Genomic DNA, 55,736 nt, shown 5'->3' with positions numbered 1-55,736 from the left:
ACCCCCGGAAATAGGTGCGCGGGCGGCGACCGTCAGGCGGTCCGGGCGGCCGTCCCGGCCCGTGCCGCCGCCAGCGACCCGAGCACGGTGATGCCGACGACTCCGGCCACCGCCAGCAGCCCGACCCCGACCGTCCCGGCCCAGCCGCCCGCGTGGAAGGCCACCGCACCCGCCGTACTGCCCACGCTGGAGCCGACGTAGTACGCCGACTGGTACAGCGCCGCGGCCTGCGCCCGCCCGTGCGACGCCGTCTTGCTGACCGCCGAGGAGGCCACCGCGTGCCCGGCGAAGAAACCCGCCGTGATCAGCACCAGGCCCAGCAGTACCAGCGGCAGCGAGTCCGCCAGCGACAGCAGCAGCCCCGCCGCGGTGGTGCCGCCGCCCAGGTAGAGCGCGCCCCGCCGCCCGAGCCGGCCGACCAGCCGACCCGCCGCCGACGCGGACACCGTGCCCACCAGGTACACCAGGAAGATCGAGCCGACGACACCCTGCGGCAGCGAGAACGGCGCCTCCGTCAGGCGGTAGCCGATCACCGTGTAGACCCCGCCGAACACCGTCATGAACAGCGCGCCGATCGCGTACAGCCGGCGCAGCAGCGGGTTGGCGAGGTGGTGGCGGACCGTGCGGGCCAGCACCCGCGGGCGCAGCGAGCCGCGCGTGAAGTGCGTGGGAGCCGGCAGCAGCAGCCGGAAGGCCACCGCGCAGCCCACCGCGACCAGGCCCAGGGCGCCGAGCGCGACCCGCCAGCCCCACTCCTGCGCCACCCAGCCGGTGATGACCCGGCCGCTCATCCCGCCGACGCTGTTGCCCGCCACGAACAGCCCGATCGCGGTGATCAGCGCCGTGGGCCGGACCTCCTCCGCGAGATACGCCGTCGCCGACGCGGGCACTCCCGCGAGCGCCGCGCCCTGCACCGCCCGCAGGACGACCAGCGCGGTCAGCGAGGAGGCGAAGGGCACCAGCAGCGCGACGGTCACCGCCACCGCCAGGGACGCCGTCATGACCGTACGGCGTCCGTACCGCTCGGACAGGGCGCTCATCGGGATGACGAACAGGGCCAGCCCGCCGGTGGAGGCCGCCACGGTCCAGCTCGCCTCGCTCGCCGTCACCCCGAAGTCACCGGAGATCAGCGGCAGCAGGGCCTGCGTGGAGTAGAGGAGCGCGAAGGTCGAGACGCCCGCGAGGAAGAGGGCGAGGCTCATCCGGCGGTAGCCGGGGCCGCCCGGGGCCATGCGTGAGTCGGGAACGGTCGGAACGGCGCCCACGATGGTGGACGCCCCGGTACTGGCGGGAGACATGCTTCGAACGTACGGACCCCTCAGCTCATCCGTCCAATGCATGGATTCGCCATAATCGTTCCCATGGTGCATCAGCAGAGGTCACAGGCTCACCTGTCACAGTCCGGTGACACAGAAGACATGGCGATGACGCTCGCTCCCCGCCTGGCGTACTTCGCGGGCGTCGCCCGCACCGAGCACGTCACCCGCGCCGCCCAGGAGATGAACGTCCCGCAGTCGACGCTCTCCCGCGCCATGGTCCGTCTGGAGCAGGACCTGGGCGTCGAGCTGTTCGCCCGCCGCGGCCGGACCGTCGCCCTCACCCCCGCCGGCCGCACCTTCCTCACCTCCGTCGAGCGCGCCCTCGCGGAGATCGAACGGGCCGCCGAGGAGGTCCGCGCCGACGCCGACCCGACCACCGGCAAGGTCGCCTTCGGCTTCCTGCACACCATGGGTACGGAGACCGTCCCCGGCCTGATCCGCGCCTTCCGCGCCGAGCACCCCCGCGTCCGCTTCAGCCTCGTCCAGAACTACGGCGAGGCCATGCTCGAACGCATGCGGGCCGGCGAACTCGACCTCTGCCTGACCTCGCCCGTCCCCGACGCCCCCGACCTGGTCGCCCGCCGGCTCGACGAACAGAAACTCCGCCTGGTCGTCCCCGCCGACCACCGCCTGGCCGCCCGCAAGCGCGTCCGTCTCGCGGAGGCCGCCGACGAATCCTTCGTCACCCTGGAACCGGGCTACGGCCTGCGCCGCATCACCGACGCGCTGTGCGCGGAGGCGGGCTTCCGCCCGAAGGTGGCCTTCGAGGGCGAGGAGGCGGAGACCCTGCGCGGCCTGGTCGCCGCCGGCCTGGGCGTCGCCCTGCTGCCACCCCCCGCCGTCCCCCGCCCCGGCGTCGCCGAACTGACGGTCACGGCGCCCAGGGCCGCACGGGAGATCGGCGTCGCCTGGATGGCGGGCACGGTCGACACACCCCCCGTGGCGGCCTTCAAGAAATTCCTGCTGTCGAGGAAGGGCACCCTCTTGACCTGAGGACGACCGTCCCCACCGAAGGGGCGCGGGGAACTGCGCGAACACCTCCCCGCAACCGCACCCGGCGACGTGCGGACACCCCGACGGCGCTACCGCCGCAACGACTTCCCGAACCCGGAGGCGAGCGGCATCCGCAACCCCAGCGGAGGCGGAGCCGCCAGCGCGTCCTCGACCGGCCGCGACAACGGCCGCCCGAACATCACGCCGATCACGAAGTCCTCCACCAGCGCCTGCACTTCGTCCCGGTGCTGCCGCAACCGATGCCGGTCGGAGTGCACCTCGAACCGGCACACCTCCCGGTTCACCTTCTTCACCCGCGCCGCCAGCCGGAACGACAGCTCGGGATCGGTCCGCTCGTCATTGGTGCCGTGCACGATCAGCACCCGCCGTCCCGCCAGCTGTTTCACCGGTTCGGGTGGCGCCGCGACATCCTCCTCCGGCAGCCACGGGGCGAGCGCCACCACGGAGTTGACGGCCTCGTGGCCGCCCGCGCGGAGCGCCGCCCGCCCGCCCATGTCCAGCCCGGCCAGGCACACCGGTACATCCCCGTACCGCCGTACGACCTCGTCCGCGGCCCAGGCCGCGTCGTTCGCGAGCCGTGCCTCGCCGCCGTTCCAGCCGCGGTGGCGGTAGTGCACGACGTGGACGGCGAGACCGTCCGCGCCGCCCGCCCGCGTCAGCCGCCGCCCCAACGCCCGTACCGACGCGGCCGCGAGAAGGGGCGAGGGTCTTCGGTCGGAGGTCTCCGCGCCGCCGGGGAGCAGCAGTACCACACCGCTCACCGCCCTCGGCTCCGGACCGAACGCCCGCCCCAGCCGGGCCCTGCGAACCGTCGTCGCTTGCTGTGCCATGACAGAACAGTGTCAGAAGACACGGGGTACGCCATCCGTCCGTGCGGTCACCGTTCCGTATCGACGGCGATGTCCGAAACGCGCTCTACGCGCGTAGGAGTTAGAGTGCGGAAATGACGAGCCAGACTGACCGGACGGGGACCACCCCGAGCGCGGACCAGATCCGCCGAGCGCCCAAGGTTCTGCTCCACGACCACCTCGACGGCGGCCTGCGCCCGGGCACGATCGTCGAACTCGCCCGGGCCACGGGCTACGACCGCCTCCCCGAGCCCGACCCCGGCAAGCTGGGCCTCTGGTTCCGCGAGGCCGCCGACTCCGGCTCCCTCGAGCGGTATCTGGAGACCTTCTCGCACACCGTCGGCGTGATGCAGACCCGAGACGCCCTGTTCCGGGTCGCCGCCGAGTGCGTCGAGGACCTGGCCGAGGACGGAGTCGTCTACGCCGAGGTCCGCTACGCCCCCGAACAGCACCTCGACGGCGGACTCACCCTCGAAGAGGTCGTCGAGGCCGTCAACGCGGGCTTCCGGGAGGGCGAGCGCCGGGCCCGGGAGGCGGGGCACCGCATCCGGGTCGGCGCGCTGCTCACCGCCATGCGGCACGCCGCCCGCTCCCTGGAGATCGCCGAACTCGCCAACCGCTACCGCGACCTGGGCGTCGCCGGCTTCGACATCGCGGGCGCCGAGGCCGGGTACCCGCCCACCCGTCACCTGGACGCGTTCGAGTTCCTGAAGCGGGAGAACAATCACTTCACCATCCACGCCGGCGAGGCCTTCGGCCTGCCGTCGATCTGGCAGGCCCTCCAGTGGTGTGGCGCCGACCGGCTCGGGCACGGGGTGCGGATCGTCGACGACATCGAGGCCGCCGCCGACGGCACCGTCCGCCTCGGCCGGCTCGCCTCGTACGTCCGCGACAAGCGGATCCCGCTGGAGCTGTGCCCCAGCTCCAACCTCCAGACCGGCGCCGCCCGCTCCTACGCCGAGCACCCCATCGGCCTGCTGCGCCGCCTCCACTTCCGGGTCACCGTCAACACCGACAACCGGTTGATGTCGGGCACGAGCATGAGCCGGGAATTCGAGCACCTTGTCGAGGCATTCGGTTACACGCTCGACGACATGCAGTGGTTCTCCGTCAACGCGATGAAATCGGCGTTCATTCCCTTCGATGAACGACTCGCCATGATCAATGACGTCATCAAACCCGGATATGCCGAGCTGAAATCCGAATGGCTGTTTCAGCAGACCGCTTCCACCAGGGAGGTCACCGCTCCGGAGGGGTGATCAAGGGGTGATCGGTGACCGGAGTCGTGAGGGGTGTTCGCCATCCGTCCGCATGCCGATGTCCGCGGCGGACGGTCCAGCGTGTTTACGTTCTGAACGCTTCTCCCGCCCCCTCGCCATCCTCATTTCGACTTCCTTTCCGGGATGCAACAATTCACCATGAAGCAGTCTGCCGCCAAGGCCCTCGGCGGAGCCGCGCAGCCCGTCGCCGAGTCGGCGCTCGTCCACGGCCGGCCGGTGAACGGCGTCCCGCTGGGCTGACCGCCCGCCCCCGCACGCGCCGCTGGGGCGCGCCCCGGACCAGGGGTGCGCCCCAGCGGTGTGTCAGCCCGGGGGATCACCAGGCGGCGTTCGCCGCCTTCGCCGCCCTGCCCTCCGAGGGCAGCAGGATCCACAGCGCGAGATAGAGCAGGAACTGGGGCCCCGGCAGCAGGCAGGAGACCAGGAAGATCACCCGCATCGTCGTCGCGGAGGTGCCGAAGCGCCGCGCCAGCGCTGCGCACACTCCGCCGATCATCCGGCCGCTGGTGGGGCGGGCAAGGCGGGACATGGCGACTCCTTCTCAGCTCGCGAGAGCGTCGGGCGAGGCGGCCCGGCCGGCTGCCTCATCTGCCCTCCACACTACGGAGACGAAGGGGGCAAAGCGTCGCTCCACGGGGCGATCCCGACCCTGGGAATCGTCGGGGTACGACCCTGAGACGGTTCCTCCTGGCGGGAGGCGTCCGGGTACCGCTCCGCGGTCCGGCGGCGCAGCCGGGCCCGGGCGGCCGGGACGACCGCGAGATGCGCCAGGGCCACCCCGACGGTGTTCAGCAGCAGCGAGTCCACGTCCAGGACCCGCCCCGGCACATCGCTCTGCAACAGCTCGATGGCCAGCGAGATCAGCACCCCGGCGGCGGCCGTGCGGACGAAGGAGGCCAGCGGCGAGACGGTCAGCCGCCCGTCCGCCATCGGCAGCAGCACCCCGAGCGGCGCCAGCAGCGCCAGCCCTTCCCCGAGTTCCCGGGCCGCCTGCGGCCAGCCCAGCGCCAGATCGGCCCGGATGCCGTCCAGCGGACGGAGATTGGCGGGCATCACCCAGGGGACGTCCAGTGGACGCAGCGTCAGCCAGGCGACGAGCGCGAGGTGCGCGACGAGGAGGACACCTCCTGTCACCCGGATGCGGATCGCGGCGCTGCCGCCCATGGAGCCTTGACGCTGCACGACCCCCTAGACGCCCCCGTCGGCGTGATCGGTTCCGCGTCACCTCGGCGCGCGGGGGTGAGGCGTGCGCCACACCCGCGCCGCCCAGGGCCCGGGCGGCTCAGCTGCCCGACACTCCCGACGACGGCGGCTCCACCGCGCCCGGGCGGGCACGGACCTGCTCGGTGCACTCGTAGCGGCGCGGCGGCTCGGCCCCGGAGCCGCCCAGGATCACCGAGCCGTCGCCCTCGGCCGCCGCCGAGTCGGAGAACGTACAGACGATCTGGGCGAGCGCGGAGCCGGGGAGACCGGACGGCGGCGTGCTCAGCCGCAGGGTGTCCTCGGGGTCCCCGGGCCGCGGGCCCGCGACGGTCGTACCGCCGGGCACCTCCGTCTTGTACCCCGCCTCGGTCTCGGCCGGTGACGGCGCCTCGGCCAGCACGTCCAGCAGCCCCTGGGCCACCAGGACCCGCCGCTCGGTGTCCGTCGCGCCCTCCGCGACCCGTACCGTCCGGTCGACCGTCACCAGCGACGAACCGCACAGCAGGAACACCTGGACCGGCATCCCGCGCGAGGCCTGCGTGGTCACGTCCGGCGCGGTGAGCGAGCAGTTCGCGCGGGACGGCGCGGGCCCGAAGTCGGTCGGCACCTCCGTGGCCCGGATCCCGCACCCGGTGACCAGCGCGCCGAGCACTCCGGCGAGCAGGGGAACCGGCAGCAGACGGCGTACGTTCATCAGGCACCCTTCCCCTTCGCGGCGCCGCCCGCCTGCTCCGCGGCCTCCTCGGCGTCCCGCCGCGCCACCTCCGAGGCGTCCTTCGGCAGCCGCAGGGTGAACACCGCGCCCCCCTCCGGGGAGTTGGCGGCCGTGATCTCGCCCCCGTGGATGTGCGCGTTCTCCAGGGCGATCGACAGGCCGAGCCCGCTGCCCTCGGAGCGCGGCCGGGAGGCGCTGGCCTTGTAGAACCGGTCGAAGACATGCGGCAGCACGTCCTCCGGGATGCCGGGCCCGTGGTCGCGCACCGCGATCACCACCGCGTCGTCGTCCTCCCGCACCGACACCCGCACCGGCGATCCGCCGTGCTTGAGCGCGTTGCCGATGAGGTTGGCGAGGATCACGTCCAGGCGGCGCGGGTCGAGCCGGGCGTGGATGCCGCGCTCGGCGTCCAGATCGACCGCGTCCAGCCAGGCGCGGGCGTCGATGCACGCGGTGATCTGGTCGGCGACGTCGACGTCGTCGAGGACCAGGCGGGCGGTGCCCGCGTCGAAGCGGGTGACCTCCATCAGGTTCTCGACCAGGTCGTTCAGCCGCCGTGTCTCGCTCACCACCAGCCGTACCGCGGGCTCGATCATCGGGTCGATGCCGCCGCCCTCGAACTCCAGCTCCTCCTCCAGGACCTCCGTCACGGCGGTGATCGCGGTCAGCGGCGTCCGCAGCTCATGGCTCATGTCGGCGACGAACCGCCGGGACGCCTCGTCGCGCGCCGCCATGTCGGCGACCCGCTTCTCCAGCGCCGCCGCCGCGTTGTTGAAGGTCCGCGACAGATCGGCCAGCTCGTCGGTGCCGGATACCCGGAGCCGGGTGTCCAGCTTGCCCTCGCCGAGCCGCCGGGCGGCGACCCCGAGCCGGTGCACCGGCTTCAGCACGGTCGTGGCGGCGGCCTGCGCGAGCAGCGCGGAGCCGATCAGCGCCAGACCGGTGGCGATCCCCAGCGACCAGGCCAGCGAGTTGAGGTCCTTGGCCTCCGGCTCCAGCGACTTGAGCATGTAGCCGGTCGGCCCGCCGCCGATCACCCGGGTGCCGGCCACCAGATACGGGGTGCCGTCGTCGACGGTCCGCTGCCAGTACAGGTGGTACGGCGACCTGTTGCCCGCGGTGAGCGGCTGCTTCTTGTTCACCGCCTCCCGCAGCGAGGCCGGCACGTCCGCGATCGAGAAGCCGTTCAGCCCGCCCGAACTGCCGTACACCGTGCGGCCGTCGCGGTCCTCGGCGACGAGCAGCACGGTGAACTGCTGGCCGCCCGCCGCCATCTGGCCCGCGGTGTGCTGCAGCTCGTCCCGCCCCGGATGCTCGGGCAGCGCCCCCGCGCGGTTCTGCATCTCCTGCTCGAAGTCGCGCAGCACCGCGTCCTGGGTGCGGGTGAGCACCGCCTCGCGGTTCAGCCAGTAGGCGATCGCGGACGCCGACACCGCGGCCGTCAGCGCGACCAGCCCGAACACCACCACCAGCCGCAGCCGCAGACTGGTCCAGCGCAGCCCCGACAGAAAACCCTTGCGCACCGCGGTCCAGCCGCGGATCCCCCCTTGCCGGTCCGTCACTGAGGCGGATCCAGCCGGTAGCCCACACCGCGGACGGTGCGGATCAGCGTCGGGGACGACGGCACGTCCTCGACCTTGGCGCGCAGCCGCTGGACACAGGCGTCCACCAGACGCGAGTCACCGAGGTAGTCGTGCTCCCACACCAGGCGCAGCAGCTGCTGCCGGGACAGCGCCTGACCGGGCCGTCGGCTCAGCTCCAGGAGCAGCCGCAGCTCGGTCGGCGTGAGCTGCAGATCCTCCCCGTTCTTCGTCACCGTCATCGCCGCGCGGTCGATGACCAGGCTGCCGAAGGTCGCCGCGTCGTTCGACTCCCGCTCCCCGCGCCGCAGCACGGCCCGGATCCGGGCGTCGAGCACCCGGCCTTGCACCGGCTTGACGACGTAGTCGTCGGCGCCGGACTCCAGGCCCACCACCACGTCGATGTCGTCGCTGCGCGCGGTCAGCAGGATGATCGGCAGCTGGTCCGTGCGCCTGATGCGCCGGCACACCTCGAACCCGTCGATGCCGGGCAGCATCACATCCAGCACGATCAGATCCGGCCGCTGCTCGCGCAGCAGCTTCAGACCGTCCTCACCGCTGGCAGCGGTCGCCACGCGGTGTCCCTGGCGCGTCAGTGAGAGCTCCAGGGCCGTACGGATGGCGTCGTCGTCCTCGATCAGCAACAGGGAAGGCACGGGCTCATTCTGGCCCATGGCCGTGCCGGATTCGACACTCGGGCGGCCCCGGACCCCTGTGACAGCTCTGTGACAGTCGGCGGACACGGCCATGAAGTGCCCCGGGCAAGCTTTTCGACACAAGCACGGAAGCAAGACCGAACACCGGAAGTCCACGACGGGGGGCGCGAGATGAACACGCTGCACAGCACCAGCACCAGCGCAGTGATCACGCGTCTGCACGACGTGCACACGCACCGGGGTTCCGAGAAGTCCGGTGCCGTGAGCGGGCGGGGGTGCGCTCGCGGCACCGGGCGTCAGCACACCGCCTACATGACGGTGGTTGACGGTTTCACGGGGGAAACGCACGGGGGAACCGCGTACAGGGAGGAATCGGGGGAGCGCCGCTCGCTGTCGGAGGCCGAGTTCACGGCCTACGTACAGGAACGCCGCGCCTCCCTGTACGCCACCGCCTACCACCTCACCGGTGACCGCTTCGAGGCCGAGGACCTGCTGCAGAGCGCGCTGTTCTCGACGTACCGGGCGTGGGACCGGATCAGTGACAAGGCGGCGGTCGGCGGATATCTGCGCCGCACCATGACCAACCTGCACATCAGCGCCTGGCGGCGCCGCAAGCTCAACGAGTACCCGACCGAGGAACTGCCGGAGACGCCCGGCGACACGGACGCGATGCGCGGCACCGAGCTGCGCGCCGTCCTGTGGCAGGCGCTGGCCCGGCTGCCCGAACTCCAGCGCACCATGCTGGTCCTGCGCTACTACGAGGGCCGCACGGACCCGGAGATCGCGGACATCCTCGACATCAGTGTCGGCACGGTGAAGTCCAGCATCTGGCGCTCGCTGCGCCGGCTGCGCGAGGACGAGGTCCTCAGCTTCGGCCGTGACGAGGAAGACGCCTTCGGGGAGCTTGTCGCCTGAAGGTCCGGGGGGACACGGGGGAGCACCAACGGGAGGGGACCTGGGGGGATCCACGGGGGATCACGGGGTCACGGGGGAAAAGGGAGAGCGGGGCTGGAGGGCCGGGGGGTCCGTCCAGTCCCGTTCTGCTGTTTCCGTTCCGTTGTTCCCGGTGTCCTGTTCCCGTTCCGCTGTTCGCGGACGACTGCCTTGCCGGTCAGACCGCCGTGGGCGCCGCCGGGTGCCGTCCGGCCGCCGCCGCCGCCAGCCGGCCCAGGGCCTCGTCCTTGTCACAGGCGTGTGCGCCCAGCGCGGTCTGGCGGGCCACGATGGACCGCTCGTCGCGCATCAGCCGCCAGCCGCGGCGCAGCAGGAACGGCACCGACTTGCGGCCCTCCTTGAGGTCCCGCAGGAAGCGCCGCCGGAACGTCGTCACCGCGCCCCGGCTCAGGCACAGCGCGTCGGCCAGCACACCCAGCTCTCGGCAGCGGGCGACGATCTCGGCGGCGAAGATGCCCTCCGCGATGAACAGCGGGGTCCGCCCGATGTCGACGGCGTCCGCGCCGGTGCGGGCGCTGAGCGCGATGTCGTAGACGGGAACGTTCGTACGGCCCGTGCGGCACAGTTCCTCGATGGCGGCGACGGCGGCGTCCGCGTCCCACGACTCGGGGTGGTCCCAGTCGATGTCGGAGCTCCCCGCCACCAGCGGCAGGGTGGGGTCCGTGCCCTCCTTGTAGAAGTCGTCGAGCCGCAGCACCGGAAGGCCGGAGCGGGCCGCGAGGAGGGACTTGCCGGAGCCGGAGGGGCCGCAGAGCAGCACGACTCGGGTGGGTATGGGCGGATGGGAGCTCACGGGACACCAGTGTGAGGCATGCCGCGCTGCGGCAACGACCCCTGCGGGTCGGCTGTGATGCACGCGTCACACCTCAGCGACGTCACGCGTCGACACGATCACTCTCCGCCTCGGACGGTGGCGGCAGCCATGTCCCACACGCGTCCCTCCACCAGCGCCGCCGGCAGCGAGCCGATCGCCGGTCGCCCAGGCCCAGTCGGTCGGGAGCATCCCGGTGGTGGGGCAGGTGGCGGGGCTGCTGGGCGGCCAGCCGCACGGGCAGCGGGAAGAGGGCCGCGCCTGCTCCGGACGGGGAGCGGACGCGGCCCTCTCGTGCGCGGGCCCCGCGGCGGGTGCCTCGGCCGAGGCATCGGCCGGTACCTCGGTCAGTACGAGGAGCCGGAGGCGCCCAGGGAGCCCGTCGGGTGCCAGACCGTCTTGGTCTCCAGGAAGGCGGTCATGCGGTCGATGCCCGGCATCGCGAAGTAATCCACAGGCTGTGGACGCAGTACGCGCTTGAGGTTGTCGGCCGCGGCGATCTCCAGTTCCTTCGCCAGGTCCTCGTCGGCGCCCGCGAGGTCGATCGCGTTGACGTCCTGGTGCGCGGCCAGCGGTGCCGCGATCTCCGCCGTACGGCCGGACAGGATGTTCACCACACCGCCGGGCAGGTCCGAGGTGGCCAGCACCTCGCCCAGGGACAGGGCGGGGAGCGGGGACTTCTCCGAGGCGATCACGACCGCCGTGTTGCCCGTCGCGATCACCGGGGCGACCACCGAGACCAGGCCCAGGAGTGACGACTCCTGCGGGGCCACGACCGCCACCACGCCCGTGGGCTCGGGGGTGGAGAGGTTGAAGAACGGGCCCGCGACCGGGTTCGCGCCGCCGAGCACCTGGGCGATCTTGTCGGTCCAGCCCGCGTACCAGACCCAGCGGTCGATCGTCGCCTCGACCTGCTCGGTGGCCTTGGACTTCGACATGCCCTCGGCGTCCGCGACCTCGTGCGCGAACTGGCTCCTGCGGCCCTCCAGCATCTCCGCCACGCGGTAGAGGATCTGGCCCCGGTTGTACGCCGTCGCGCCGGACCAGCCGCCGAACGCCTTGCGGGCGGCGACGACCGCGTCACGGGCGTCCTTGCGGGACGACTGCGGGGCGTTGGCCAGCCACTTGCCCTTCGAATCCGACACCTCGTACACCCGGCCGCTCTCGGAACGCGGGAACTTCCCGCCGACGTACAGCTTGTAGGTCTTCAGTACGGAAAGTCGCTCAACTGCACTCATTTATCGCTCGCCCTCCGGGCTCGACGGGGCGAGGTACGCCTCCAGGCCATGCCGGCCGCCCTCGCGGCCGAAGCCCGACTCCTTGTAGCCGCCGAACGGCGAGGTCGGATCGAACTTGTTGAACGTGTTGGACCAGACGACACCCGCCCGGAGCTTGCCCGCCACCGCCAGGATGCGGGAACCCTTCTCCGTCCAGATGCCCGCCGACAGGCCGTACTGCGTGTTGTTGGCCTTGGCGACGGCCTCGTCCGGCGTACGGAACGTCAGCACCGACAGGACCGGGCCGAAGATCTCGTCGCGGGCGATGGTGTGGGCCTGGGTGACGTTCGTGAACAGCGTCGGCGCGAACCAGTAGCCGCTCTCCGGCAGCTCGCAGGCCGGGGACCAGCGCTCGGCGCCCTCCGCCTCGCCCTGCTCGGCCAGCGCGGTGATCCGGGCCAGCTGCTCGGCGGAGTTGATCGCGCCGATGTCGGTGTTCTTGTCGAGCGGGTCGCCCAGGCGGAGCGTGGCGAGCCTGCGCTTGAGGGAGTCCAGGAGTTCCTCCTGGATCGACTCCTGCACCAGCAGGCGGCTGCCCGCGCAGCACACCTGGCCCTGGTTGAAGAAGATGCCGTTCACGATGCCCTCGACGGCCTGGTCGATGGGGGCGTCGTCGAAGACGATGTTGGCGCCCTTGCCGCCCAGCTCCAGGGTGAGCTTCTTGCGCGTGCCGGCGACCGTGCGGGCGATCTCCTTGCCTACCGCGGTGGAGCCGGTGAAGGCGACCTTGTCCACGTCCGGGTGGGCGACCAGCGCGGCGCCGGCGTCACCGTAGCCCGGGAGGATGTTGACGACGCCCTTGGGCAGACCCGCCTGGCGGCAGATGTCCGCGAAGAACAGGGCGGAGAGCGGGGTGGTCTCGGCCGGCTTGAGAACGACCGTGTTGCCGGCCGCCAGCGCTGGGGCGATCTTCCACGCCAGCATCAGCAGGGGGAAGTTCCACGGGATGACCTGGCCCGCGACACCGAGGGGCCGGGGGTTCGCCCCGAAGCCCGCGTGGTCCAGCTTGTCGGCCCAGCCCGCGTAGTAGAAGAAGTGCGCGGCGACCAGGGGGAGGTCCGCGTCGCGCGTCTCCTTGATCGGCTTGCCGTTGTCCAGGGTCTCGAGGACCGCGAGTTCACGGCTGCGCTCCTGGATGACGCGGGCGATGCGGAACAGGTACTTCGCGCGTTCCGAGCCGGGCAGCGCCGACCACTTCGCGAAGGCCTTGCGGGCGGCCTTCACCGCGCGGTCCACGTCCGCCTCGCCGGCCCGGGCGATCTCGGAGAGGACTTCCTCGGTGGACGGCGAGATCGTCTTGAAGACCTTGCCGTCGGTCGCCTCGGTGAACTCGCCGTCGATGAAGAGGCCGTACGAGGGGGCGATGTCGACGACCGAGCGGGACTCGGGAGCCGGTGCGTAATCGAATGCCGATGCCATGGTGATCAGTCCACCGTCACGTAGTCGGGGCCGGAGTAGCGGCCGGTGGCCAGCTTCTGACGCTGCATCAGCAGGTCGTTCAGAAGCGAGGACGCGCCGAACCGGAACCAGTGGTTGTCCAGCCAGTCCTCGCCGACGGTCTCGTTGACCAGGACCAGGAACTTGACGGCGTCCTTGGTGGTGCGGATGCCGCCGGCCGGCTTCACGCCGACCTGGACGCCGGTCTGGGCGCGGAAGTCCCGGACCGCCTCCAGCATCAGGAGGGTGTTGGCGGGGGTGGCGTTGACCGCGACCTTGCCCGTCGACGTCTTGATGAAGTCCGCGCCCGCCAGCATGCCGAGCCAGCTGGCACGGCGGATGTTGTCGTACGTCGACAGCTCACCGGTCTCGAAGATGACCTTCAGGCGGGCGTCGGTCCCGCAGGCCTCCTTCACGGCGGTGATCTCGTCGTACACCTTCATGTAGTGCCCCGCCAGGAACGCCCCGCGATCGATGACCATGTCGATCTCGTCGGCGCCCGCGGCGACGGCCTCCCGGACGTCGGCCAGCTTGATCTCGATCGGCGCGCGGCCCGCCGGGAAGGCGGTCGCGACCGAGGCGACCTTCACCGAGGAACCGGCGACGGCCTCCTTCGCGGCGGCCACCATGTCCGGATAGACGCAGACGGCCGCGGTCGCGGGGGTGGTGCGGTCGGTCGGATCGGGGTGGACCGCCTTGGCGCCGAGCGCCCGGACCTTGCCCGGGGTGTCCGCGCCTTCCAGCGTCGTCAGGTCGACCATGGAGATGGCCAGGTCGATGGCGTACGCCTTGGCGGTCGTCTTGATGGAACGGGTACCGAGGGACGCGGCGCGCGCCTCCAGGCCGACCGCGTCGACGCCGGGCAGCCCGTGAAGGAAGCGGCGCAGCGCGCTGTCGGACGCGGTGACGTCCGAGAGGGGGTGCGCTGCTGCGGTGGGTGCATTGGTGGGCATGGTCACCAGACGAGCATATCTACGCGCGTAGCGGCTGTACACCCCCCGGCGCTTGTGGGCGCTCGTTCGGTGGCCCCGGGGTCGCGTATGAGCGGTGTGGGGAGTGTCGGGCACAATCGGGGCCATGACGACCACCGAGTCCAAGGATCGGATCTACCGGTCGCCCGCGGGCATCGCCGGAGGGGTGCTGCTGCTCGGCCTCGCCGCGTGGCTCGGCATCGACGCGATCGTCGCCGGTGACGGGCGCACGCCGTGGCTGGCGCTCGCGGCACTGCTGCTGGTGGTGCCGCTCGTCACCGCCTTCACGCTGCGGCCCGCCGTGTCCGCGAACGACGACCGGCTGCGGATCCGCAACCCGTTCCGGGTCGTCGTGCTGCCCTGGGGCGAGGTGGCCTCGCTGCGGTCCGGGTACACGAACGAGGTCGTCGCCAAGTCCGGGGCCAAGTACCAGCTGTGGGCCGTTCCGGTGTCCCTGCGGGCGCGGAAGAAGGCGGCGCGGCGGGAGTCGCGGCGGGCGACGGAGCTGTCCGGGGGCCGGGGCGGCCGGGAACGCGGCCTCGGGGGACTCACCGGGTTCGGTGGCGGAGCCGTGCCGGAGGGGCCGGTACGGGCTCAGACCGACCAGGTCATGGACGAGCTGCGGGAGCTGCTGGAGGCGCGGGAGACGGCCGAGGCGGCGCAGGGGCAGGTCACCGTGCGGTGGGCGTACGAGATCGTGGCGCCGGCGGTGGCGGGGGCTGTGCTGCTGGCGGTGCTGATCGGGCTCGGGTGAGTTCGGCGCCTGCGGCGCGGGGACTCTTCGGGGCCCGCGGCGCGGGCTGTGTGGTGGCAGGGGGCGGTGAGCTGCCTCGGGTTGCCTCGGGTGGTGAGGGGCTGTGCGTGGTGAGGCCCAGGGGGGTGCCACCACCGTGGCACCCCCCGGGTGTCAGATGCCTGCCGCTGTGGAAAGGTCGCGCTTGATCGCGGCCAGCAGCTCCGTCGCCCGGGCGCGGGCGGCGGGGAGGTCGGAGTGGGCGGGCACCGGGATCACGACCTCCAGGTAGCACTTGAGCTTGGGCTCCGTGCCGCTGGGGCGGACGATGACGCGGGCGCCCTTCAGGGTGTAGCGCAGGCCGTCGGTGGGCGGGAGCTTGGCCGTGCCCCGGGTGAGGTCCTCGGCGTCGGTGACGGCCAGGCCCGCGAGCTGCGTCGGGGGCTGCTCGCGCAGGCGGCGCATGGCGTCCGCGATGAGGGAGAGGTCCTGCACGCGGACCGAGAGCTGGTCCGTGGCGTGCAGGCCGTGCTCCACGGCGAGGTCGTCGAGGAGGTCGAGGAGGGTGCGGTTCTGCTCCTTGAGGACCGAGGCGAGTTCCGTGATCAGGAGGGCCGCGGTGATGCCGTCCTTGTCGCGGACGCCCTCCGGGTCGACGCAGTAGCCGAGGGCCTCCTCGTAGCCGTAGCGCAGGCCGTCCACGCGGGCGATCCACTTGAAGCCGGTCAGGGTCTCCTCGTAGGGGAGGCCCGCCTTCTCGGCGATGCGGCCGAGGAGGGAGGACGAGACGATCGACTCGGCGAAGGTGCCCCGGGCTCCGCGGTTCACCAGGTGGGCGGCGAGCAGGGCGCCCACCTCGTCGCCGCGGAGCATGCGCCAGTCGGTGCCGTCCTTCACCGCCACGGCGCAGCGGTCCGCGTCCGGGTCGTTGGCGATCACCAGGTCCGGGTCGGTTTCGCGGGCCTTCGCGAAGGCGAGGTCCATCGCGCCGGGCTCTTCCGGGTTGGGGAAGGCGACGGTCGGGAAGTCCGGGTCCGGGTCGGCCTGCTCGGCGACGAGGTCCGGGGCGGGGAAGCCGGCGCGGGCGAAGGCGGCGAGGAGGGTCTCCCTGCCGACCCCGTGCATGGCCGTGTAGACCGTGCGGGCCGTGCGGGGGGAGCCGGGGGAGAGGACGGCGTCCGTGCGGGCCAGGTAGGCGTCGAGGACACCGTCGTCGAGGGTGTCCCAGCCCTCGGTGGGGCGGGAGACCGTGGTGAGGGACGGGATCGCGGCGATCTCGGCGGCGATGTCCGTGTCCGCGGGCGGGACGATCTGGGAGCCGTCGCCCAGGTAGACCTTGTAGCCGTTGTCGCGGGGCGGGTTGTGGCTGGCGGTGACCTCCACGCCGGCGACCGCGCCGAGGTGCCTTATGGCGAAGGCGAGGACGGGGGTGGGGAGGGGGCGGGGGAGGATCGCCGCGCGCAGGCCGGCGCCCGTCATGACGGCCGCGGTGTCGCGGGCGAAGTCGTGGGACTTGTGGCGGGCGTCGTAGCCGATGACGACGAGGCCGTTCGTGTGGCCGTTCTTGTTGAGGTACGCCGCGAGGCCGGCGGCGGCTCGGATGACGACCGAGCGGTTCATGCGCATGGGGCCGGCGCCGAGTTCGCCGCGCAGGCCGGCGGTGCCGAACTGGAGGGTGCCGCTGAAGCGGGCGGACAGTTCCTGGACGTCGTGGGCGGCGATGAGCTTGGCGAGTTCGTCGCGCGTCTCCGGGTCGGGGTCCTCGGTGAGCCAGGCCTGGGCGCGGGCGAGGAGGTCGTCGGTCGTCACGTCGGGTCAGCCTCTCGGTCGTGTTGCTTCGTCGTCGTGGGGGCTGCCGCGGGTGCCTGCGGCGGCCTGCGCGGGGTCGTGGGGGCTGCGGCGGTGCCTGCGGCGGCCTGCGCGGGTGCGGTGGGGGTGCTCGCGCCTGCGGTGGGTTGGGGTCGGGGCCGCGCCGGGGGGTGCCCGTCCTCGGACCGGCGCGGTGCTGTTCCTGCGGTTGTGCGCGGTGCCGGACGCGCCGGCCGCTGCGGGCGGACACCCCCCGGCACGTCCCCTTGCCGCCGTGGGCGACTGCGGGGACTGGCGGTCTTTACAGGCGGCCCAGCACCTGCGCCAGCAGGGAGCCCATGCGGGCGGCCGAGTCGCGGCCCGCCTGGAGGACCTCCTCGTGGTTCAGGGGTTCGCCGGTCATGCCCGCGGCGAGGTTGGTGACCAGGGAGATGCCCAGGATCTCCGCGCCGGCCTCGCGGGCGGCGATCGCCTCCAGGACCGTCGACATGCCGACCAGGTCCGCGCCGATGACGCGGGCCATGCGGATCTCGGCCGGGGTCTCGTAGTGCGGGCCGGGGAACTGTGCGTAGACGCCCTCTTCGAGGGTGGGGTCGATCTCCTTGCACAGGGCGCGCAGGCGCGGGGAGTACAGGTCGGTGAGGTCGACGAAGTTGGCGCCGACGATGGGGGAGGTGGCGGTCAGGTTGATGTGGTCGCTGATCAGGACCGGCTGGCCGGGGCGCATGCCCTCGCGCAGGCCGCCGCAGCCGTTGGTGAGCACGATGGTCTTGGCGCCGGCGGCGACGGCGGTGCGGACGCCGTGCGCGACGGCGGCGACGCCACGGCCCTCGTAGTAGTGGGTGCGGCCCAGGAAGACCAGGGCGCGCTTGTCGCCGATCTTGTACGAGCGGATCTTGCCGCCGTGCCCTTCGACCGCCGGCGGCGGGAAGCCGGGCAGCTCGGTGACCTGGAACTCGGCGTCGGGAGCACCGAGCGCGTCCACGGCCGGCGCCCAGCCGGAGCCCATCACGAGGGCGACGTCGTGGGACTCGGCGCCGGTGAGTTCGCGCAGGCGCGCGGCGGCGGCGTCGGCGGCGGCGTAGGGGTCGCCCTGGATGTCGTCCGGAAGAAGAGATGCGTTCACGCGGTCGAGGGTAGCCGAGCATTGCCTACGCGCGTAGATGACAGAGCTCACGGGATTGGGATCGTTGTCTTGTCGTTTTCGACAAGGGCTCGTGCGGGGTGGTGTCCGGTGGGTGCTGTGACCTGGCTCAGCAGGGGCGTTTGCGGAGTTCCATGACGTAGTCGTGGGGGGCTCCGGCGGATTCGGCCGCGTCGGCGATTTCGCCCAGATAGCGGGCGGAGGGCAGGCCGCCCTCATAGCCGTTGAGGACGTATGCCCAGGCCTGCTCCTCGCCGTCCAGGGTGTGGACGCGGACCTGCAGGCGGCGGTAGACGTCGAGGTCCACGCCGACCCAGCGGTCCAGGGACTCCTCGTCCATCGGGGCGATGTCGTAGAGGGCCACGAAGACCTGGGAGAGCGGGTCCTCGACGAGCGTGGCGAGGGCACCCTCCCAGCCGAGCTGCTCGCCGCCGAAGGTCAGTCGCCAGCCGTTCAGCCAGCCCGTGGCACGGAGCGGCGAGTGGGGAGCGCGGCGGTTCATCAGCCGCGCGTCGAGATTGCCGGCGTAGGCGGCGTAGAGCGACATGGGGAGAGGGTACGGCAGTGGCTCGGGTGTCACTTGGTGCGCAGGGGCCTCCGCGACAACCCGGCCGGGCCCCCGGGGCGGTCGCACCTTGAAGCGTGCGGGACAATGGAGTACGTGACTCGGATCGTGATCATCGGTGGCGGACCCGGCGGATACGAAGCGGCGCTGGTCGCCGCTCAGCTCGGTGCGGAGGTGACCGTCGTCGACTGCGACGGTCTGGGCGGTGCGTCGGTCCTGACCGACTGCGTGCCGTCGAAGACGCTCATCGCGACGGCCGAGGTGATGACCACCTTCGACTCGTCGTACGAGGAGCTGGGGATCATCGTCGCGGACGACACCCCGCACATCGACACGCCCGCGCGGGTGGTGGGGGTCGATCTCGGCAAGGTCAACCGGCGGGTGAAGCGGCTCGCGCTCGCCCAGTCGCACGACATCACGGCGTCCGTGACGCGCGCCGGCGCCCGGGTGGTGCGCGGGCGCGGGCGGCTGGAGGGGCAGCAGGGCCAGGACGGGTCGCGGAAGGTCGTGGTGCGCGCCGCCGACGGGAGCGAGGAGACGCTCGTCGCCGACGCGGTGCTGATCGCCACGGGCGGGCATCCGCGGGAGCTGGCCGATGCCCAGCCCGACGGTGAGCGGATCCTGAACTGGACCCAGGTGTACGACCTGAACGAGCTCCCCGAGGAGCTGATCGTGGTCGGGTCCGGTGTCACCGGCGCCGAGTTCGCCGGTGCCTATCAGGCGCTCGGTTCGAAGGTCACGCTGGTGTCGTCCCGGGACCGGGTGCTGCCCGGGGAGGATCCCGACGCGGCGGCCGTCCTGGAGGATGTCTTCCGGCGGCGCGGCATGAACGTCATGGCGCGGTCGCGCGCCCAGTCCGCCAAGCGGGTGGGCGACCGGGTCGAGGTGACGCTCGCCGACGGGCGGGTCATCACCGGCACGCACTGCCTGATGGCCGTGGGCGCCATTCCGAACACCGAGGGGATGGGCCTGGAGGAGGCCGGGGTCAAGCTGCGCGACTCCGGGCACATCTGGACCGACAAGGTGTCCAGGACGACCGCGCCCGGTGTCTACGCCGCCGGTGACGTGACCGGGGTGTTCGCGCTCGCCTCGGTGGCCGCCATGCAGGGGCGTATCGCCATGTACCACTTCCTGGGCGACGCCGTGGCGCCGTTGAACCTGAAGACCGTGTCGTCGAACGTCTTCACGGATCCGGAGATCGCCACCGTCGGCTACACGCAGGCGGACGTGGACGCCGGGAAGATCGACGCGCGCGTGGTGAAGCTGCCGCTGCTGCGCAACCCGCGAGCGAAGATGCAGGGCATCCGGGACGGCTTCGTCAAGATCTTCTGCCGGCCGGGGACCGGGATCGTGGTCGGCGGTGTCGTCGTGGCGCCGCGCGCTTCGGAACTGATCCATCCCATCTCGATCGCCGTCGACAACAATCTGACGGTCGAACAGATCGCGAACGCGTTCACCGTGTACCCGTCCCTGTCGGGCTCGATCGCGGAGGTGGCGCGACAGCTCCACACCCGTAAGGCGGGCGACGGCGGCTGACGGCCGCAAGCGACTTCTCGCTGGTCACGGCGTGTTGTCGACCGTGTGTGCGGCATAGGCGGCGGGAGTGGGCCTCTATACCACTTCCGCCCCTGCCGTGCGAACAACTTCTGTTATTCGGCGCAAACTGCTGAAAGCAGACGGTCGTTGGGGTTACTGTCAGTTTCGTGTTCGCTGCAGAACGTCGCCAATTGATCCTCGAAATGGTGCGAGCGAATGGAGCCGTGTCGCTCCGTGAGCTCGCCCGCGTCGTCCAGACCTCCGAAGTGACCGTACGACGGGACGTGCGCGCGCTGGAGGCAGAAGGACTCCTCGACCGCCGGCACGGCGGTGCGGTACTGCCGGGCGGGTTCACGCGGGAGTCCGGCTTTCCGCAGAAGTCTCATCTCGCGACCGCCGAGAAGACGGCCATCGCCGACCTCGCCGCCAACTTCGTCGAAGAGGGCGAGGCCATCGTCGTCGGGGCGGGCACCACGACCCAGGAGCTGGCCCGCCGGCTGGCCCGCATCCCCGGGCTGACCGTCGTCACCAACTCGTTGCTGGTGGCGCAGGCCCTCGCGCACGCCAACCGGGTGGAGGTCGTGATGACCGGCGGTACGCTGCGCGGGTCCAACTACGCCCTCGTCGGTTCCGGCGCCGAGCAGTCCCTCCAGGGGCTGAGGGTCTCGCGCGCCTTCCTCTCCGGGAGCGGGCTCACCGCCGAGCGCGGGCTGTCCACGTCCAACATGCTCTCCGCCTCCGTCGACCGCGCGCTCGTCCAGGCCGCCGCGGAGGTCGTGGTCCTCGCCGACCACACCAAGCTCGGCACCGACACCATGTTCCAGACCGTGCCCACGGACGTCATCACCCGCCTCGTCACCGATGAGCCCCCGGCCCACGACGACCGCGCCGCCACCGAACTCCAGGCCCTGGCCGACCAGGGCGTCCATATCGCCGTCACGGGCAACGGTGCCTCGGGAAACGCCGGGGGCCACGGCAGTGCGGGGGGTGAGTCGTCCGGGCCGGGCCGCCGGCAGCGCCGGGACGTTCCTCTGCCGGGCCCGCGCCGTGGGCAGGTCCCCGGCGGCCAGCCCTACCGGACCACCGGGGTGATGGGTGAGCAGCCCTCGGGGACCGAACGGGAGCGGGAGCGGGCGCGCGTCGCCGATCTGCGGCGGCGCTGAGGCTGCGGCCGACGGGGCCCGGGCATCGCCGACGTGTGGTGCCTGAGGCGCGGCGGTGCGGTGTGTGTGGGTACGGCGCTGCTGATCCGCGGTGGCGCTGACCCGCGGGGTGCTCCGTCAGGGCGCCGATCGCGAGAGTGCTGCTGACCCGTGCGCTGGTGCTGATCGATGTGGCGCCGACTCGTGGTGGCGGTGAGTGCGGTGATGCTTCCCGTCGGTGCTGAGGCGCGCCGTGCTCAGGCCGCGTACCGGTGGTCCCCGGTGTCGCCTCGGGCGGGGCCCGACGCCGCGCGCCCGGCGAGGGAAGTCCCCGCCGGGCGCGCAGCCGGATCTCGTGCGGTCCGGGTCAGTCCTTGATCTCGCAGATCGCGGCGCCGGACGTGACGGAGGCGCCGACCTCGGCGGCCAGGCCCTTGATGGTGCCCGCCTTGTGGGCGTTGAGGGGCTGCTCCATCTTCATGGCCTCCAGGACGACGACCAGGTCGCCCTCCTGGACCTCCTGGCCCTCCTCCACGGCGATCTTGACGATCGTGCCCTGCATCGGGGAGGCGAGGGTGTCGCCGGAGGCCACCGGGCCCGACTTCTTCGCCGCGCGCCGCTTCGGCTTGGCACCGGCCGCCAGGCCCGTGCGCGCCAGCGACATGCCGAGCGAGGACGGCAGGGACACCTCCAGGCGCTTGCCGCCGACCTCGACGACGACCGTCTCACGGCCCGCTTCCTCGTCCGCCTCGGTGTCGGCGGGGGCGGTGAACGGCTTGATGTCGTTGACGAACTCGGTCTCGATCCAGCGGGTGTGGACCGTGAACGGGTCGGCCGAGCCGGTCAGCTCGGGGGCGAACGCCGGGTCCTTCACCACCGCGCGGTGGAACGGGATGGCCGTCGCCATGCCCTCGACCTGGAACTCCTCCAGGGCACGGGCGGCCCGCTGGAGGGCCTGCTGACGGGTGGCGCCGGTGACGATCAGCTTGGCGAGCAGGGAGTCCCAGGCCGGGCCGATGACCGAGCCGGACTCGACACCGGCGTCCAGGCGCACACCCGGGCCGGACGGCGGGTCGAACCGGGTGACGGTGCCGGGGGCGGGCAGGAAGTTGCGGCCGGGGTCCTCGCCGTTGATACGGAACTCGAACGAGTGACCGCGCAGCTCGGGGTCGCCGTAGCCGAGCTCCTCGCCGTCGGCGATCCGGAACATCTCGCGGACCAGGTCGATGCCCGAGACCTCTTCGGTGACGGGGTGCTCGACCTGGAGGCGGGTGTTGACCTCCAGGAAGGAGATCGTGCCGTCCACGCCGACCAGGAACTCCACGGTGCCCGCGCCGACGTAGCCGGCCTCCTTCAGGATGGCCTTGGAGGCGCGGTACAGCTCGGCGACCTGCTCGTCCGAGAGGAACGGCGCGGGGGCCTCCTCGACGAGCTTCTGGTGGCGGCGCTGGAGGGAGCAGTCGCGGGTGGAGACGACGACCACGTTGCCGTGCTGGTCGGCGAGGCACTGGGTCTCGACGTGGCGGGGCTTGTCGAGGTAGCGCTCGACGAAGCACTCGCCGCGGCCGAAGGCGGCGACCGCCTCGCGGACCGCCGAGTCGTACAGCTCGGGGACCTCTTCGAGAGTGCGGGCGACCTTCAGACCGCGGCCACCACCACCGAAGGCGGCCTTGATCGCGATCGGCAGGCCGTGCTCCTCGGCGAACGCCACGACCTCGTCGGCCCCCGACACGGGGTCGGGGGTGCCGGCGACCAGCGGCGCGCCGGCGCGCTGGGCGATGTGCCGGGCGGCGACCTTGTCGCCGAGGTCGCGGATGGCCTGCGGGGGCGGGCCGATCCAGATCAGCCCGGCGTCGAGAACGGCCTGGGCGAACTCGGCGTTCTCGGAGAGGAAGCCGTAGCCGGGGTGGATGGCGTCCGCACCGGACTCCTTGGCCGCCTTCAGGACCTTCTCGATGTCCAGATAGCTGGTGGCCGGAGTGTCACCGCCCAGGGCGAACGCCTCATCCGCGGCGCGGACATGCAGAGCGTCCCGGTCCGGGTCGGCGTATACGGCCACGCTCGCGATACCGGCATCCCGGCAGGCCCGGGCAACGCGGACAGCGATTTCGCCACGGTTGGCGATGAGCACCTTGCGCACGATGAGGCTCCCTCCTTGAAACAAGCCGAGTTTAGGGACTGCCGACACGGCACATCGACCCGTCCCCAATGGTGAGCTTGCCCACACGGAGCGTGATTCGAGGCTCGCTCGACCCGCGAAATCCCTTGTCGTACCGCGGTACGCAGGACTCCTCCGGGAAACCCTAGCCTTCCGCTGTGGCCAAGGTCTCTGTCATCAGGTGCTGCGGGCCACTCTGTTTCTTTGTCGAGTCCCTACGAATGGCCCAACGGATCTTTGCTCCGCGCGCAACCCTTGTCCCGACGTTTACCCGTTAGTAGCGTTCGCGCTGTCCCGGACGTACTCGGGGTAACAGCGGCCTTGCCCGCTCCGACGGTCGAAGGGTGGGTGGAACCGGTGGCGCGCAGACCGGTGGCATGGATCGTGGCGGTCGTGCTCTTCGCCGAGGCGCTGGGCGTGGCGGGGCTCAACTGGTTCCTCGGGGTGGTGGTCGAGCGCCAGGACATGTCCCTCGCGGGGCTCGACCCGGACGTCATGGCCACGTCCTCGAGGATCGGTGGCGTGGTCTTCGGCCTCTACTTCGCCCTGTGCGGGCTGGTCGCCCTGCTGATGGCCCTGCGGAACCGCCCGGCGGCCGGCCTCGGGCGGGTCCTGCTGATCAGCGCGGCGGTGGTGCACGGGCTGCTCGGGGCGTTCGTGTGGGGGCTGGTGGGGTGGCCGGCGTTCCTGTTCATGGTGCTGGTGCTCGCCCTGATCGTGCTGCTGCTGATGACGTACGACGGGCGGGCGGAGGCGGAGGGAGCCGGGGGGTGCGCGGAGCCTGCGAAGCCTACGGACGTGGTGCCCGGCGGGGGGCCCGCCCCCGCGTGAGCGTGCGGCCGTGCGCCGGCGTGAGCGCCGGGCCGCGCGCGGGCGCTCGCCGGGCCCGCGCGCGGCCGTCGGCGGTCAGGTCCACAGGTCGGTGATGTTGATGCCCAGCTGGGCCAGCAGCTTGCGGACCAGGGGCAGGCTGATGCCGATCACATTGCCGTGGTCGCCGTCGATGCCGTCGATGAAGGGGGCCGAGCGGCCGTCCAGGGTGAAGGCGCCGGCGACGTGGAGGGGCTCGCCGGAGGCGACGTAGGCGGCGATCTCCTCGTCGGTGGGGTCGCCGAAGCGGACGACGGTGGAGGCGGTGGCGGAGGCGTAGCGGCCGGTCGCGGTGTCGTAGACGCAGTGGCCGGTCTGGAGGGTGCCGGCCCGGCCGCGCATCGATGTCCAGCGGGCGGTGGCCTCCTCGGCGTCGTCCGGCTTGCCGAGCGCCCGGCCGTCCAGGTCGAGCACCGAGTCGCAGCCGATCACGATCGCGCCCATGACCTCGGGCCTCGCGGCCACCACGGAGGCCTTGGCCTCGGCGAGGGCGAGGGCCAGTTCGGCGGGGGTGGGGGCGGTGACGGCGTCCTCGTCGACGCCGCTCACGATCACCTCGGGGTCGAGCCCGGCCTGACGGAGCAGGCCCAGCCGGGCGGGGGACTGGGAGGCGAGCACGAGTCGGCGGCGCGGCTGATCAGTCATGCGGTCAGGGTAGCCAAGGACGTGAGGGCCCGCGGGGCCTCATCGCACGCCCAGCACGATCATCGCGAGCACCATGGCCACCGCCATGAGAAGGCCCAGCCGCCGCAGTTTCTCCTGCATGTCGCGCAGTTCCTCGGGCGGCTCGTTCTCGGGGTCGGACCACAGCATGTCTGCCATCGTCCGGCGGTGGGCGGGGGTGGCGCCTGAGTACGCGTACTCAACTTCCACGGCACGGGATCACCCTTCCACAGCCCCGCTTAACGGTGCTACAGTTCCCTTAGTTAAAGGGACTTCAGTTCCATTTGAAGGGGAGGGTGTGTCATGTCTTTCACCACCGCCTGGACCGCGTCACCCCAGCTGCCCAGCGAGGGGTTCACCCCGAACTGGTCGCGGGAGGGCTTCTGGGCCCAGTCCCTGCGCCAGGTCGTGCGCCTGACCGCGGGCGGCGACCGGATCCGCGTCCGGCTGTCGAACGCGTACGGCACCTCGGCGCTGCGCATCGCGGGCGCCACGGTGGCCCGTACGGCGGCGGGGGCGGCCGTGGAACCGGGCTCCCTGCGGCGGCTCACCTTCGGCGGTGCGGCGCAGGCCCTCGTCCCCGCAGGCGGACAGCTCGTCAGCGACCCGGCCGAGCTGCCGCTGGCGGCAGGGGAGTCGCTGACGGTCACGCTGCACCTGGACGCCGTGACCGGGCCCGCGACCTTCCACGCGCAGGCCTTCACCCCCAGCTACCGCGGCGCGGGCGACCTGCTCGCCGACACCGGCGGCACCGGGTTCACGGAGACCACCGAATCCTGGTACTTCCTCTCCGCCGTCGAGACCGACGCCGGCCGCACCGACGGGATCGCCCTGTTCGGCGACTCCATCACCGACGGCTTCGGCTCCACCCCGGGCACCGACCGCCGCTGGTCCGACGTGCTCGCACGGCGCACGGGACGGCCCGTCGCCAACGCCGGGATCGGCGGGAACCTGCTGCTCAACGACTCCGCCTGGTACGGCGAGAAGGCCGTCCACCGGCTGGGCCGGGACGTCCTCGACCACCCGGGCCTCGACACGCTCGTCGTGCTGCTCGGCCTGAACGACATCGGGTTCAGCGAGACCGACGAGCAGCCGACCTACCACCCGGCACCGGTGGTCGAGGCGGACGAGCTGATCGAGGGCCACCGGCGGCTGATACGGCAGGCGCGCGAACGCGGCCTGCGCGTGGTGGGCGCGACCCTGCTGCCGTTCGGCGGCTCCGACCACTGGGGTGAGCACGCCGCCAAGGTGAGCCACGAACTCAACGAGTGGATCCGCGGCTCGGGCGAGTACGACGCGGTGGCCGACCTGAACCGCGCCCTGGCCGACCCGGCGGACCCGGACCGGCTGCGCCCGGCGTACGACTTCGGCGACCACCTGCACCCCAACGACGCGGGGTTCGCGGTGATGGCCGAAGCCGTCGCGGACGTGCTGTGACGCGCCCAGGCGCTCAGCCGGGCCAGTAGGTGCGCGCCCAGGTCACCGGCCCCGGCTGGGGCAGCCGGCGGGCGGCGATCCGGGACGGGTCCGCCCAGGAGTCCCGGGGAGCGGGCGCGCCGGGCGGCGGGGCGGCAGCCGCCGCGGCGCGGACGCGGACCACCGCCAGTGCGGCGGCCAGCTCCTCCGGGGTCGGGTTTCCCCGTACGACCTTGATGTTCATGACCGCTCCCAGGGTCCCTCGGGCTACAGGGGGATGTTGCCGTGCTTCTTCGGAGGCAGGGATTCCCGCTTGGTGCGCAGCTGACGCAGACCGCGCACGATGTGGCGGCGCGTGTCGGACGGCATGATCACCGCGTCGACGTAGCCGCGCTCGGCCGCGACGTAGGGGTTGAGGAGGGCGTCCTCGTACTCCTGCATCAGCCGGGCGCGGGTGGCCTCGACGTCCTCCCCGTTCGTCTCGGCCTCCGCGAGGGTGCGGCGGTGGAGGATGTTGACGGCGCCCTGGGCGCCCATGACGGCGATCTGGGCGGTGGGCCAGGCCAGGTTGAGGTCGGCGCCCAGGTGCTTGGAGCCCATCACGTCGTACGCGCCGCCGAACGCCTTGCGGGTGATGACCGTGATCAGCGGGACGGTGGCCTCGGCGTACGCGTAGATCAGCTTGGCGCCGCGGCGGATGATGCCGGTGTGCTCCTGGTCGACGCCGGGCAGGAAGCCGGGCACGTCCACGAAGGTCAGGACGGGCACGTTGAAGGCGTCGCAGGTGCGCACGAAGCGGGCGGCCTTCTCGCTCGCGTCGATGTCGAGGCAGCCCGCGAACTGCATCGGCTGGTTCGCGACGACGCCGACCGGCCGGCCCTCGACCCGGCCGAAGCCGGTGAGGATGTTCGGCGCGAACAGCGGCTGGGTCTCGAAGAACTCGGCGTCGTCGAGGACGTGTTCGATGACGGTGTGCATGTCGTACGGCTGGTTCGCCGAGTCCGGGACGACGGTGTCCAGCTCGCGGTCCTCGTCGCTCAGCTCCAGGTCCGCCTCCTCGGGGAAGACCGGGGGCTCGCTGAGGTTGTTCGACGGCAGGTACGACAGCAGCTGCTTGACGTACTCGATCGCGTCCTTCTCGTCGCCCGCCATGTGATGCGCGACGCCGGAGGCCGTGTTGTGGGTCCTGGCCCCGCCCAGCTCCTCGAAGCCGACGTCCTCGCCGGTGACGGTCTTGATGACGTCCGGGCCGGTGATGAACATGTGCGAGGTCTGATCGACCATGACCGTGAAGTCGGTGATCGCCGGGGAGTAGACCGCGCCGCCCGCGCAGGGGCCCACGACCAGGCTGATCTGCGGGATGACACCGGAGGCGTGCGTGTTGCGGCGGAAGATCTCGCCGTACGCGCCGAGGGAGGCCACGCCCTCCTGGATACGGGCGCCGCCGGAGTCGTTGATGCCGACGACCGGGCAGCCGGTCTTCAGCGCGAAGTCCATCACCTTGACGATCTTCTGGCCGTAGACCTCGCCCAGCGCGCCGCCGAAGACGGTGAAGTCCTGCGAGAAGACCGCGACGGGGCGCCCGTCGACGGTGCCGTAGCCGGTGACCACGCCGTCGCCGTAGGGGCGGTTCTTGTCGAGCCCGAAGTTGCTGGAGCGGTGCCGGGCGAACTCGTCCAGCTCGACGAAGGAACCCTCGTCCATCAGCAGCTCGACCCGCTCACGGGCCGTCAGTTTGCCCTTGGCGTGCTGCTTTTCCACGGCGCGGGCGGAGCCGGCGTGCGTCGCCTCCTCGATCCGGCGCTGGAGATCCGCGAGCTTGCCCGCGGTCGTGTGGATGTCGATCTCTTCCGGCTCGGACATCGGGATGCGGCTCCCTGCCTGCTCAAAAGGGGGGACGGTTACTCATCCGTAGAGTAGTGGGGGGCCTTCCGATCGGCAGTGCGGTCTTTCCCACACCTAGGGTGACTTGCATGACGCCGCGAGATGCCTCAGGAGACAGCCGCTGGTCGGACCTCGACCGGCCGCCCCTCAACGCCGCCGCACTGCGCCGGGCCCTGGTCCGGGAGGGCGGTCTGTGGTCGGACGTGGAAGTGGTGCAGCGCACCGGCTCCACCAACAGCGACCTGGTGGCCCGGGCCGCCGGAGGGGAAACACCCGAGGGGGTGATCCTCGTCGCCGAGGAACAGACGTCCGGACGGGGCCGTCTCGACCGCCAGTGGACGGCACCGCCCCGCTCCGGCCTCTTCTTCTCCGTCCTGCTGCGCCCCGCCGAGGTCCCGGTCGCCCGCTGGGGCTGGCTCCCCCTCCTCACCGGCATCGCCGTCGCCACCGGGCTGGCCCGCACGGCCGGTGTCGATACGGCCCTGAAGTGGCCCAACGACCTCCTGGTGACCGTGGACGGCGAGGAGCGCAAGGCGGGCGGCATCCTCGCCGAGCGGGCCGGAGCGGACGGCGTCGTCGTCGGCGTCGGCATCAACGTCACCCTCCGCGCGGACGAGCTGCCCGTCCCGCAGGCGGGCTCACTGGCGCTGGCCGGCGCCGTCGGCACCGACCGCGACCCGCTGCTGCGGGGCATGCTGCGCGCCCTGGAGGACTGGTACGGCCGCTGGCGGTCGGCCGGCGGCGACCCGGCGGCCTGCGGCCTCCAGGACACCTACGCGGCGGGCTGCGCGACGCTGGGGCGCGTCGTCCGCGCCGAACTGCCCGGAGACCGGTCCGTGGTCGGCGAGGCCGTGGCGGTCGACGGGGACGGGCGACTCGTCATCGCCACGAAGGAGGGCGTGCAGGAGCCCGTGGGCGCGGGAGACATCGTCCATCTGCGCCCGGCGTGAGAGGACGCGCAGAGGCGCCCTCAGGGGTGCGCGGGTGGTCGCTGTGCGGCTCCGCCGCGCGAGCGCGACCGGCCACCGGCGAGGTGCCGCACCATGGCAGGGCGTGGGTGGGTGGCAGTGGTCCGCAGGGGCGCGGGGAGCTGCGCGGCCGGCCATCGGCGGCGGTACTCGGCATCTGGCAGGGATCTGGCGGTTCTGTGCCGCGCAGGCGGTCACCCGCCGGGGGCGCGGGGACGGGTCGAGACGCGCTCCGCCGCGCGGGCGCGACCAGCCCACGCGGGCGCGACCAGCCCACGACGCGCACCGGCATATGCCGGCCCCTGCCACCCCCGCCCCGCCCCGCCCAACCCAACGGAGTGAGCTGGCGCACATCTGCCGTAGAGTTGAGGCCGGTCGAAACCTGACCGTGGCAGATCGGAAGGGCAACAGGCGTGACCGTCGACGACACGGGCTCCGGCATGGGTCGTAACCCAGCGCCCGACGGCACCGACCCCGGCGAGGACCCTCTCGCACTCCGTCTCGAACAGCTCATCCTCGGCGCCGAGCGCCGCTACACCCCCTTTCAGGCGGCCCGCAGCGCCGGCGTCTCCATGGAGCTGGCGTCCCGCTTCTGGCGGGCGATGGGCTTCGCCGACATCGGACAGGCCAAGGCGCTCACCGAGGCGGACGTCCTCGCCCTGCGCCGCCTGGCCGGCCTCGTCGAGGCGGGGCTGCTGAGCGAGGCGATGGCGGTGCAGGTGGCCCGCTCCACGGGCCAGACCACCGCCCGCCTGGCCGAGTGGCAGATCGACTCCTTCCTGGAGGGCCTGACCGAGCCGCCCGAGCCCGGCATGACCCGCACCGAGGTCACGTATCCCCTGGTGGAACTGCTCCTGCCCGAGCTGGAGGAGTTCCTGGTCTACGTCTGGCGGCGCCAGCTCGCCGCCGCGACCGGCCGGGTCGTCCAGGCGGCCGACGACGAGGAGATGGTCGACCGGCGGCTGGCCGTCGGCTTCGCCGACCTCGTCGGCTTCACCCGGCTCACCCGTCGCCTGGAGGAGGAGGAGCTGGGCGAGCTGGTCGAGGCCTTCGAGACCACGGCCGCCGACCTGGTCGCCGCGCGCGGCGGCCGGCTCATCAAGACGCTCGGCGACGAGGTGCTGTACGCCGCCGACGACGCGGGCGTGGCCGCGGAGATCGCGCTGCGGCTGATCGAGACCATGGCGAACGACGAGACCATGCCGGAACTGCGCGTCGGCATCGCCTTCGGCACGGTCACCACCCGTATGGGCGATGTCTTCGGTACGACGGTGAACCTGGCCTCCCGGCTGACGTCGATAGCGCCCCGGGACGCCGTGCTCGTCGACAGCGCCTTCGCCGAGGAGCTGATCCGCACCGGCGAGGCGCCCGCCTCGGAGGCGGAGGCGGCCGAGGCCGCGGCCGCCGCGGAGAAGGAGGGCGAGCAGCCGCCGGCGTACCGCTTCGCGCTCCAGCCCATGTGGCAGCGGCCGGTCCGTGGGCTGGGCGTGGTGGAGCCGTGGCTGCTCACGCGGAGGGACGTCACGGCGTAGCGCCGTTCCGGCCGGCCGCCGCTCAGGGTGGTTACCGGTCCCGGTCCTCGTTCAGCGGGTCCACGCAGAGGCCGACGACCGGGATGCAGAAGCCGGGCTCGTCCGGGCGTTCGGGGGCCGGGGTGCCGGTGGTCGGCGCGGGGGTCGGGGCCGGCTTCGGCTTGGGCCGCGGGGCGGGGCTGCCGGCGGGTGCCGGCGGCGCCGCGGTGGTCCCGGGGCCCGAGGGTGGATTCGGGGTGCGCGGGATGGTCGTGGCGTCGGGGGCGGCGATGCCGGTGTCCGTGGGGGAATCGGTCGCGGTGGGGACGTGCACCGTAGTCCCGGAAGTGCCGGAAGTCCCGGAAGTGCCGGTGGTCCCCGTGGGGGCCGCCGCCCCGCCCTGCGCGGACGGCGCCGACGGGCGGTCCTCCGGTGCGGCGGTGAGGGACGCGGCCGTGTTCGCCGCCCTGTCCCCGGTGTCGCCGGTCGTGGCCGCATCCTGGCTGGGGCCGGTCCGTACGGGACCGAGGCCGTCGACGTCGCCCGGCTCGGCCGACAGCCGTACGAGGCTCAGCACCGCGGCGGCCACCGCGAGCCCACCCGCGGTGAGCAGCAGCTTGCGGGGGCGGGGACGACGGTGCCGGCCGCGGGCCGGGCGGGCCGTGGGGTGACCCTTGTGCTGATTGTGGCGTATGTGGCTCATATGAGGTTTGTGAGTCGTGTCGGTCTTCGTTCCGCTCGTCATGCGATCGATCCCTCCCCGCTGCGTGCGCCCCCGGTGCGCCGTGGCGGAGCACGCTATGCGCTCCCCGGGGCGCGGGGGCGGGAGTCGAGCGGATGTCACTCGAACGAGGTGTCGGCCGTGGTGAGGGGATGGGTGCGGGGTTGGGAGATCCCGACCCTGGGGGGATGCAGGCCCGATGGATGCGGTGCCCGGGAGATGCGGGCCCCGGGGGTTGCGGGGTCTGCGGGTCCGGGGTGGCTCGGGGTGGGATCGGGGGTGGATCAGGGAGGCCGGCTCTTTTCCCGGCGGGTAGGGGCTGGGATGATCGTGGGAGTGGAAGTTAACCCGCGTTAACCGGAGGGTGTCGTGAGCGAGGGCGTTGTGAGCGAGGAGCGGTTCGGGGAGTTCGTGCTGGTGCGGCGGTATGAGCGCGGGCATGTCGCGGAGCTGGCACTCGACCGGCCCAAGGCGATGAACGCGGTGTCGACCGAGATGGCGCGGTCCGTCGCCGGGGCGTGCGCGGCGCTCGCCGCGGACCGGGACGTCCGGGTGGTCGTCCTGACGTCGACGCACGAGCGGGCGTTCTGCGTCGGCGCGGACCTGAAGGAGCGGAACTCCTTCACCGACGCGGACCTGGTCCGCCAGCGCCCGGTCACGCGCGGGGCGTACACCGGCGTGCTGGAACTGCCGATGCCGACGATCGCGGCGGTGCACGGATTCGCCCTGGGCGGCGGTTTCGAGCTGGCCCTGTCCTGCGATGTGATCGTGGCGGACCGTACGGCGGTGGTGGGGCTGCCGGAGGTGTCCGTGGGCGTGATCCCCGGCGGCGGGGGGACTCAGTTGCTGCCCCGCCGGGTGGGGGCGGCCCGCGCCGCCGAGCTGATCTTCACTGCCCGCCGGGTGGAGGCGCCCGAGGCTCGGGAGCTGGGGCTGGTCGACGTCCTGGTGGACGAGGGCGGAGACCGGGAGGAGGCGCTGTCGCTGGCTTCGCGGATCGCCGCCAACTCCCCGGTCGGCCTGCGCGCGGCCAAACGCGCCCTGCGACTCGGCCACGGCCTGGACCTCCCGGCCGGTCTGGAGGTCGAGGACGCGGCCTGGCGCTCGGTGGCGTTCTCCGGCGACCGGGCGGAGGGGGTGGCGGCGTTCAACGAGAAGCGGAAGCCGGAGTGGCCGGGGGAGTGAGGAGTACGCCCTCTCACGTCCTACGGGATCGATCCCGCGTCACGCCGTCTCGCGTAGAGGTGGGGCTCGCGGTGCCGCATCCCCCGTTCCCGCGCCACCGCGGCTCCTGGGGGCGTCGTGCCGCCTGCCTGCCGGTACCGCTCCTCCTGCCGGTGGGGGCGCACGGCGGCGCCCGTCCCCGGCACCGAGGAGCCCTCGCCGTGCGCCCTCGCGTGGTCCCGTCCCCCCACCGGTGCCACCCTCCACCGGCGGTCCGAGCCCGCCTCCGCCGACGGCGGCCCGAGCCCGCCTCCGCCGACGGCGGCCCGATCCCGTTCCCGCCGATGGCGACCCGCTCCGCTGACAGTGGTCCGATCCGTCCCCGCCGATGGCGAGCGCTCCACCGACAGCGGCGCGAGATCCGTCCCCTTGCCGATGTCGACCCGCTCCACCCGGCCGGCCGTGGCCCGAGCCCGCCCCCGCCGACGGTGGCCCCGCGCGTCACCGTGATCACTCCATGCGCCGCATCAACGTCCCACATCCCCTGAAACCTCCTAGCCTGGAGCAATGGGTGAGGACAACCGGCTCGCGGACGTGGTCGCGCTGGCGCAGGGGATGGCCGCGGCGCGCACTTCGCGCGAGTCGTGGCGGGCTGCGGCGGCCGGGGCGTGCCGGGCGCTGGACGGGAGTTTCGCCGCGCTGTCGGTGTGGGAGCGTGAGCTGGGGCGGCTGCGAGTGCTGGTGAACGTCGGCGACCGTGCGCCGGACGAGGTGGAGTTCCCGGAGGACGAGGCCTATCCGGTGCACCAGTTCGCCGAGATCGCCGAGTTCCTGCACGAGCAGTGGGCCGCCGGCGGGGAGCCGGACGCCTGGGTGGAGACCGCCGACGGGCCGACGGAGGGCCGTGCCGGGTTCGTGCACGAGCGGGTCTCGGCCCTGCGCCGTCGCGGGCGGGGATCGTGTGTCGTCGCGCCGATCGTGCTGCATGGGCGGGCCTGGGGAGAGCTGTATGTGGCCCGGCCGGCCGGGGCGCCGGTGTTCGGCCGGGACGACGCGGACTTCGCGACCGTGCTGGCCGCCGTGGTGGCGGCGGGCATCGCGCAGACGGAGCGGCTCGAGGAGGCGCGCAGGCTCGCCTTCACCGACTCCCTCACCGGTCTCGCGAACCGCCGCGCCGTCGACATGCGCCTGGACGAGGCGGTGGAACGGCACCGCAGGGAAGGAGTGGTCGTCAGTCTCGTCGTCTGCGATCTGAACGGGCTCAAGCGGGTCAACGACACGCTCGGGCACGCCGTCGGGGACCGTCTGCTGGAGCGGTTCGGGTCGGTGCTGTCGCTGTGCGGGGCGATGCTGCCGGGGGCCCTCGCCGCCCGGCTCGGCGGGGACGAGTTCTGCCTGCTCGTGGTGGGGCCGCCCGCCGAGGACGTGGTGAAGGTGGCCGACGAGCTGTGCCGCCGGGCCGCGGAGCTGGAGCTGGGCGAGGGGGTCGCCTGCGGAGTCGCCTCCACCGCGGAGCCGATCGGCCCGGTCCGCTCGGCCCGCCGGCTGTTCCGGCTGGCGGACGCCGCCCAGTACCGGGCGAAGGCCGTGCGCGCGGCCAAGCCGGTGGTCGCGGGCCAGGAGGGCCCGGACGATCCGGTCGTGCGTCTGGCCGATGCCCCGTCCCGTGAGGGGAGCCCCGAGCGGCGGCGGTTCCGGGGGCGCGGGGTGTGAGTAAGGGGTGAACCCCACCCCCACTGGTGACATTTTCGAATTCACTGCGTACGCTCCTGAATATGGATATGCACACTGTGGTGGTGGGGACGTCCGGCGTCACCGCGTCCGACGTCCTCGCCGTGGCCCGCGGCGGCGCCCGCGTCGAGCTCTCCGACGAGGCGGTGGCCGCCCTCACCGCCGCCCGCGAGATCGTGGACGCGCTGGCGGCCAAGCCGGACCCCGTCTACGGCGTCTCCACCGGCTTCGGCGCCCTCGCGACCCGGCACATCGGCCAGGAGCTGCGCACCCAGCTCCAGCGCAACATCGTCCGCTCGCACGCCGCCGGCATGGGCCCGCGCGTGGAGCGGGAGGTCGTCCGGGCCCTGATGTTCCTGCGGCTGAAGACCGTCTGCTCCGGGCACACCGGCGTGCGGCCCGACGTCGCGCAGACCATGGCGGACGTCCTCAACGCCGGGATCACCCCGGTGGTGCACGAGTACGGCTCGCTGGGCTGCTCCGGCGACCTGGCCCCGCTCTCGCACTGCGCCCTCACGCTGATGGGCGAGGGCGACGCCGAGGGCCCGGACGGCACCGTCCGTCCCGCGGGCGAGCTGCTCGCCGAGCACGGCATCGCCCCCGTCGAGCTGCGGGAGAAGGAGGGCCTCGCCCTCCTCAACGGCACCGACGGCATGCTCGGCATGCTGATCATGGCCCTGGCCGATCTGGACACCCTCTACAAGTCCGCCGACGTCACCGCCGCCCTCAGCCTCGAAGCCCTGCTCGGCACCGAGAAGGTCCTCGCGCCCGAGCTGCACGCCATCCGCCCGCACCCGGGCCAGGGCGACGCCGCCGCCAACATGCTCGCCGTCCTCCAGGGCTCCGACCTCACCGGCCACCATCAGGACGACGCGCCCCGCGTCCAGGACGCCTACTCGGTGCGCTGCGCCCCGCAGGTCGCCGGCGCGGGCCGGGACACCATGGCCCACGCCCGCCTGGTCGCCGAACGCGAACTGGCCTCGGCCGTCGACAACCCCGTCGTCCTGCCCGACGGCCGGGTGGAGTCCAACGGCAATTTCCACGGCGCCCCGGTCGCCTATGTCCTGGACTTCCTGGCCATCGCCGCCGCCGACCTCGCCTCCATCGCCGAGCGCCGCACCGACCGGCTGCTGGACAAGAACCGCAGCCACGGCCTGCCGCCGTTCCTCGCCGACGACGCGGGCGTGGACAGCGGCCTGATGATCGCCCAGTACACCCAGGCGGCGCTGGTCAGCGAGCTGAAGCGGCTGGCCGTACCGGCGTCGGCGGACTCCATCCCGTCCTCCGCGATGCAGGAGGACCACGTCTCCATGGGCTGGTCGGCGGCGCGCAAGCTGCGCACGGCGGTGGACAACCTCACCCGCGTCATCGCCGTCGAGCTGTACGCGGCCACCCGCGCCGTCGAGCTGCGCGAGGGCCTGACCCCCGCCCCGGCGACCCGGGCGGTCCTGGACGCGATCCGCGCGGCCGGCGTCGAGGGCCCCGGCCCCGACCGCTTCCTCGCCCCGGACCTCGCTGCGGCGGACGCGTTCGTGCGCGACGGCCGGCTGGTCGCGGCGGTGGAGTCGGTCACCGGACCACTGCGGTAGGGCCCGCGCGCCCTGCGGCGCGCGGCCCCGCACGGCGAAGGGCCCCGTCCGCACACCGGACGGGGCCCTTCGCGGTGACCGGGTTACTTGAGCTTGCCCGCCTGGGCGTCGATGAGCGCCGCCGGAATGTCGTAGTCCTTGCCGGACATCAGCGCGCCGATGTTCATCGTGTAGTAGGTGGCGACGTTGTTGCCGTGCCGCACGACCTCGCCCTGGATCTTGCCCTCCTGGCCTTCCATGTCGCCGGTCAGGGTGAACGCGACCGACTCGTCACCCGTGCCCGAGGCCTTCTTCTCGGTCACCTTGGTGATCTTCTGCTCCTCGCCGCCCGATCCGGCGGTGAAGCCGCCCGCGCAGGCCGCGACGGCGTCGGTGACCGACTTGAACGTCTTCTCGGCGCCGTCGGCGTCGTACGAGGAGAGTCCGACGACGGTGACGTTGATGTTCATCGAGTCGCCGAAGGCGTCCTCGAACTCACCCTCCGTCAGGTCCTCCAGGGACTTGGAGGCGGTGTCGGTCGGCGACTTCTCCTCCGTCGCCATGGTGTTCGTCTCGGCCGCGGCGTCGCCCGGGGCCAGACCGCTCATCACGTACGTGAGCGGCTTGCACTTCTCGTCGCCCGTGATGGCCTTCTTGTCGGCCGGGAACTCCGTCTTGTCGACGGCGCTGAACGTGAACCCGTCCACGTCGCCCTTGGCGACGATGAGCTTCTGCAGCTCCGCGGCGCTCAGCGCCTTCGCGGCAGAGGCCTTGTCCTGCGAGCCGGAATCCTTCTCCCCGTCCGACCCGCTCTCCGAACAGCCCGTGACGAGGGCGAGCGACAGCACGCTCACAGCAGCCACGGCGCCCAGCCGCGCGCCCGATGATCTCTTCATGAGCGGACTATGAAGGCCGCGCCGAGAACGCGTCAAGCCGGATCAATAAAGGTCACTTACAGCCCAAGGCGCTCTCTGCGCACCGAATACACCACGAATCCGGCGCCCAGGGTCAGGCAGAGCGTGCCGCCGACGACGTACGGGGTGCTGTCGAAGCTGCCGGTGTCGGCGAGCCGGGTCTCGCTCCCGGACGTGCTCAGCGAGGCGGTGGTGGCCGCGGAGGCCGCGGAGGCCGCCCTGGCCTGCGTCGTCTGGATGACGTGCGAGAGCTGCGGGGTCGAAGCCTGCTGTCTGGCCGGGGCGTCCGCCGTCGCGTTCGCGGAGGGGACGAACCACAGGGCGCCCAGCAGGGTGCCCGCGGCGGCGGCGGTCAGCAACGGACGGCGAGCGGATGACACGGAATATCGATCCCCTTGTGGCGCTGGCGAATTGGCCGTGTGGGGCGATGTTAGTGAAAGGCGCGGGTCACGGGAAAGTCACGGGCGCCCCGGGCCGTACGCTCGCGTCATGAGCACTGCAGAGACATCACGTTTTGTACGGCTTCGAGTGGAACTCGTCCTCGAAGTGACGGACGAGGACGCGGTCACCAAGGCCGCGCTGCGCCGGCTTGCCGGCGAGCCGGATATGCCGGCCGCGGAACGGGTACACGCCGAGAGCGCTGTGACGGAGGACACCGCGGAGGCCCTGGCCCATCTCGTCGACCCGTTCGACCTGGTCGGCGAGGTGCCGGGGGTCGAACTGCAGCAGGCCTCCTGGAGCAGCGAGCACGTGGAGTACGACCCGGATTCGCCGGACTGGGACCTCGACGAGGATGATGTCGACGAGGACGACGCATACGACGACGAGGGCGACGGCGAGAACGGCGGCCGGGTGTCGGGCGGCTGAGCGCGGCGGGGAAAATAGTGCCCCGGGGCGGCAACCGCGCCCCGGGGTTTTCTCGTCTCAAGGGGCGCACTGACCGACACCCGCACTGTTCCGCCCGGCGGCGGACGTGGTGTGCCCCACACATACGAGGAATGTGGAACGGGACGAACCGGTCGTAGCGTTGAAACCTCTTAACGGGGACTCTCGGGGTTTTTGGGGAATCGGCAACGATGGAGAAGCGTGTGATGACGAACAGTAAGCGGCGCAAGGGCCTCACGGTCGCGTCCGCACTGCTCGGCGGTGTGCTGGTGCTCTCGGCCTGTTCCGGCGGCGAGGAGGCTTCCGGGAACGAGGGCAACGACGCCTCGCAGGCCAAGGTCGACGAGGCGGCGGCGCAGAAGACCTCCGAGGCCCAGATCAAGATCACGCCTGCGGACGGCTCGAACAATGCCTCCATCAACAACTCGGCAGCCGTCACGGTGAGCAAGGGCACCCTCACCGAGGTGAAGATGACCACCGCGGACGGCACCGCCGTCGCCGGTGAGATATCGGCGGACAAGGCCAGCTGGAAGCCGAGCGCCCAGCTGGAGCGCGCCACCACCTACAAGATCGCGGTGACCGCGACGGATGCCGACGGCCGCGAGGCCCACGAGAACGCCTCCTTCACCACGGTCTCCCCGGACAACAGCTTCATAGGCTCCTTCACTCCGGAGGACGGCTCCACGGTCGGCGTGGGCATGCCCGTGTCGATCAACTTCGACAAGGCGATCACCAACAAGGCGGACGTCCAGAAGGGCATCACCGTCTCCTCCAGCAGCGGCCAGGAGGTCGCCTGCCACTGGTTCAACGCCAACCGCATGGACTGCCGTCCGGAGGAGTACTGGCAGGAGGGCTCCAAGGTCACCCTGAAGCTTTCGCTCGACGGCGTCGAGGGTGCCGAGGGCGTCTACGGCGTCCAGCAGAAGACGGTCTCCTTCACCATCGGCCGCAACCAGGTCTCCGTCGTCGACGCCGAGACCAAGCAGATGCAGGTCATGCAGGACGGGAAGGTCATCAGGACCATCCCGATCTCCGCCGGCTCGCCCGACAACAAGACGTACGAGGGCCAGATGGTGATCTCCGAGAAGTTCAAGGAGACCCGGATGAACGGCGCCACGGTCGGCTTCACCGACGACGACGGCAAGGGCGAGTACGACATCAAGGACGTGCCGCACGCCATGCGCCTGTCCACGTCCGGCACCTTCATCCACGGCAACTACTGGGGCGCGAAGTCCATCTTCGGCAGCGCGAACACCAGCCACGGCTGCGTGGGCCTGTCCGACACCAAGGGCGCCGACGACCCGAACACGCCGGGCGCCTGGTTCTTCAACAACTCGATCGTCGGTGACGTCGTCGTCGTGAAGAACACCGGCGACAAGACGATCGCCCCGGACAACGGCCTCAACGGCTGGAACATGGACTGGGCGCAGTGGAAGGCGGGCTCCGCGATCTGACGCGGGCTCAACCTCGGCCGAAGATGCCGCCTCCCCTCCCGGGGAGGCGGCATCCGCGTATGTCCGGCCGGGCTGCTCCGCGCTCGCCGGAAGGGCCCCGGCCGGTGACGATCCGGAAGGGAACCATCGTGGTCAAGGAGAACAATTCCGAGGAACCCTCCGCGATGGGCCCGAGTCGGCGCGTTTCTATAGCGAACTCGTGACACGAACCTCTCTTGAGGCGGCAGAACACCCCCCGGCATACTTCCAGTTCCGGGGGGTGACGAGCATGTGCGCGGGACCACCCCGGCCGGGTGAACGGGGAATTCGCCCGGTACCTCAACTCCAGGGGGAGTTTTGCGCAGACAAGTGAAGAGAGCGGGCGCCGCCGCGGTTGCCACCGCGGCCGCCGTGGCCCTCGCCGCGGGACTGACCACCCCGGCGTCGGCGAAGGCCGGGCAACCTGCTCACAGCAGCGCCGAAATGACGTCCCAGCACCACATCACCCTGATCACCGGTGACCGGGTCACGGTGGACGCCAAGGGACGCGTCGTCGGCGTGCAGCCGGCGAAGGGGCGCGAGCACATACCCGTACAGATCCGCAAGGCCGGCGGGCACACGCTCGTCATACCCGCCGACGCGGCCCGCCTGGTCGCCACCGGCAAGCTCGACCAGCGGCTGTTCGACGTCACCGAGCTGAACAAGTCCGCCACCCGCAAGGCCCAGAAGCAGGGCCTGAAGGTCATCGTCGGCTACCGGGGCGCCGCGGGCGCCGCGAAGGGTGAGGTCCGGGACGCGGGCACCCTCCGCCACAGCCTGAAGGCCCTGAACGCGGACGCCGTGCAGACCCCGTACGCGGACACCCACGAGCTGTGGGACGCGGTCACCAACGGCGACAGCACCGCCGCCGGGATCGCGCACGTCTGGCTCGACGGTGTGCGCCGCGTCAACCTCGACACGTCCGTCGCGCAGATCGGCGCCCCCAAGGCGTGGGCGGCCGGCTACGACGGCAAGGGCGTGAAGATCGCCGTCCTGGACACCGGTGTGGACGCCACCCACGCCGATCTCAAGGACCAGGTGGTCGCGTCCAAGAACTTCACCAAGGCGGCCGACGCCGGCGACAAGTTCGGCCACGGCACGCACGTCGCCTCGATCGCGGCCGGCACCGGCGCGAAGTCCGGCGGCAAGTACAAGGGTGTCGCGCCCGGCGCCGACATCCTCAACGGCAAGGTCCTCGACGACTCCGGCTACGGAGACGACTCCGGCATCCTCGCGGGCATGGAGTGGGCGGCCGAGCAGGGCGCCGACGTCATCAACATGAGCCTGGGCGGCCCGGACAGCCCGGAGATCGACCCGCTGGAGGCGGCGGTCAACAAGCTGTCCGCCGAGAAGGGCGTGCTGTTCGCGATCGCCGCGGGCAACGCCGGTCCCGAATCGGTCGGTTCGCCCGGCACCGCGGACGCCGCGCTCACCGTCGGCGCCGTCGACGACAAGGACGAGCTGGCGGGCTTCTCCAGCACCGGCCCGCGCCTCGGCGACGGCGCGGTCAAGCCGGACGTGACCGCGCCCGGCGTGGACATCACCGCCGCCTCGGCCAAGGGCAGCGTCCTCGCCCAGGAGGTCGGCGAGAAGCCGGCCGGCTACCTGACCATCTCCGGTACGTCGATGGCCACCCCGCACGTCGCGGGCGCCGCCGCCATCCTCAAGCAGCAGCACCCGGACTGGACCGGCGCCCAGCTCAAGGCCGCGCTGACCGCGTCCACCAAGGGCGGCGCCTACACGCCGTTCGAGCAGGGCTCGGGCCGTATCCAGGTCGACAAGGCGATCAAGCAGACCGTGGTCGCCGAGCCGGTGTCGGTGAGCTTCGGTGTGCAGCAGTGGCCGCACACCGACGACAAGCCCGTCACCAAGCAGCTCACCTACCGCAACCTCGGCAAGCAGGACGTCACCCTGACCCTGTCCGCCAAGGCCACCAACCCCAAGGGCCAGGCGGCCCCGGCGGGCTTCTTCAAGCTGGGCGCCACCAAGGTCGCGGTCCCGGCCGGCGGCACGGCCTCCGTCGACTTCACCGTCAACACCAAGCTGGGCGGCACCCTCGACGGCGCCTACTCCGCGTACGTGACGGCGACGGGCGGCGGCCAGACCGTGCGCACCGCGGCGGCCGTGCAGCGCGAGGTGGAGTCGTACGACGTCACCCTGAAGGTGCTGGACCGCGCCGGGCAGCCGACGAAGAACTACAGCGCCGGCCTGGACGGCCTCACCGGCCTGGGCAAGAACAAGTGGTACACGCCGTACGACCCGGACGGCACCGTCACCGCCCGCGTCCCCAAGGGCAGCTACGTCCTCAACGCGGGCATCTTCGTGGGCGCGGACCCCGAGAAGTTCGAGGGGGCCGACTGGCTCGCCCAGCCCAAGCTGAGCGTCACCAAGAACACCACGATCACGCTGGACGCGCGCAGGGCCAAGCCGGTGAACATCACCGTGCCGAACGCCGCCGCCAAGGCCGCCTACCTCTCGACCGACTTCACCGTGGAGACCCGCGACAGCGTCTACGTCTACGGCTGGGGCCTCGAGTCGTTCGAGAACTTCCGCACCGCCCACCTCGGCCCGCAGGTCACCGACGGCTCGCTGTCCCAGCAGTGGGAGGGCCACTGGACCAAGGGCGCCAACGAGCAGTACGACATCAGCACCGGTGCCGAGGTGAAGCAGGTCGCCACCGGCTACACCAAGCACTACAAGCCCGGTGACCTGGCCCGCGTGAAGGTCGCCATGGGCGCCCAGGCCGCCGGGAAGAAGGGCGCGATCTCCGCCGTCGGCTGGCTGCCCGGCAGCTACAGCGCCTCCTCCATCGCCATCCCGCAGAACATCCCCGGCACCCGCACGCTGAACCTGTCCACGCAGGGCGGCGTCCGGTGGGACCTGGAGTTCGAGCAGTACGGCGGGGTGGACGCGGAGGGCTGGCCGGTCTCCGAGTCGTACTACTCGATCGGTTCCGGTCTCGCCCTCAAGGCCGGCCAGAGCTACTCCAGGACGGTCCAGAAGCCCGTCTTCGGCCCGACCATGAACAGCGAGTTCGGGCTCTGGCGGGACGGCAACGAGATCTACGGCTACCTGCCGCTGTTCGCCGACTCGTCGAAGAACCCCGGCTCGTCCCTGTTCACCTCGGTGGCCACCACCCTCTACCGCAACGGCACCAAGGTCGGCACCAACGACGACCCGCTGTTCGGCGAGAAGGTGTTCAAGGTCCCGTCCGGCGACGCGGCGTACAAGCTGACCACCTCGGTCAAGCGGAGCAGCAAGGTCACCGCCTCCTCCACCCGGATCGACGCCGGCTGGACCTTCCGCTCCAAGAAGCCGGCCGACTCGGCGAAGCTCCCGGCCTCCACGGCCCGCTTCCACGCCGTGACCGGCCTGGACGGCAAGGTCACCGCCGGAAAGACCGCCACCTTCCCGGTCACCGTCGAGGGCGCGGCCAAGGGCAGCAACCTCAAGGCGCTGCACGTCTACGCCTCGTACGACTACGGCAAGACCTGGAAGAAGCTCACGGTCACGAACGGCAAGATCACCGTGAAGAACCCGGCGAAGGGGAAGGCCATCTCCTTCCACGCCAAGATCACGGACAAGAACGGCAACAAGTCCACGATCTCGATCTACAACGCCTACTACGGCAAGTAGCAGTCACTCGCTGAGGCCTCGGCGCCGTCGTCAGACCGACGGTGCCGAGGTCTTCGCATCCGCCCCCCAGCTCGCCAGCAGGCGCAGCGCGTCCGCCGACGGGGAGCCCGGCTCGGCGTGATACGTCACCAGGGACTGTTCACCGTCGTCGACCATCCGGAACGTCTCGAAGGACAGCGTCAGCTCGCCGACCAGCGGATGCCGCAGCAGCTTCACGCCGTACGCCTTCTCCTTGACGTCGTGCCGGGCCCACAGCCGCCGGAAGTCCTCGCTCTTCACGGACAGCTCGCCGACCAGCGCCGACAGCCGCGGATCGTCCGGATGGCAGCCCGCGTCCAGGCGCAGGTAGCCGACCACGTCCGACGCCTTCTGCTCCCAGTGCGTGAACAGATCACGGTAGTCCGGCCGCAGGAACACCAGCCGCGCCCAGTTCCGTTCCCGCTCCGGCAGCTCCGACCAGTCGCCGAACAGCGCCGCCGCCATGCGGTTCCAGGCCAGGATGTCCGAGCGGCGGCCCACGACGTACGCGGGAACGCCGTCCATCGTGTCCAGCAGCTGGCGCAGCGCCCCGCGCACCTGCTGGGTGCGCCCGGCCGCCCGCTTGCGGTGCTGCTTCGGCTTCGCCAGATGCGTCAGATGGGCGTGCTCCGCGTCGCTCAGCCGCAGCGCGCGGGCGATCGAGTCCAGGACCTCCGCCGAGACATTGCGCCCGTTGCCCTGTTCCAGCCGGGTGTAGTAGGCCACCGAGACCCCGGCGAGCTGAGCCAGCTCCTCACGCCGCAGCCCCGGCACCCTGCGGTGCCGCCCGAAGTCGGGCAGGCCCACGTCCTCCGGCTTCAGCCGGGCCCGCCGGGTGCGCAGGAACTCGCTCAGCTCCGCCCGCCGGTCCAGGCCGGCCCCCCGGCCCTCGGCGGGCTCGGGCACGGTGTCGAGCTGTTCTTCCATACGGTCCAGTATTCACGGTCGTACGACGACGAGCCTGACCCCGCCAGTGGTACGCACGGCGAACGTACGCAACAGCGTGGTCTGGGTGACCCGGGTGAAATCCTCGACGCTGGGGGGCGTGCCCGGAGAGAAGACGGACAGAAGGCAGCCGGGCACGTTCATCCCCCGCTAGGAGACCCCTCGGCATGACCACTGTCGCCGCATACGCCGCACCCTCCGCCAAGGCGCCGCTGGAGCGCACCACCATCGAGCGGCGGGAACCCGGCGAGTTCGACGTCCTGATCGACATCAAGTTCGCCGGCATCTGCCACTCCGACATCCACCAGGCCCGCGAAGGCTGGGGCGAGGCCATCTTCCCGATGGTCCCCGGCCACGAGATCGCCGGTGTGGTCGCCGCGGTCGGCTCGGGTGTCACCAAGTTCTCCGTCGGCGACCGCGTGGGCGTCGGCTGCATGGTCGACTCCTGCCGCGAGTGCGTGAACTGCAAGGCCGGCCGGGAGCAGTACTGCGTCAAGGGCAACGTCCCGACGTACAACGGCATCGGCAAGGACGGCGAGCCCACCTACGGCGGCTACGCCCAGACGATCGTCGTCGACGAGAACTACGTCGTCCGCATCCCCGACGGCCTGCCCCTCGACGTCGCCGCGCCGCTGCTGTGCGCCGGCATCACCCTCTACTCCCCGCTCAAGCGCTTCGGCGCCGGCCCCGGCAAGAAGGTCGCGATCGTCGGTCTCGGCGGCCTCGGTCACATGGGCGTGAAGATCGCGCACGCGCTCGGCGCCGAGGTGACGGTGCTGTCGCAGTCGCTGCGCAAGAAGGACGACGGCCTGAAGCTGGGCGCCGACCACTACTACGCCACCAGCGACCCGAAGACCTTCGAGGAGCTGGCCGGCACCTTCGACCTGATCGTCTCCACGGTCTCCGCCCCGCTCGACTTCGGCGCGTACCTGTCGCTGCTGAAGACCGAGGGCACCCTGGCGAACGTGGGCGCCCCCGAGGAGCCGATCTCCCTCAACCTGTTCTCGCTGATCGGCGGCGGCAGGACGCTCGCCGGTTCCATGATCGGCGGCATCGCCGAGACCCAGGAGATGCTGGACTTCTGCGCGGAGCACGGCCTCGGCGCGCAGATCGAGCTGATCCGCGCGGACCAGATCAACGAGGCGTACGAGCGGGTCCTCGCCAGCGATGTCCGCTACCGCTTCGTGATCGACACGGCGACGATCTGACGTCCCCTGCCGGACGGGAGGCCGCCGGCCGGTGAGGCCGGCGGCCCGGGTGACTGCTAGCTGAGGCCGTTGAGGCCCCACCACTCGCCGTCGGTCCGCTCGCCCGCCGACAGAGTGCCGGTCTCCCGGCCCTGGTACGTGACCAGCCAGCCCAGGTGGCCCGGGTAGCCGTCGATGACGTACTTGTCATTGGTCACCGTGGCGAGGTCGGGACGCCCGTCGCCGGAGAAGTCGCCGACCGGGATGAAGTCCGCCATGGCGTTCCAGCCGCCGGAGCCGACCAGCTTGCGGGCGCCGAGCTTGCCGGTGGTGGTGCCCGGGTACAGCCACAGCTTGCCGGTGGCCGCCTCGCGGGCGTACAGGTCGGCACGGCCGTTGCCGTTCACGTCGCCGATGCCCACGAGGGCGTTCATGCTGTTCCAGCCGCCGGAGCCGAGCAGCTTGCGCGACCCGAGCCTGCCGGTGGTGGTGCCCGGGTAGAGCCACAGCTTGCCCGTGGCCTTCTCGACCGCGAGCAGGTCGGACCGGCCGTCACCGGTCAGGTCGCCGAAGGCGGTGATCTTGCTCATGCTGTTCCAGCCGCCCGAGCCGAGCAGCAGGCGGCTGCCCAGGGAGCCCGTGCCGGTGCCGGGGTAGAGCCACAGCTTCCCGGTGGCCGCCTCGCGGGCGATGAGGTCCTCCCGCCCGTCGCGGCTGAAGTCGCCGTGCCGGGTGAGGGTGCTCATGCCGTTGAAGCCGCTGCCGATGAGCCGGCCGGTGCCGTTGCCCGGCGTGAACCACAGCCGCCCCGCGTCGTCGCGGGCGAGGACGTCCGCCCTGCGGTCCCCGTTCATGTCCCCGAAGCCCTGCGCCTTCGGCGAGGTCTCCGAGTACCAGCGCGGGTAGGCGGTCTGGCTGCACTCGCGCTCGGTGCGCACGAACTTGATCGAGCTGGTGGTCGCGGTCGGGGACGAGCTGAGCTCACCCGGCGAGTTCGGGTCCTGCGGGAAGTAGCCGCCCCACGGCGAGTAGTCCTTGTCCTCGTAGACGCAGGCGATCATCTTCGTACGGTTCACGTACGAGCGGATCTTGTCGTCCCAGGCGCCCAGGTCCGCGACGCTCTTGCTGGTCTTCCACATGGAGCCGGTGGCGCTCTCGCCCGACCAGCCGCAGAAGTACCCCGCCGGGCAGTCGTACGAGCTGGCCGCCGCCGGCGCGGCGCCCACGGCACCGAGGCCGGTCCCGGCGAGGACGAGGCCGACCAGTGTCGCCGTACCCCGGGTCAAACGATTCCGCATGTGCTGCGTTCCCCTCCCATGTCCCGCGCGGCCGGAACCCTGCCCCGCGGAACTCCGGGCTCCCCGGGCGGACATGGCGGATTCTCGGCGGCTGTTCGACGCAAGCCAGGTGATCGTAGAACACGGCGGGATCCCCCCCCCGTGCAGCGGTTTGCGTGGGGCCCGGGCGGGAAGCGAAGGACCCCGATCCGGCACCGATGTCGCTCACCTCTCGTGGCAGGGCTCAGCCATCTGCCTCGGCGACCCCGATCGGGCAGGACACGCCGGTCCCGCCCAGCCCGCAGTACCCGTTCGGGTTCTTGGCGTCCGAAAGGTACTGCTGGTGGTAGGCCTCGGCCGGGTAGAAGGGGCGGTCCGCGGCCGGGAGGATCTCCGTGGTGACGCGGCCGTGGCCGGAGGCGGTCAAAACCTTCTGGTAGGCCTCGCGGGAGGACTCGGCGGTGGCGGCCTGTTCGGGGGTGTGGGTGTAGATCGCCGAGCGGTACTGGGTGCCGACGTCGTTGCCCTGGCGGAAGCCCTGGGTCGGGTCGTGGGACTCCCAGAAGGTCTTCAGGAGGCGGTCGTAGGAGATGACGGCCGGGTCGTGGACCACGCGGACGACCTCGGTGTGGCCGGTCAGGCCCGAGCAGACCTCCTCGTAGGTGGGGTGCTCGGTGTGGCCGCCCTGGTAGCCGACCAGAGTGGTGTACACACCCGCCGGAAGCTGCCAGAACGCGCGCTCGGCGCCCCAGAAGCAGCCCAGGCCGAAGTCGGCGGTCTCCAGGCCCTCCGGATAGGGGCCGAGGAGGGGTGTGCCGAGGACCGTGTGGCGTTCGGGGACGGTGAAGGACGGCTCCGGGCGGCCCTCGAGCGCCTGCTCGGGGGTGGGCAGGACGGGCGTACGTCCGAAGAGCATGGGTTTCCTCCTAGTACCGGGATACCGGGGCCGGGCGGTGTGGTGGCGGGGCGTCTGTGGCAACGTCCGGCCGGGCGGTCAGATTCCGCCGCGGGACTTGAGGACCTGCGCCGCGCTGTAGTCCCGTTCCCCCGTGTACGCCTTGATCATCGCCTCCCGGCTGCCCCGGAACGACCACGGCACCGCGTCGATGTAGCCGTCGACCAGGCGGAACTGCTCGACCGCGGCCTCGTGGCGGTCCTGCCAGAACAGCAGGCTGGCCAGCAGGTGGCGGACCTGCGGGATCCGCCGGTCGTCGGGGTCCGCGGCAGCCGCCGCGGCCACGTCGGCCAGGGCCGCGTCGACCGCCGCGACGATCTCCGGGCGCTTGTAGTACTCGTCCCGGTTGAGGTCGTCGTGCGCGATCTCGTACTCGATGTACGCCCGCAGCGGCAGCGCGGTCAGGAGCCGGCCCGGCTGCCCCTTCTCCGCCGCCGACCGGGCGAACTCCTCCGCCAGCTCGTGCGAGCCGCGCCACTTGGCGCACCAGTACTGGAGCGCGGCGGAGTGCGCGGCGAGGTGGTGCGGGTCGCGCTCCAGGATCTCCGCCCACAGTTTCTCGAAGCGGTCGTGCGGATAGCCCTGGCCCATCGCCAGCGGCAGCTCCGCGATGAACGGGCACGGGTCGTCGCCCGCGAGCGACTGGGCGTGCGCGCATGCCTCCCCGGCCTGCTCCAGCACCCGGTGGAAGCCCGCGAACTGCTCGCCGGTGGTGTACCGCGCGTACCCGCCGCCGCGGATCTCCCAGGCCAGGTCGATCAGCGACTCGGCGTGCACCAGGGCCGCGCCGGGGTCCTCCGGGCGCGCGGTGCGCCAGGCCAGCAGCCACGCGTCGTCCTGGACGGCGGCCCGCGCCAGCACGCCGGCGCGCCGGTTCCGCTCCTGCCAGTCCCGCCCGGCCTCGGCCAGCCACTCGGCGCCCGCCCGCCAGTCCCCGGCCCGCACCGCCTCCCGGACGGCCGTGACCCGCGGATCCGGGGCGCGGTCGTGGTCGGTGTCGAGCCGGTCGCCGGGCAGGAAACCCAGCTTGGCCGCCGCCTTCGGCAGGTCCCCGGTGCGTACACCGCCCGGTCCCTTCGTGTGCTTGCGGAACCAGATGACGAGACCGATGAGGAGGACGAGGAGGGGGATGACTATGTGCATGCGGGTGTCTGTCCTTGGGGGTGGGGTGCCCTGCCCCTGCCCTGGGGCCGGGGTCAGTGCGTCGGCGTCAGTGCGTCGGCGTGAGGAGTCTGCGCAGCTGCGTGGTGTCCGGTACGTCGTTCACCGCCGCGTCCAGCGCCTGCTTCAGCCACGCCTCGTGCCCGTCCGGCAGGCGCAGCCGGGCCGCGTCGGTCCAGGACAGCTCCCAGTGCGCCCGGCCCTGGCGGGCGAGTTCCGCGGTGACCAGGCGGGCGAGGCGGGCGCGCAGCTGGGGCCGGGCGAACTCGCGGGCGGCGCGGCCCGTGGCGGACTGCGCCTCGGGGGACTTGGGCAGCAGGTCGGCGAGCTGCCACAGCCGGCCCGCGTCGGCGGCGTCGAGGAGCGCGGCGAGGGAGCCGTCGCCGCCGTGTGTCTCGGCGACGGCCCGGCGCAGCGGCTCCGCGTCCTGCTCGGCCTGCCAGAGCATCGACCCGTGGAACAGCTCCGGCCAGTCCGCGGCCCGGCGCAGCCGCTGCGCCTCGGGGGTGAGGACCGCCTCCTCCAGTTCGGCGAAGGCGCGGGCGGGGTCGGCGAGCAGGTCGAGCGCGGGGCGGGCGCCGGCCGGGGTGCGGCCGTCGTCGGGGAGTTCCTCGATCCGGGCGACGCGTTCGGCGATCGGCGGGTGGGAGTCGTACGGCGACTGCTCCTGGGCCGGCAGGCCGGCGCGCATCTCGTCGAGTTCGGCGGCGCGGGCGGCGAGCAGCCGGCGCAGGCCGCCGAAGACCTCGCCGGGCGGCGGCAGCAGTCCGGCGCCGGTGCCGAGGGTGGCGTACGACTGGAGGTAGAAGTCGTGGGCGGCGTCCAGGACGGGGATCTCGCGCAGGGCGGAGGCGGTGGCGTCACGGCCGGCGACGCGGGCGGCGGCCAGGTCGGCGGCGAGTTCCTGCCGGCGGGCCACGCCCTGGGAGGCGCGCAGGTAGAAGGTGCCGTACCAGAGGAACGGCTTGGCGGCGAGGCGGTAGCTCAGGCCCGCCGGGCCGGGGTCGACCGCTGCGGCCTCCTTGCCGCGGGCGATCCGCTTGGCGTTCTTCTTCTCCTGCCGGGCCTGCTCCTTGGCGGCCTTCGCCCGCGACCGCTCGTGCAGGTTGGCGACGGTGCGCATGACCTGGCGACGGCCGCGCAGGGTGAGCGCGGTGAGGCGGGTGTCGTGGTGGATGTAGTGGCCGAACTCGTGGGCGAGGACGGAGCGGAGCTGGGGTTCGCTCAGGCCCGCCATCAGCGGAAGGCCGAGGTACATCCGGCGGCGGCCGGGGAGCAGGCCGAGCAGCCGGGTGTCCTCGGCGACGGCCGCGTTGACGTCGCCGGTGAGCACGATCTCGTCGGGGGCGCGGGTGCCGGTCCGCTCGGCCAGCTCGCGTACGGCGGCCCACAGTGCGGGTTCCCGCTCGGGGGTGACGGCCAGACCGGGCGGCGGCTCGTCCTTGGGAGGGCGCAGCGCGAACATGCCCTGGACGACGGGGAGGGCCACCAGCGCGCTGATGAACCAGATCTTGGCGGTGAGGGCGCCGACGCCGGCCTCGGCGAAGGCCCAGTCGACGGCGGCCAGGGCGCCGAGCATGACGAAGCCGAGCAGATAGAAGCCGGCGAGCAGGACGAGGGCGCGCAGCGCGCGCAGAGTTGCGCCCATGATGGGCCGTTCCCCCCACAGCATTGCTGAAAATGGACATGGCAAAGCGATGTGGGAGGAAACGATGCCTCACCGGAGGTCAGGGGAGCAACGTCATATGGCGCAGCGGTCCGCTCAGTGCGGCAGGGTCGCCGGGCTGCCGCCGTTCGCCTCGTAGCCCGCCACCGCCAGCGCGCGGTAGACCGCGAACTCCGCCGCCGGGTCCGGCGACAGCGTCCACGGCAGGGCGCCGACATGGCCGTCGACATGGATCAGCTGGTCCATGGCCTCCGCCCAGCGCTCGCCCCGCACCAGGAAGAACACCAGCAGATGGCGGACGTGCGCCAGCATCGGATCGTCGGCACGGGCCGAGTGGACCGCGTGCAGCGCGCCGTGGATCGCCTTGGTCACGACCTCGCTCTGATAGAACCCGCTGACCAGATTCACCTCGGGCAGGTGCTCGAACACCGAGAACAGCGGCATCGCCGCCAGCAGGGAGCCCTGCGGCGCGCGGGCCGCCGCGGCCTCCGCGAAGGAGGTCGCCAGCTCGCGCGAGCCGTGCCACTTCTCGCACCAGTAGTGCAGGGCGGCCAGGTGCGCGCCCATGTGGTTCGGCGCCCGGTCGAGGATCTTCAGCCACAGCTGCTCGAACTCCCCGCGCGGATAGGCGAGGCCGCGGGCCACCGACAGCTCGACGATGTACGGGACCGGGTCGCCGGGGGCGAGCAGCGCCGCGTCACCGCAAGCCGCCCGCGCCTCCTCCATGATGATCCGGAACTCGTCCGTGCCCGGCGTCGCCGTCCGCCACGCCTGCTGGACCAGGAACTCGGCGTGCACCGCCGCGCCGCCCGCGTCCTTGGGCTGCTCGGCCCGCCAGACCCGCAGCCACTGGCCGCCGGGCGTCTCCCCGGCGTTGCCCGGGCGCTGCTGGAGCTCCAGGGACGCGGCGCCCGCGAAGGCCTGCACCCGCTGCCAGCGCAGCTCGCCGGCCGCCTCGGTGCCGGCCAGCAGCTGGGCCGCCGCGCGGTAGTCCTGGGTGCGCTGCACCAGGTCCAGGACGTCCAGCAGGTCCTGGTCGGGGCCGGGCATGCGGACGTCCAGCTCCTCCTGGCGCACGAAGCCGTAGTTCGCCGGGTCCGCGGCGTCCGGGTGGCCGGGCGGGACCTGCTCGATCATGCCGCGCCGGCGCCTGAGGTAGGGGAGCAGCACGAAGCTCAGCATGAGCAGCGCCATCAGGACCCAGAGAATCTCCATGCCTCCAGCGTTCCAGACGCCTGTGACAATTGGCCAACCCGGTCGGCGCCCTGTGGAAAAGAGCCTGTGGAAAACTCCCGGCCCGGCGGAGCTCCGCCGGCGCTCCACCGGTGAGGGTTTTCCCTCGTCTGTCGGGGGACGTCATCCGCTCCGTTCGCGCACTACGCTCGGTGCCCATGAGCGACAGGCACATCAGTCAGCACTTCGAGACGCTCGCGATCCACGCGGGCAACACCGCCGACCCCTTGACCGGCGCGGTCGTCCCGCCCATCTACCAGGTGTCGACCTACAAGCAGGACGGCGTCGGCGGCCTGCGCGGCGGCTACGAGTACAGCCGCAGCGCCAACCCCACCAGGACCGCCCTGGAGGAGAACCTCGCCGCCCTGGAGGGCGGCCGCCGCGGCCTCGCGTTCGCGTCCGGACTGGCGGCCGAGGACTGCCTGTTGCGCACGCTGCTCAGCCCCGGCGACCACGTGGTCATCCCGAACGACGCGTACGGCGGCACCTTCCGGCTGTTCGCCAAGGTCGTCTCCCGCTGGGGCGTGGAGTGGTCGGTCGCCGACACCAGCGACCCGGCCGCCGTACGGGCCGCGATCACCCCGAAGACCAAGGCGGTGTGGGTCGAGACGCCGTCCAACCCGCTGCTCGGCGTCACCGACATCGCCGCCGTCGCCCAGGTCGCCCGGGACGCGGGCGCCAGGCTCGTCGTCGACAACACCTTCGCCACGCCCTACCTCCAGCAGCCGCTGGCGCTCGGCGCGGACGTCGTCGTGCACTCGCTGACCAAGTACATGGGCGGCCACTCGGACGTCGTCGGCGGCGCCCTGATCACCGCCGACGAGACCCTGGGCGAGGAGCTGGCGTACCACCAGAACGCCATGGGCGCGGTCGCCGGACCGTTCGACTCGTGGCTGGTGCTGCGCGGCACCAAGACGCTGTCGGTGCGCATGGACCGGCACAGCGAGAACGCCACGAAGATCGCCGACATGCTGACCCGGCACGCGCGCGTCACCCGCGTCCTCTACCCCGGCCTGCCCGACCACCCTGGTCACGAGGTCGCCGCCAAGCAGATGCGGGCGTTCGGCGGCATGGTCTCCTTCCAGGTCGAGGGCGGCGAGGAGGCGGCGGTCGAGGTCTGCAACCGCGCGAAGATCTTCACGCTCGGCGAGTCCCTGGGCGGCGTCGAGTCGCTGATCGAGCACCCCGGGCGGATGACGCACGCCTCCGCGGCCGGCTCGGCGCTGGAGGTCCCGGCCGACCTGGTGCGCCTCTCGGTGGGCATCGAGAACGTCGACGACCTGCTGGAGGACCTCCAGCAGGCGCTCGGCTGAGCGGCGTCGCTCACCAGCCCGTGAGCGGTGGAGTCGTCCGGGACGGCGGCTCCACCCACGGGCGGGCGGTCAGCGCCCACACCGTGAACGCCACGACCGCCGCGAGCAGCAGCAGGCGCCCCGCCCGGCGGGCGAGCACCCGGCGGCGCAGCATCCGGCCGCCCCGCCGCAGCACCTGCGCGGGCAGATCCGGCGGCACCGTCGGGGCGGCCCGCTCCATGATCCGCCGTACGGCGGCCTCCCGTTCGAGCCGGTTCACCGGGGCACCGCCTCCGGCGCCGCCGGTGCCGGGGTGCGCGGCGGGTGCAGCAGGGTCGCCGTGGCGCGGTCGCAGACCGTGTGGACGCGTTCCCGGGGCAGGCCCAGCAGCGCGGCGGTCTGCGCCTCGGCGACCCCTTCGAACAGCCGCAGGACGAGGATCAGCCGCTCCTGCGGGGTGAGCCGGGCGAGCGCGGTGCGGGGGCCCGGGCGGAACCGGTCCAGGGCGCCGCCGTAGTGGTGCCAGGCCTCGCGGGCGAACCGGGTGGCCAGGTACTGGCGGGCGCGGTCGTACGGGTCCTCGCCGCGCAGCCGGTCCCAGCACGCGTACGTGTGCGCGAGGGCCAGGGTGAGCAGGCGCCGCGCGCGCGGATTGTCCCGCGGCGGCTCCGCCGTGAGCAGGGTGGCGGTGTGCAGCAGCCGCCCCGCCGCACCCGCCAGGAACACCTCGAACTCCCGGGCCCGGCGCTTGCCGTCGGGCACCTGCCGCTGTCGCACCGCGCCTCCCCCGTGACCTTGAGGACGCGGGCCCCGGCACCACCGGGGGCCCGGTCTCATATGAGGCCAGGGGCGGTCCTTCGGTCAAGAGCCGTGCACGGTCCTCGCGCGGACAGCCGCCCGCGGGTCAGGACTGCGCGGCCGGCTCCGTCACCGCCGCCGCCATCCGGTCCGAGAGCGCGACATTGAAGCGGGTCAGGAGCGCGCAGAACGCCTCGCGCTCCTCCGGCGCCCAGTCCTGCGTCAACTCGGCCATCAGCTGACGCCTGGAGGAGCGCACCTCCTCCAGGCGCGACAGCCCGCGCGGGGACAGCTGGAGCACCACGGCCCGGCCGTCCTCGGGGTGCGAGGTGCGCTTGACGAGACCGGAGTCGACGAGCGGGGCGACCTGCCGGGTGACCGTCGAGGAATCGATGCCCATGCTGCAGGCGAGCGCCTTGACGCCCATCGGGCCCTCCTTGTCGAGCCGGTTGAGCAGCAGATACGCGGCGCGGTCCATGGAGTTGCGCACCTGCCCGACGCCGCCGAGCCGGGTCTGTTCGGCACGGCGGGCGAACACCGCCACCTCGTGCTGGAGGGTGTCGAGAAGACCGGTGTCACCGACGGTCGTCATGTCCATCGACATTTCAGGTGTTGTGGGCATGGCCGGGGGCTCACTTCATGAAGGGGTGCTGGGTTGGGGGACAGGGTACGCGGCCCGGACGCGGGTCGTACCGGCGCTGCGCAAACCAGTCTCGGAGGTTGGTCACAACCCGGCTTCCCACCCGTGAACTGCGATGCTTGAATCATGAGCTACCGCACCGCTGACTCCTTTCGGACCGTCACCCTCGACGACGTACGCGGCGCCCAGAAGATGCTCATGGGAATCGCCCGGGTGACGGCCATGGAGGGCAGCCGGCACCTCACCCAGCTGGTCGGCGCGCCGGTTCACCTCAAGTGCGAGAACCTCCAGCGGACGGGCTCGTTCAAGCTGCGCGGCGCCTATGTGCGGATCGCCGGGCTGCTGCCCGAGGAGCGGGCCGCCGGGGTGGTCGCCGCGAGCGCGGGCAACCACGCGCAGGGGGTGGCGCTGGCGTCGGCGCTGCTCGGGGTGCGGGCGACGGTGTTCATGCCGAAGGGCGCCCCGCTGCCGAAGATCAGCGCGACGCGGGACTACGGCGCCGAGGTGCGCCTGCACGGCCATGTGGTCGACGAGACGCTGGCCGCCGCGCAGGAGTACGCGGCGGAGACCGGCGCGGTGTTCATCCACCCCTTCGACCACCCGGACGTCATCGCGGGCCAGGGCACCGTCGGCCTGGAGATCCTGGAGCAGTGCCCGGAGGTGCGCACCATCGTCGTCGGCATCGGCGGCGGCGGGCTCGCGGCCGGCATCGCGGTCGCGGTGAAGGCGCTGCGGCCGGACGTGCGGATCGTCGGGGTGCAGGCGGCGGGCGCGGCGGCCTATCCGCCCTCGCTGGCGGCCGGGCGCCCGGTGTCGATCGAGAACCCGGCGACGATGGCCGACGGGATCAAGGTGGGGCGGCCCGGCGATGTGCCGTTCGGGATCGTCGGCGCGCTGGTCGACGAGGTCCGCACGGTCACCGAGGACGAGCTGTCCACCGCGCTGCTGCTCTGTCTGGAGCGGGCCAAGCTGGTCGTGGAGCCGGCCGGGGCGAGCCCGGTCGCGGCGCTGCTGAGCGATCCGGGCTCCTTCGAGGGGCCGGTGGTGGCGGTGCTGTCGGGCGGCAATGTCGACCCGGTGCTGATGCAGCGGGTGCTGCGGCACGGCATGGCCGCGCAGGGCCGCTATCTGGCCGTCCGGCTGCGGCTGACGGACCGCCCGGGGGCGCTGGCGACGCTGCTCGGGGTGCTGTCGCTGGTCGACGCCAACGTCCTCGACGTCAGCCATGTCCGCACCGATCCCCGGCTCGGCCTCACGGAGGCGGAGGTCGAGCTGCACCTGGAGACGAAGGGCCCGGTCCACTGCGCCGAGGTGGGCGAGGCGCTGCGCGCGGCGGGCTACACGGTCATCGGCTGACCGGGCCCAACCGGCGCTCCCGCGCGGTGGGCGCCCGGGGCCCGGCGGAACGACGCGGTACGACAGCGCCCCCGGTGTCACGCGGACACCGGGGGCGCGGCAGAGCGGGACGGCGGCCGGTTCAGCCGACGTGCCGGCTCAGCTGACGTACGGCTCGGCCTTCAGGATCCTCACCGAGGCCTTCTTGCCGTTGGGAAGCTCGTACTCCGCGTCCTCGCCGACCTTCTTGCCGTTGACGCCGGTGCCCAGCGGGGACTGCGGGGAGTACGTCTCGATCGACTCGCTCGCGTACTCCCGGGAGGCGAGCAGGAAGGTCAGCGTGTCGTCCTCGTCGCCGTCGAAGGCGATCGTCACGACCGTGCCGGGCGCGACCACGCCCTCGGCCGTCGGAGCCTCACCCACCTTGGCGTTCTCCAGGAGCTGGGTCAGCTGGCGCACACGGAGCTCCTGCTTGCCCTGCTCCTCCTTGGCCGCGTGGTACCCGCCGTTCTCCCGCAGGTCGCCCTCCTCACGCGCCGCGGCGATCTTGGCCGCGATCTCGGTGCGCGCGGGACCAGACAGGTACTCAAGCTCTTCCTTGAGCTTGTCGTACGCCTCCTGGGTCAGCCAGGTGACGTTCTCGCTGGTCTGGGTCACAGGTGCTCCTCGTCGGT

At 72.1% G+C, this 55,736-nt stretch carries 51 protein-coding genes; 19 read left to right on the top strand and 32 right to left on the bottom strand.

Annotation, left to right across the window (positions count from 1 at the left end; translation table 11 throughout):
* Positions 1-32: 32 nt before the first annotated feature.
* On the bottom strand, positions 33-1,298 hold the full coding sequence (locus tag VE614_RS20995; RefSeq protein WP_324939176.1) for an MFS transporter: 1,266 nt from the start codon (positions 1,296-1,298) through the stop codon (positions 33-35).
* Between the two features lie 63 nt (positions 1,299-1,361).
* Here VE614_RS20995 and VE614_RS20990 point away from each other — a divergent pair, with 63 nt between their 5' ends.
* The gene (locus VE614_RS20990; protein ID WP_324939173.1) at positions 1,362-2,312 is read left to right on the top strand and encodes a LysR family transcriptional regulator; all 951 of its coding nucleotides are present in this window, start codon (positions 1,362-1,364) and stop codon (positions 2,310-2,312) included.
* Between the two features lie 89 nt (positions 2,313-2,401).
* On the opposite strand, the gene VE614_RS20985 is transcribed toward VE614_RS20990, so the two are convergent.
* Positions 2,402-3,163: an alpha/beta hydrolase gene (locus VE614_RS20985; RefSeq protein WP_324939171.1), complete on the bottom strand. Its 762-nt coding sequence runs from the start codon at positions 3,161-3,163 to the stop codon at positions 2,402-2,404.
* Positions 3,164-3,276: 113 nt separating this feature from the next.
* Between VE614_RS20985 and VE614_RS20980 the strand changes: the two genes are divergently transcribed.
* Positions 3,277-4,440 carry an adenosine deaminase gene (locus tag VE614_RS20980; protein WP_324939168.1) on the top strand — a complete coding sequence of 388 codons (1,164 nt, stop codon included), beginning with the start codon at positions 3,277-3,279 and terminating at the stop codon, positions 4,438-4,440.
* A 337-nt stretch (positions 4,441-4,777) separates the two neighbouring features.
* Here the strand turns inward: VE614_RS20980 and VE614_RS20975 are convergent, their stop codons facing one another.
* The 5 genes from VE614_RS20975 to afsQ1 all read right to left on the bottom strand — a co-directional run bounded on the left by VE614_RS20975 (position 4,778) and on the right by afsQ1 (position 8,615).
* Positions 4,778-4,990, bottom strand: coding sequence for a PspC domain-containing protein (locus tag VE614_RS20975; RefSeq protein WP_324939165.1), 213 nt, complete (start codon positions 4,988-4,990; stop codon positions 4,778-4,780).
* A 71-nt stretch (positions 4,991-5,061) separates the two neighbouring features.
* The gene (locus VE614_RS20970; RefSeq protein WP_324939162.1) at positions 5,062-5,643 is read right to left on the bottom strand and encodes a VanZ family protein; all 582 of its coding nucleotides are present in this window, start codon (positions 5,641-5,643) and stop codon (positions 5,062-5,064) included.
* 100 nt (positions 5,644-5,743) lie between these two features.
* Positions 5,744-6,358 carry a hypothetical protein gene (locus tag VE614_RS20965; RefSeq protein ID WP_324939159.1) on the bottom strand — a complete coding sequence of 205 codons (615 nt, stop codon included), beginning with the start codon at positions 6,356-6,358 and terminating at the stop codon, positions 5,744-5,746.
* Positions 6,358-7,941, bottom strand: a complete 1,584-nt coding sequence (locus tag VE614_RS20960) for a HAMP domain-containing sensor histidine kinase (RefSeq protein ID WP_324939156.1) — start codon at positions 7,939-7,941, stop codon at positions 6,358-6,360. Before VE614_RS20960 ends, VE614_RS20965 begins: the two co-directional genes overlap by 1 nt.
* A complete protein-coding gene (gene afsQ1 / locus VE614_RS20955) occupies positions 7,938-8,615 on the bottom strand; it encodes a two-component system response regulator AfsQ1 (RefSeq protein WP_053760127.1) in 678 nt (225 codons plus the stop codon). The genes VE614_RS20960 and afsQ1 overlap by 4 nt, the downstream gene beginning before the upstream one ends.
* 171 nt (positions 8,616-8,786) lie before the next feature.
* Here afsQ1 and VE614_RS20950 point away from each other — a divergent pair, with 171 nt between their 5' ends.
* Entirely contained in the window at positions 8,787-9,530 is a 744-nt protein-coding gene (locus tag VE614_RS20950) for a SigE family RNA polymerase sigma factor (protein WP_324939152.1), read from the top strand.
* 196 nt (positions 9,531-9,726) lie between these two features.
* Here the strand turns inward: VE614_RS20950 and VE614_RS20945 are convergent, their stop codons facing one another.
* From VE614_RS20945 to deoC, 4 genes are all read right to left on the bottom strand, one after another.
* Positions 9,727-10,362, bottom strand: a complete 636-nt coding sequence (locus VE614_RS20945) for a uridine kinase (RefSeq protein ID WP_324939149.1) — start codon at positions 10,360-10,362, stop codon at positions 9,727-9,729.
* Positions 10,363-10,727: 365 nt separating this feature from the next.
* Positions 10,728-11,618 carry an aldehyde dehydrogenase family protein gene (locus VE614_RS20940; protein WP_324939146.1) on the bottom strand — a complete coding sequence of 297 codons (891 nt, stop codon included), beginning with the start codon at positions 11,616-11,618 and terminating at the stop codon, positions 10,728-10,730.
* Positions 11,619-13,076 (bottom strand): aldehyde dehydrogenase family protein, encoded by a 1,458-nt coding sequence (locus VE614_RS20935; RefSeq protein ID WP_324939143.1) that lies wholly within the window; start codon positions 13,074-13,076, stop codon positions 11,619-11,621.
* A 5-nt stretch (positions 13,077-13,081) separates the two neighbouring features.
* On the bottom strand, positions 13,082-14,047 hold the full coding sequence (gene deoC, locus VE614_RS20930; RefSeq protein ID WP_324939139.1) for a deoxyribose-phosphate aldolase: 966 nt from the start codon (positions 14,045-14,047) through the stop codon (positions 13,082-13,084).
* Positions 14,048-14,171: 124 nt separating this feature from the next.
* Between deoC and VE614_RS20925 the strand changes: the two genes are divergently transcribed.
* The gene (locus tag VE614_RS20925; protein ID WP_324939136.1) at positions 14,172-14,819 is read left to right on the top strand and encodes a PH domain-containing protein; all 648 of its coding nucleotides are present in this window, start codon (positions 14,172-14,174) and stop codon (positions 14,817-14,819) included.
* 153 nt (positions 14,820-14,972) lie between these two features.
* On the opposite strand, the gene VE614_RS20920 is transcribed toward VE614_RS20925, so the two are convergent.
* From VE614_RS20920 to VE614_RS20910, 3 genes are all read right to left on the bottom strand, one after another.
* Positions 14,973-16,607, bottom strand: a complete 1,635-nt coding sequence (locus VE614_RS20920; protein ID WP_324939133.1) for a phospho-sugar mutase — start codon at positions 16,605-16,607, stop codon at positions 14,973-14,975.
* 301 nt (positions 16,608-16,908) lie between these two features.
* Positions 16,909-17,733 carry a purine-nucleoside phosphorylase gene (locus VE614_RS20915; protein WP_324939130.1) on the bottom strand — a complete coding sequence of 275 codons (825 nt, stop codon included), beginning with the start codon at positions 17,731-17,733 and terminating at the stop codon, positions 16,909-16,911.
* Positions 17,734-17,860: 127 nt separating this feature from the next.
* The gene (locus VE614_RS20910) at positions 17,861-18,298 is read right to left on the bottom strand and encodes a gamma-glutamylcyclotransferase (protein WP_324939127.1); all 438 of its coding nucleotides are present in this window, start codon (positions 18,296-18,298) and stop codon (positions 17,861-17,863) included.
* Positions 18,299-18,403: 105 nt separating this feature from the next.
* Here VE614_RS20910 and VE614_RS20905 point away from each other — a divergent pair, with 105 nt between their 5' ends.
* Both VE614_RS20905 and VE614_RS20900 read left to right on the top strand, forming a co-directional pair.
* A complete protein-coding gene (locus VE614_RS20905; RefSeq protein ID WP_324939124.1) occupies positions 18,404-19,852 on the top strand; it encodes an NAD(P)H-quinone dehydrogenase in 1,449 nt (482 codons plus the stop codon).
* Positions 19,853-20,019: 167 nt separating this feature from the next.
* Positions 20,020-21,015: a DeoR/GlpR family DNA-binding transcription regulator gene (locus tag VE614_RS20900; RefSeq protein WP_324939121.1), complete on the top strand. Its 996-nt coding sequence runs from the start codon at positions 20,020-20,022 to the stop codon at positions 21,013-21,015.
* Between the two features lie 346 nt (positions 21,016-21,361).
* On the opposite strand, the gene VE614_RS20895 is transcribed toward VE614_RS20900, so the two are convergent.
* A complete protein-coding gene (locus VE614_RS20895; protein ID WP_324939118.1) occupies positions 21,362-23,134 on the bottom strand; it encodes an acetyl/propionyl/methylcrotonyl-CoA carboxylase subunit alpha in 1,773 nt (590 codons plus the stop codon).
* Between the two features lie 375 nt (positions 23,135-23,509).
* Between VE614_RS20895 and VE614_RS20890 the strand changes: the two genes are divergently transcribed.
* Entirely contained in the window at positions 23,510-23,983 is a 474-nt protein-coding gene (locus VE614_RS20890; RefSeq protein WP_324939115.1) for a hypothetical protein, read from the top strand.
* 75 nt (positions 23,984-24,058) lie between these two features.
* Here VE614_RS20890 and VE614_RS20885 read toward each other — a convergent pair whose 3' ends face one another.
* Entirely contained in the window at positions 24,059-24,667 is a 609-nt protein-coding gene (locus VE614_RS20885; protein ID WP_324939111.1) for a nucleoside triphosphate pyrophosphatase, read from the bottom strand.
* Between the two features lie 39 nt (positions 24,668-24,706).
* The gene (mmpB, locus tag VE614_RS20880; RefSeq protein WP_086171428.1) at positions 24,707-24,835 is read right to left on the bottom strand and encodes a morphogenic membrane protein MmpB; all 129 of its coding nucleotides are present in this window, start codon (positions 24,833-24,835) and stop codon (positions 24,707-24,709) included.
* Positions 24,836-24,988: 153 nt separating this feature from the next.
* On the opposite strand from mmpB, the gene VE614_RS20875 reads away from it, so the two are divergent.
* The gene (locus tag VE614_RS20875; protein WP_324939108.1) at positions 24,989-26,122 is read left to right on the top strand and encodes an SGNH/GDSL hydrolase family protein; all 1,134 of its coding nucleotides are present in this window, start codon (positions 24,989-24,991) and stop codon (positions 26,120-26,122) included.
* Positions 26,123-26,135: 13 nt separating this feature from the next.
* Here VE614_RS20875 and VE614_RS20870 read toward each other — a convergent pair whose 3' ends face one another.
* Positions 26,136-26,345 carry an acyl-CoA carboxylase epsilon subunit gene (locus VE614_RS20870; protein WP_324939105.1) on the bottom strand — a complete coding sequence of 70 codons (210 nt, stop codon included), beginning with the start codon at positions 26,343-26,345 and terminating at the stop codon, positions 26,136-26,138.
* A gap of 23 nt (positions 26,346-26,368) precedes the next feature.
* A complete protein-coding gene (locus VE614_RS20865; protein ID WP_324939102.1) occupies positions 26,369-27,964 on the bottom strand; it encodes an acyl-CoA carboxylase subunit beta in 1,596 nt (531 codons plus the stop codon).
* A 110-nt stretch (positions 27,965-28,074) separates the two neighbouring features.
* Between VE614_RS20865 and VE614_RS20860 the strand changes: the two genes are divergently transcribed.
* A complete protein-coding gene (locus VE614_RS20860; protein WP_324939099.1) occupies positions 28,075-28,935 on the top strand; it encodes a biotin--[acetyl-CoA-carboxylase] ligase in 861 nt (286 codons plus the stop codon).
* A 431-nt stretch (positions 28,936-29,366) separates the two neighbouring features.
* Positions 29,367-30,485: an adenylate/guanylate cyclase domain-containing protein gene (locus tag VE614_RS20855; RefSeq protein WP_324939096.1), complete on the top strand. Its 1,119-nt coding sequence runs from the start codon at positions 29,367-29,369 to the stop codon at positions 30,483-30,485.
* 31 nt (positions 30,486-30,516) lie between these two features.
* On the opposite strand, the gene VE614_RS20850 is transcribed toward VE614_RS20855, so the two are convergent.
* The gene (locus tag VE614_RS20850) at positions 30,517-31,167 is read right to left on the bottom strand and encodes a hypothetical protein (RefSeq protein WP_324939093.1); all 651 of its coding nucleotides are present in this window, start codon (positions 31,165-31,167) and stop codon (positions 30,517-30,519) included.
* Between the two features lie 402 nt (positions 31,168-31,569).
* Here VE614_RS20850 and VE614_RS20845 point away from each other — a divergent pair, with 402 nt between their 5' ends.
* The 3 genes from VE614_RS20845 (at position 31,570) to hutH (ending at position 35,669) form a co-directional block, all read left to right on the top strand.
* On the top strand, positions 31,570-32,370 hold the full coding sequence (locus tag VE614_RS20845) for an enoyl-CoA hydratase/isomerase family protein (protein ID WP_324939563.1): 801 nt from the start codon (positions 31,570-31,572) through the stop codon (positions 32,368-32,370).
* A 546-nt stretch (positions 32,371-32,916) separates the two neighbouring features.
* On the top strand, positions 32,917-34,062 hold the full coding sequence (locus tag VE614_RS20840) for a GGDEF domain-containing protein (protein WP_324939090.1): 1,146 nt from the start codon (positions 32,917-32,919) through the stop codon (positions 34,060-34,062).
* Positions 34,063-34,130: 68 nt separating this feature from the next.
* Positions 34,131-35,669, top strand: a complete 1,539-nt coding sequence (gene hutH, locus VE614_RS20835; protein WP_324939560.1) for a histidine ammonia-lyase — start codon at positions 34,131-34,133, stop codon at positions 35,667-35,669.
* A gap of 83 nt (positions 35,670-35,752) precedes the next feature.
* On the opposite strand, the gene VE614_RS20830 is transcribed toward hutH, so the two are convergent.
* Together VE614_RS20830 and VE614_RS20825 are read right to left on the bottom strand one after the other, a co-directional pair.
* On the bottom strand, positions 35,753-36,544 hold the full coding sequence (locus tag VE614_RS20830; RefSeq protein ID WP_324939087.1) for a hypothetical protein: 792 nt from the start codon (positions 36,542-36,544) through the stop codon (positions 35,753-35,755).
* Between the two features lie 56 nt (positions 36,545-36,600).
* A complete protein-coding gene (locus VE614_RS20825) occupies positions 36,601-36,942 on the bottom strand; it encodes a hypothetical protein (RefSeq protein ID WP_324939084.1) in 342 nt (113 codons plus the stop codon).
* A 109-nt stretch (positions 36,943-37,051) separates the two neighbouring features.
* On the opposite strand from VE614_RS20825, the gene VE614_RS20820 reads away from it, so the two are divergent.
* From VE614_RS20820 to VE614_RS20810, 3 genes are all read left to right on the top strand, one after another.
* Positions 37,052-37,429, top strand: coding sequence for a hypothetical protein (locus VE614_RS20820; RefSeq protein WP_324939080.1), 378 nt, complete (start codon positions 37,052-37,054; stop codon positions 37,427-37,429).
* Between the two features lie 224 nt (positions 37,430-37,653).
* Positions 37,654-38,901: a L,D-transpeptidase gene (locus VE614_RS20815; RefSeq protein ID WP_324939077.1), complete on the top strand. Its 1,248-nt coding sequence runs from the start codon at positions 37,654-37,656 to the stop codon at positions 38,899-38,901.
* 348 nt (positions 38,902-39,249) lie between these two features.
* Entirely contained in the window at positions 39,250-42,555 is a 3,306-nt protein-coding gene (locus VE614_RS20810) for a S8 family peptidase (RefSeq protein WP_324939075.1), read from the top strand.
* A gap of 30 nt (positions 42,556-42,585) precedes the next feature.
* Here VE614_RS20810 and VE614_RS20805 read toward each other — a convergent pair whose 3' ends face one another.
* Positions 42,586-43,500: a helix-turn-helix transcriptional regulator gene (locus VE614_RS20805; protein ID WP_324939072.1), complete on the bottom strand. Its 915-nt coding sequence runs from the start codon at positions 43,498-43,500 to the stop codon at positions 42,586-42,588.
* A gap of 185 nt (positions 43,501-43,685) precedes the next feature.
* Here VE614_RS20805 and VE614_RS20800 point away from each other — a divergent pair, with 185 nt between their 5' ends.
* The gene (locus VE614_RS20800) at positions 43,686-44,726 is read left to right on the top strand and encodes an NAD(P)-dependent alcohol dehydrogenase (RefSeq protein WP_324939069.1); all 1,041 of its coding nucleotides are present in this window, start codon (positions 43,686-43,688) and stop codon (positions 44,724-44,726) included.
* A 56-nt stretch (positions 44,727-44,782) separates the two neighbouring features.
* Here VE614_RS20800 and VE614_RS20795 read toward each other — a convergent pair whose 3' ends face one another.
* The 5 genes from VE614_RS20795 to VE614_RS20775 form a co-directional block, all read right to left on the bottom strand.
* Entirely contained in the window at positions 44,783-46,003 is a 1,221-nt protein-coding gene (locus VE614_RS20795; protein ID WP_324939066.1) for an FG-GAP-like repeat-containing protein, read from the bottom strand.
* A gap of 223 nt (positions 46,004-46,226) precedes the next feature.
* Positions 46,227-46,898, bottom strand: a complete 672-nt coding sequence (msrA, locus tag VE614_RS20790; protein ID WP_324939063.1) for a peptide-methionine (S)-S-oxide reductase MsrA — start codon at positions 46,896-46,898, stop codon at positions 46,227-46,229.
* 78 nt (positions 46,899-46,976) lie between these two features.
* A complete protein-coding gene (locus tag VE614_RS20785) occupies positions 46,977-48,080 on the bottom strand; it encodes a hypothetical protein (RefSeq protein ID WP_324939060.1) in 1,104 nt (367 codons plus the stop codon).
* Between the two features lie 67 nt (positions 48,081-48,147).
* Positions 48,148-49,746, bottom strand: a complete 1,599-nt coding sequence (locus VE614_RS20780) for a M48 family metallopeptidase (RefSeq protein ID WP_324939057.1) — start codon at positions 49,744-49,746, stop codon at positions 48,148-48,150.
* Between the two features lie 114 nt (positions 49,747-49,860).
* The gene (locus VE614_RS20775; protein ID WP_324939054.1) at positions 49,861-50,979 is read right to left on the bottom strand and encodes a hypothetical protein; all 1,119 of its coding nucleotides are present in this window, start codon (positions 50,977-50,979) and stop codon (positions 49,861-49,863) included.
* Between the two features lie 176 nt (positions 50,980-51,155).
* Between VE614_RS20775 and VE614_RS20770 the strand changes: the two genes are divergently transcribed.
* Positions 51,156-52,310 (top strand): cystathionine gamma-synthase, encoded by a 1,155-nt coding sequence (locus VE614_RS20770; protein WP_324939051.1) that lies wholly within the window; start codon positions 51,156-51,158, stop codon positions 52,308-52,310.
* 10 nt (positions 52,311-52,320) lie between these two features.
* Here VE614_RS20770 and VE614_RS20765 read toward each other — a convergent pair whose 3' ends face one another.
* The 3 genes from VE614_RS20765 to VE614_RS20755 all read right to left on the bottom strand — a co-directional run bounded on the left by VE614_RS20765 (position 52,321) and on the right by VE614_RS20755 (position 53,691).
* The gene (locus VE614_RS20765) at positions 52,321-52,569 is read right to left on the bottom strand and encodes a hypothetical protein (RefSeq protein WP_324939048.1); all 249 of its coding nucleotides are present in this window, start codon (positions 52,567-52,569) and stop codon (positions 52,321-52,323) included.
* Positions 52,566-53,066, bottom strand: coding sequence for a sigma factor-like helix-turn-helix DNA-binding protein (locus VE614_RS20760; RefSeq protein ID WP_324939045.1), 501 nt, complete (start codon positions 53,064-53,066; stop codon positions 52,566-52,568). Before VE614_RS20760 ends, VE614_RS20765 begins: the two co-directional genes overlap by 4 nt.
* 127 nt (positions 53,067-53,193) lie before the next feature.
* Entirely contained in the window at positions 53,194-53,691 is a 498-nt protein-coding gene (locus VE614_RS20755) for a MarR family transcriptional regulator (RefSeq protein WP_324939042.1), read from the bottom strand.
* A 162-nt stretch (positions 53,692-53,853) separates the two neighbouring features.
* Here VE614_RS20755 and ilvA point away from each other — a divergent pair, with 162 nt between their 5' ends.
* On the top strand, positions 53,854-55,083 hold the full coding sequence (gene ilvA / locus VE614_RS20750; RefSeq protein WP_324939039.1) for a threonine ammonia-lyase: 1,230 nt from the start codon (positions 53,854-53,856) through the stop codon (positions 55,081-55,083).
* A 138-nt stretch (positions 55,084-55,221) separates the two neighbouring features.
* Here ilvA and greA read toward each other — a convergent pair whose 3' ends face one another.
* The gene (gene greA, locus VE614_RS20745) at positions 55,222-55,719 is read right to left on the bottom strand and encodes a transcription elongation factor GreA (protein ID WP_324939036.1); all 498 of its coding nucleotides are present in this window, start codon (positions 55,717-55,719) and stop codon (positions 55,222-55,224) included.
* Positions 55,720-55,736 lie beyond the last annotated feature (17 nt).

Source organism: Streptomyces sp. (assembly GCF_035645055.1).
Classification (GTDB): Bacteria; Actinomycetota; Actinomycetes; order Streptomycetales; family Streptomycetaceae; genus Streptomyces.
This window is presented reverse-complemented; position numbering and strand designations above follow the sequence as displayed.

What these genes read in the sequence shown, in the direction of transcription:
- VE614_RS20995 (WP_324939176.1), bottom strand. Translation starts at nt 1,298, where the DNA reads ATGTCTCCCGCCAGTACCGGGGCGTCCACCATCGTGGGCGCCGTTCCG.
- VE614_RS20990 (WP_324939173.1), top strand. Translation starts at nt 1,362, where the DNA reads ATGGTGCATCAGCAGAGGTCACAGGCTCACCTGTCACAGTCCGGTGAC.
- VE614_RS20985 (WP_324939171.1), bottom strand. Translation starts at nt 3,163, where the DNA reads ATGGCACAGCAAGCGACGACGGTTCGCAGGGCCCGGCTGGGGCGGGCG.
- VE614_RS20980 (WP_324939168.1), top strand. Translation starts at nt 3,277, where the DNA reads ATGACGAGCCAGACTGACCGGACGGGGACCACCCCGAGCGCGGACCAG.
- VE614_RS20975 (WP_324939165.1), bottom strand. Translation starts at nt 4,990, where the DNA reads ATGTCCCGCCTTGCCCGCCCCACCAGCGGCCGGATGATCGGCGGAGTG.
- VE614_RS20965 (WP_324939159.1), bottom strand. Translation starts at nt 6,358, where the DNA reads ATGAACGTACGCCGTCTGCTGCCGGTTCCCCTGCTCGCCGGAGTGCTC.
- VE614_RS20950 (WP_324939152.1), top strand. Translation starts at nt 8,787, where the DNA reads ATGAACACGCTGCACAGCACCAGCACCAGCGCAGTGATCACGCGTCTG.
- VE614_RS20940 (WP_324939146.1), bottom strand. Translation starts at nt 11,618, where the DNA reads ATGAGTGCAGTTGAGCGACTTTCCGTACTGAAGACCTACAAGCTGTAC.
- VE614_RS20935 (WP_324939143.1), bottom strand. Translation starts at nt 13,076, where the DNA reads ATGGCATCGGCATTCGATTACGCACCGGCTCCCGAGTCCCGCTCGGTC.
- deoC (WP_324939139.1), bottom strand. Translation starts at nt 14,047, where the DNA reads ATGCCCACCAATGCACCCACCGCAGCAGCGCACCCCCTCTCGGACGTC.
- VE614_RS20925 (WP_324939136.1), top strand. Translation starts at nt 14,172, where the DNA reads ATGACGACCACCGAGTCCAAGGATCGGATCTACCGGTCGCCCGCGGGC.
- VE614_RS20910 (WP_324939127.1), bottom strand. Translation starts at nt 18,298, where the DNA reads ATGTCGCTCTACGCCGCCTACGCCGGCAATCTCGACGCGCGGCTGATG.
- VE614_RS20905 (WP_324939124.1), top strand. Translation starts at nt 18,404, where the DNA reads ATGGAGTACGTGACTCGGATCGTGATCATCGGTGGCGGACCCGGCGGA.
- VE614_RS20885 (WP_324939111.1), bottom strand. Translation starts at nt 24,667, where the DNA reads ATGACTGATCAGCCGCGCCGCCGACTCGTGCTCGCCTCCCAGTCCCCC.
- mmpB (WP_086171428.1), bottom strand. Translation starts at nt 24,835, where the DNA reads ATGCTGTGGTCCGACCCCGAGAACGAGCCGCCCGAGGAACTGCGCGAC.
- VE614_RS20875 (WP_324939108.1), top strand. Translation starts at nt 24,989, where the DNA reads ATGTCTTTCACCACCGCCTGGACCGCGTCACCCCAGCTGCCCAGCGAG.
- VE614_RS20870 (WP_324939105.1), bottom strand. Translation starts at nt 26,345, where the DNA reads ATGAACATCAAGGTCGTACGGGGAAACCCGACCCCGGAGGAGCTGGCC.
- VE614_RS20865 (WP_324939102.1), bottom strand. Translation starts at nt 27,964, where the DNA reads ATGTCCGAGCCGGAAGAGATCGACATCCACACGACCGCGGGCAAGCTC.
- VE614_RS20860 (WP_324939099.1), top strand. Translation starts at nt 28,075, where the DNA reads ATGACGCCGCGAGATGCCTCAGGAGACAGCCGCTGGTCGGACCTCGAC.
- VE614_RS20850 (WP_324939093.1), bottom strand. Translation starts at nt 31,167, where the DNA reads ATGAGCCACATACGCCACAATCAGCACAAGGGTCACCCCACGGCCCGC.
- VE614_RS20840 (WP_324939090.1), top strand. Translation starts at nt 32,917, where the DNA reads ATGGGTGAGGACAACCGGCTCGCGGACGTGGTCGCGCTGGCGCAGGGG.
- hutH (WP_324939560.1), top strand. Translation starts at nt 34,131, where the DNA reads ATGCACACTGTGGTGGTGGGGACGTCCGGCGTCACCGCGTCCGACGTC.
- VE614_RS20830 (WP_324939087.1), bottom strand. Translation starts at nt 36,544, where the DNA reads ATGAAGAGATCATCGGGCGCGCGGCTGGGCGCCGTGGCTGCTGTGAGC.
- VE614_RS20820 (WP_324939080.1), top strand. Translation starts at nt 37,052, where the DNA reads ATGAGCACTGCAGAGACATCACGTTTTGTACGGCTTCGAGTGGAACTC.
- VE614_RS20815 (WP_324939077.1), top strand. Translation starts at nt 37,654, where the DNA reads ATGACGAACAGTAAGCGGCGCAAGGGCCTCACGGTCGCGTCCGCACTG.
- VE614_RS20805 (WP_324939072.1), bottom strand. Translation starts at nt 43,500, where the DNA reads ATGGAAGAACAGCTCGACACCGTGCCCGAGCCCGCCGAGGGCCGGGGG.
- VE614_RS20800 (WP_324939069.1), top strand. Translation starts at nt 43,686, where the DNA reads ATGACCACTGTCGCCGCATACGCCGCACCCTCCGCCAAGGCGCCGCTG.
- VE614_RS20795 (WP_324939066.1), bottom strand. Translation starts at nt 46,003, where the DNA reads ATGCGGAATCGTTTGACCCGGGGTACGGCGACACTGGTCGGCCTCGTC.
- msrA (WP_324939063.1), bottom strand. Translation starts at nt 46,898, where the DNA reads ATGCTCTTCGGACGTACGCCCGTCCTGCCCACCCCCGAGCAGGCGCTC.
- VE614_RS20785 (WP_324939060.1), bottom strand. Translation starts at nt 48,080, where the DNA reads ATGCACATAGTCATCCCCCTCCTCGTCCTCCTCATCGGTCTCGTCATC.
- VE614_RS20780 (WP_324939057.1), bottom strand. Translation starts at nt 49,746, where the DNA reads ATGGGCGCAACTCTGCGCGCGCTGCGCGCCCTCGTCCTGCTCGCCGGC.
- VE614_RS20775 (WP_324939054.1), bottom strand. Translation starts at nt 50,979, where the DNA reads ATGGAGATTCTCTGGGTCCTGATGGCGCTGCTCATGCTGAGCTTCGTG.
- VE614_RS20770 (WP_324939051.1), top strand. Translation starts at nt 51,156, where the DNA reads ATGAGCGACAGGCACATCAGTCAGCACTTCGAGACGCTCGCGATCCAC.
- VE614_RS20755 (WP_324939042.1), bottom strand. Translation starts at nt 53,691, where the DNA reads ATGTCGATGGACATGACGACCGTCGGTGACACCGGTCTTCTCGACACC.
- ilvA (WP_324939039.1), top strand. Translation starts at nt 53,854, where the DNA reads ATGAGCTACCGCACCGCTGACTCCTTTCGGACCGTCACCCTCGACGAC.